The organism is Colwellia sp. MB02u-6, assembly GCF_014077095.1.
Classification (GTDB): Bacteria; Pseudomonadota; Gammaproteobacteria; order Enterobacterales; family Alteromonadaceae; genus Cognaticolwellia.
The window spans coordinates 1-57,671 of the sequence record NZ_JACGVG010000035.1 but is presented as its reverse complement, the minus strand read 5'-3'; the positions used below and the strand labels follow the sequence as shown (position 1 = coordinate 57,671).

The 57,671-nt window shown below is 38.3% G+C and carries 38 protein-coding genes and 2 pseudogenes; 17 read left to right on the top strand and 23 right to left on the bottom strand.

The annotated features are described in order from the left end of the window. The first annotated feature begins 388 nt into the window (after positions 1-388). The 3 genes and pseudogenes from H4J46_RS09915 to H4J46_RS09905 all read left to right on the top strand — a co-directional run bounded on the left by H4J46_RS09915 (position 389) and on the right by H4J46_RS09905 (position 5,097). The gene (locus H4J46_RS09915) at positions 389-1,681 is read left to right on the top strand and encodes a dipeptidase (protein ID WP_182233353.1); all 1,293 of its coding nucleotides are present in this window, start codon (positions 389-391) and stop codon (positions 1,679-1,681) included. Between the two features lie 1,217 nt (positions 1,682-2,898). Next, on the top strand, positions 2,899-3,471 hold the full coding sequence (locus H4J46_RS09910) for a hypothetical protein (RefSeq protein WP_182233352.1): 573 nt from the start codon (positions 2,899-2,901) through the stop codon (positions 3,469-3,471). A gap of 446 nt (positions 3,472-3,917) precedes the next feature. After that, positions 3,918-5,097 (top strand): annotated as a pseudogene (locus H4J46_RS09905) (transposase). 405 nt (positions 5,098-5,502) lie between these two features. On the opposite strand, the gene H4J46_RS09900 reads toward H4J46_RS09905, so the two are convergent. After that, on the bottom strand, positions 5,503-5,871 hold the full coding sequence (locus tag H4J46_RS09900) for a hypothetical protein (protein WP_182233351.1): 369 nt from the start codon (positions 5,869-5,871) through the stop codon (positions 5,503-5,505). Positions 5,872-5,883: 12 nt separating this feature from the next. Beyond that, entirely contained in the window at positions 5,884-12,171 is a 6,288-nt protein-coding gene (locus tag H4J46_RS09895) for an RHS repeat-associated core domain-containing protein (protein WP_182233350.1), read from the bottom strand. 165 nt (positions 12,172-12,336) lie between these two features. Between H4J46_RS09895 and H4J46_RS09890 the strand changes: the two are divergent. Further along, positions 12,337-13,327: pseudogene (locus H4J46_RS09890) on the top strand (IS630 family transposase). Positions 13,328-13,342: 15 nt separating this feature from the next. Here the strand turns inward: H4J46_RS09890 and H4J46_RS09885 are convergent. From H4J46_RS09885 to H4J46_RS09865, 5 genes are all read right to left on the bottom strand, one after another. Continuing rightward, a complete protein-coding gene (locus H4J46_RS09885; RefSeq protein ID WP_182233349.1) occupies positions 13,343-13,987 on the bottom strand; it encodes a PEP-CTERM sorting domain-containing protein in 645 nt (214 codons plus the stop codon). An 849-nt stretch (positions 13,988-14,836) separates the two neighbouring features. Further along, the gene (locus H4J46_RS09880; protein WP_182233348.1) at positions 14,837-15,679 is read right to left on the bottom strand and encodes a hypothetical protein; all 843 of its coding nucleotides are present in this window, start codon (positions 15,677-15,679) and stop codon (positions 14,837-14,839) included. Positions 15,680-16,127: 448 nt separating this feature from the next. Further along, on the bottom strand, positions 16,128-16,751 hold the full coding sequence (locus tag H4J46_RS09875; RefSeq protein ID WP_182233347.1) for a tyrosine-type recombinase/integrase: 624 nt from the start codon (positions 16,749-16,751) through the stop codon (positions 16,128-16,130). 400 nt (positions 16,752-17,151) lie between these two features. Continuing rightward, entirely contained in the window at positions 17,152-18,630 is a 1,479-nt protein-coding gene (locus H4J46_RS09870; RefSeq protein WP_182233346.1) for an NAD(P)/FAD-dependent oxidoreductase, read from the bottom strand. A gap of 476 nt (positions 18,631-19,106) precedes the next feature. Next, positions 19,107-21,041, bottom strand: a complete 1,935-nt coding sequence (locus H4J46_RS09865; protein WP_182233345.1) for an EAL domain-containing protein — start codon at positions 21,039-21,041, stop codon at positions 19,107-19,109. 675 nt (positions 21,042-21,716) lie between these two features. Here H4J46_RS09865 and H4J46_RS09860 point away from each other — a divergent pair. Continuing rightward, a complete protein-coding gene (locus tag H4J46_RS09860) occupies positions 21,717-22,166 on the top strand; it encodes a hypothetical protein (protein WP_101231395.1) in 450 nt (149 codons plus the stop codon). A 444-nt stretch (positions 22,167-22,610) separates the two neighbouring features. On the opposite strand, the gene groL is transcribed toward H4J46_RS09860, so the two are convergent. The 3 genes from groL to H4J46_RS09845 all read right to left on the bottom strand — a co-directional run bounded on the left by groL (position 22,611) and on the right by H4J46_RS09845 (position 25,265). Continuing rightward, a complete protein-coding gene (groL, locus tag H4J46_RS09855) occupies positions 22,611-24,257 on the bottom strand; it encodes a chaperonin GroEL (protein ID WP_182233344.1) in 1,647 nt (548 codons plus the stop codon). Between the two features lie 71 nt (positions 24,258-24,328). After that, positions 24,329-24,619 (bottom strand): co-chaperone GroES, encoded by a 291-nt coding sequence (locus H4J46_RS09850; RefSeq protein ID WP_182233343.1) that lies wholly within the window; start codon positions 24,617-24,619, stop codon positions 24,329-24,331. A 118-nt stretch (positions 24,620-24,737) separates the two neighbouring features. Further along, positions 24,738-25,265, bottom strand: a complete 528-nt coding sequence (locus tag H4J46_RS09845) for an FxsA family protein (protein WP_182233342.1) — start codon at positions 25,263-25,265, stop codon at positions 24,738-24,740. 445 nt (positions 25,266-25,710) lie between these two features. On the opposite strand from H4J46_RS09845, the gene cutA reads away from it, so the two are divergent. From cutA to H4J46_RS09810, 7 genes are all read left to right on the top strand, one after another. Then, positions 25,711-25,812, top strand: coding sequence for a divalent cation tolerance protein CutA (gene cutA, locus H4J46_RS17685; protein ID WP_182233341.1), 102 nt, complete (start codon positions 25,711-25,713; stop codon positions 25,810-25,812). Beyond that, positions 25,809-27,683, top strand: a complete 1,875-nt coding sequence (locus H4J46_RS09835; RefSeq protein ID WP_182233340.1) for a protein-disulfide reductase DsbD — start codon at positions 25,809-25,811, stop codon at positions 27,681-27,683. The genes cutA and H4J46_RS09835 overlap by 4 nt, the downstream gene beginning before the upstream one ends. A 49-nt stretch (positions 27,684-27,732) precedes the next feature. Beyond that, positions 27,733-27,930, top strand: a complete 198-nt coding sequence (locus H4J46_RS09830) for a hypothetical protein (protein WP_182233339.1) — start codon at positions 27,733-27,735, stop codon at positions 27,928-27,930. Positions 27,931-28,262: 332 nt separating this feature from the next. Continuing rightward, positions 28,263-28,718 carry a type II 3-dehydroquinate dehydratase gene (aroQ, locus tag H4J46_RS09825; RefSeq protein ID WP_182233338.1) on the top strand — a complete coding sequence of 152 codons (456 nt, stop codon included), beginning with the start codon at positions 28,263-28,265 and terminating at the stop codon, positions 28,716-28,718. A 103-nt stretch (positions 28,719-28,821) separates the two neighbouring features. Further along, positions 28,822-29,268, top strand: coding sequence for an acetyl-CoA carboxylase biotin carboxyl carrier protein (accB, locus tag H4J46_RS09820; RefSeq protein WP_182233337.1), 447 nt, complete (start codon positions 28,822-28,824; stop codon positions 29,266-29,268). Between the two features lie 23 nt (positions 29,269-29,291). Continuing rightward, positions 29,292-30,638: an acetyl-CoA carboxylase biotin carboxylase subunit gene (gene accC / locus H4J46_RS09815; protein ID WP_182233336.1), complete on the top strand. Its 1,347-nt coding sequence runs from the start codon at positions 29,292-29,294 to the stop codon at positions 30,636-30,638. A 123-nt stretch (positions 30,639-30,761) separates the two neighbouring features. Beyond that, positions 30,762-30,932, top strand: coding sequence for an oxidoreductase-like domain-containing protein (locus tag H4J46_RS09810; RefSeq protein WP_182233335.1), 171 nt, complete (start codon positions 30,762-30,764; stop codon positions 30,930-30,932). Between the two features lie 58 nt (positions 30,933-30,990). Here H4J46_RS09810 and elbB read toward each other — a convergent pair whose 3' ends face one another. The 3 genes from elbB to H4J46_RS09795 are packed head-to-tail and all read right to left on the bottom strand — an operon-like array spanning position 30,991 to position 34,304. After that, positions 30,991-31,647, bottom strand: a complete 657-nt coding sequence (gene elbB / locus H4J46_RS09805; protein WP_310650228.1) for an isoprenoid biosynthesis glyoxalase ElbB — start codon at positions 31,645-31,647, stop codon at positions 30,991-30,993. After that, positions 31,644-32,837 carry a multidrug effflux MFS transporter gene (locus tag H4J46_RS09800; RefSeq protein ID WP_182233334.1) on the bottom strand — a complete coding sequence of 398 codons (1,194 nt, stop codon included), beginning with the start codon at positions 32,835-32,837 and terminating at the stop codon, positions 31,644-31,646. Before H4J46_RS09800 ends, elbB begins: the two co-directional genes overlap by 4 nt. Positions 32,838-32,858: 21 nt before the next feature. Then, positions 32,859-34,304, bottom strand: coding sequence for a PLP-dependent aminotransferase family protein (locus H4J46_RS09795; RefSeq protein ID WP_182233333.1), 1,446 nt, complete (start codon positions 34,302-34,304; stop codon positions 32,859-32,861). Positions 34,305-34,602: 298 nt separating this feature from the next. Here H4J46_RS09795 and H4J46_RS09790 point away from each other — a divergent pair, with 298 nt between their 5' ends. Further along, positions 34,603-35,565 (top strand): DMT family transporter, encoded by a 963-nt coding sequence (locus tag H4J46_RS09790; RefSeq protein WP_182233332.1) that lies wholly within the window; start codon positions 34,603-34,605, stop codon positions 35,563-35,565. Positions 35,566-35,722: 157 nt separating this feature from the next. Here H4J46_RS09790 and speB read toward each other — a convergent pair whose 3' ends face one another. After that, complete coding sequence (gene speB, locus H4J46_RS09785) at positions 35,723-36,538, bottom strand: agmatinase (RefSeq protein ID WP_182233331.1); 816 nt, start codon at positions 36,536-36,538, stop codon at positions 35,723-35,725. A 139-nt stretch (positions 36,539-36,677) separates the two neighbouring features. Then, positions 36,678-39,113, bottom strand: a complete 2,436-nt coding sequence (locus tag H4J46_RS09780) for a zinc-dependent metalloprotease (RefSeq protein ID WP_182233330.1) — start codon at positions 39,111-39,113, stop codon at positions 36,678-36,680. A 403-nt stretch (positions 39,114-39,516) separates the two neighbouring features. Here H4J46_RS09780 and H4J46_RS09775 point away from each other — a divergent pair, with 403 nt between their 5' ends. Together H4J46_RS09775 and H4J46_RS09770 are read left to right on the top strand one after the other, a co-directional pair. Beyond that, positions 39,517-40,485 carry a class 1 fructose-bisphosphatase gene (locus tag H4J46_RS09775; RefSeq protein ID WP_182233329.1) on the top strand — a complete coding sequence of 323 codons (969 nt, stop codon included), beginning with the start codon at positions 39,517-39,519 and terminating at the stop codon, positions 40,483-40,485. Between the two features lie 375 nt (positions 40,486-40,860). Further along, positions 40,861-41,787, top strand: coding sequence for a manganese-dependent inorganic pyrophosphatase (locus H4J46_RS09770; RefSeq protein WP_182233328.1), 927 nt, complete (start codon positions 40,861-40,863; stop codon positions 41,785-41,787). Positions 41,788-41,924: 137 nt separating this feature from the next. On the opposite strand, the gene H4J46_RS09765 is transcribed toward H4J46_RS09770, so the two are convergent. After that, on the bottom strand, positions 41,925-43,970 hold the full coding sequence (locus tag H4J46_RS09765; RefSeq protein ID WP_182233327.1) for a prolyl oligopeptidase family protein: 2,046 nt from the start codon (positions 43,968-43,970) through the stop codon (positions 41,925-41,927). Between the two features lie 306 nt (positions 43,971-44,276). On the opposite strand from H4J46_RS09765, the gene H4J46_RS09760 reads away from it, so the two are divergent. Beyond that, positions 44,277-44,834, top strand: coding sequence for a GNAT family N-acetyltransferase (locus H4J46_RS09760; protein ID WP_182233326.1), 558 nt, complete (start codon positions 44,277-44,279; stop codon positions 44,832-44,834). A 174-nt stretch (positions 44,835-45,008) separates the two neighbouring features. Here the strand turns inward: H4J46_RS09760 and fadA are convergent, their stop codons facing one another. The 4 genes from fadA to H4J46_RS09740 all read right to left on the bottom strand — a co-directional run bounded on the left by fadA (position 45,009) and on the right by H4J46_RS09740 (position 51,458). Then, on the bottom strand, positions 45,009-46,172 hold the full coding sequence (gene fadA / locus H4J46_RS09755; protein ID WP_182233325.1) for an acetyl-CoA C-acyltransferase FadA: 1,164 nt from the start codon (positions 46,170-46,172) through the stop codon (positions 45,009-45,011). Between the two features lie 14 nt (positions 46,173-46,186). Further along, entirely contained in the window at positions 46,187-48,349 is a 2,163-nt protein-coding gene (fadB, locus tag H4J46_RS09750; protein WP_182233683.1) for a fatty acid oxidation complex subunit alpha FadB, read from the bottom strand. A 207-nt stretch (positions 48,350-48,556) separates the two neighbouring features. Next, positions 48,557-48,841: a MazG nucleotide pyrophosphohydrolase domain-containing protein gene (locus H4J46_RS09745; RefSeq protein WP_182233324.1), complete on the bottom strand. Its 285-nt coding sequence runs from the start codon at positions 48,839-48,841 to the stop codon at positions 48,557-48,559. A gap of 391 nt (positions 48,842-49,232) precedes the next feature. Next, positions 49,233-51,458, bottom strand: a complete 2,226-nt coding sequence (locus tag H4J46_RS09740) for an EAL domain-containing protein (protein WP_182233323.1) — start codon at positions 51,456-51,458, stop codon at positions 49,233-49,235. A gap of 373 nt (positions 51,459-51,831) precedes the next feature. Here H4J46_RS09740 and H4J46_RS09735 point away from each other — a divergent pair, with 373 nt between their 5' ends. Beyond that, positions 51,832-52,752: a TIGR03899 family protein gene (locus tag H4J46_RS09735; RefSeq protein ID WP_182233322.1), complete on the top strand. Its 921-nt coding sequence runs from the start codon at positions 51,832-51,834 to the stop codon at positions 52,750-52,752. A 50-nt stretch (positions 52,753-52,802) separates the two neighbouring features. Here the strand turns inward: H4J46_RS09735 and H4J46_RS09730 are convergent, their stop codons facing one another. The 3 genes from H4J46_RS09730 to H4J46_RS09720 are packed head-to-tail and all read right to left on the bottom strand — an operon-like array spanning position 52,803 to position 57,110. After that, entirely contained in the window at positions 52,803-53,564 is a 762-nt protein-coding gene (locus H4J46_RS09730; RefSeq protein WP_182233321.1) for a phosphoadenylyl-sulfate reductase, read from the bottom strand. Further along, the gene (gene cysI, locus H4J46_RS09725) at positions 53,557-55,299 is read right to left on the bottom strand and encodes an assimilatory sulfite reductase (NADPH) hemoprotein subunit (RefSeq protein ID WP_182233320.1); all 1,743 of its coding nucleotides are present in this window, start codon (positions 55,297-55,299) and stop codon (positions 53,557-53,559) included. Before cysI ends, H4J46_RS09730 begins: the two co-directional genes overlap by 8 nt. Next, positions 55,299-57,110, bottom strand: coding sequence for an assimilatory sulfite reductase (NADPH) flavoprotein subunit (locus H4J46_RS09720; RefSeq protein ID WP_182233319.1), 1,812 nt, complete (start codon positions 57,108-57,110; stop codon positions 55,299-55,301). Before H4J46_RS09720 ends, cysI begins: the two co-directional genes overlap by 1 nt. Positions 57,111-57,671: the final 561 nt, after the last annotated feature.

Genomic DNA, 57,671 nt, shown 5'->3' with positions numbered 1-57,671 from the left:
ATCACTTGAGCTGCTTCAATAATAGCGTATTTTTATCAAGGACTAATTGAGCACATTAAAGTCTGAATTTTGGTGTGAAATTGGGCCTGGTTCTTTTTGTCATAGTGTCACCTAAAGTTTGATGAGGTGAATAATAACACCTCTAGTTAGGTAGTCAGATTAACTATGCCACTAAAAAGTGAGTTAGGGTTCACTTTTATTGGATAAAAGCGCTCCCCAAAACTTGAGTTATTAACACGTTACTTTTACGAAAAGGTTGAAATTAATTAAAATTAAATTTATCCAACAATCGTTATAAACAATTACTTCGTCGCAAATTACTGAAAATATCTAATAAACATCATAAGCTCATTAAAATGACAACGAAAAATAATAATAAGGACAACACATGACGTTTAAATTCTCTCTTATCACCTTAACCACATTTGCTTTATCTGGCTGTATCAATGACACATCAAAATTATCTGTAGAAGAACAAGCAAAAATTATTCATGAAAAAGCCATCGTGCTCGATACCCACAATGATTTTAGTAACGCTAATTTTGTTGAAGATAAAAACTATACCATGCGTTTAAAAAGCCAAGTTAATCTCCCTAAAATGAAAGAAGGTGGGTTAGATGTTTCATGGTTGATTGTTTATACCGGTCAAGGTGAGCTTAACGAAGTAGGCTTTACCAATGCACATAAAAAGGCAATGGATAAATTTAACTCTATTCATCGTTTAACCAAAGAAATCGCCCCCGATCAAATTGAATTAGCTCTCTCTTCTGATGACGTTCGCCGTATTTTAAAAAGTGGTAAAAAAGTCGCGATGATAGGTGTGGAAAATGGTTACCCTATCGGTACTGATATCACTAATGTAAAAAAATTCTACGACCTTGGTGCTCGATATATGTCATTAGCACACAATGGTCATAGCCAATTGAGTGATTCAAATACTGGTGATAAAGATAAGAAGTGGCTTCATAACGGTTTGAGTGATTTAGGTAAAAAAGTGCTTGTTGAGATGAATAAGTGGGGCATTATGGTTGATATTTCTCATCCATCAAAAGCCGCTAATATGCAGATGATGGCATTATCACAAGCCCCAGTTATCGCCTCTCATTCTGCCAGTCGAGCAATGTATGATCACAGTAGAAACCTTGATGATGAAGAGTTACTTGCCCTGAAGAAAAATGGAGGAGTTGTACAAACTGTAGCATTCCGTTCTTATATTGATGGAGAGAAATCTAAAAACTTTGCCAAAGTTAAATTTGATATTTACCAAAAATTTGCTTTGGCGCAAGGGGCAAAGATTTTAACTAAAAAAGAGAGAAAAGCATTATCTGCGGATAAGTTAGATGAATATTGGGATTTATATGATTCAATTAGCGCACAAGCACAACCGGAGATTGATGCGATCAGTGATACGATTGAACAAGTTAACGTTAGCGATTTCGTTGACCACATTGATTACATAGTCAAACGTATCGGTATTAGTCATGTCGGGATCAGCTCTGATTTTGATGGTGGTGGTGGTATTGATGGCTGGAATGATGCTTCTGAAACATTTAATGTCACATTAGAGCTGGTAAAACGTGGTTATAATGCACAAGACATTGAAAAACTTTGGGGTGAAAATTTATTACGAGTACTTGATGATGTGCAAAAAGTTGCCAAGGAAATTCAAGCCAAAAGCTAAATAAAGATGATTGGTTAAAGCAATAACAAAAGTCTGTTTTGAGTAATCAAACAGGCTTTTTATATTAGAGTAGAAATGCAAAGTTTACGGTTAGTGAACAGATATAAAATCTTCAGTAAATACATTACAAAGTGCATAGGCTATAAGCTTCAATCATTCGTTGATAAGCAGAAGAAAGGTAAATACATTACAAAGTGCATAGGCTATAAGCTTCAATCATTCGTTGATAAGCAGAAGAAAGGTAACTAGATACAGTAATAAGGCCTCTGCTAATGTAGAAAAATTATCTGCAAGCAATTTTACTACTTGAACACCTAACAACACGACCAATAATATGTGTTATTCATTTGATGATAGATACAAAGATCAGTAAATGTTTGGACTTCCCATATTTCACTAGAGCTTTCTGTATTGTATTGCAAAGGCTTAAAGGTTTATTGCTAAGAAACGCTTAATATTCTCTTAAAGTACTTTAGATAGACTGCTATCAGGTTGGGTGTGGGTATGGGTATTATCTTGCCGTTTTACAACAAAAGGGCCTATATAGAGTTTATGCATGTATTTTATTGCATTAGCTACATCGAAAAATAAGTGATACTCCACTTTATACCCTTACCAACTCATGACTAAAGTTAACCGACTTAATTTTCATTAATTTACCATTTTATTTATTATTAACAACACTTTATCAGTTTTCAAAGTAGTCCTAGTTCAGAGGTATATTTTTCAAAATAAATAGTCCGCTTAGCCACCATTATAATCATTAACTTTTGAATTATTAACGATCACTTTGTGCGCAGAAAAGACATTAGCAATGAATTATTTGGTATAGACTTTATAATGATCAGTTTATTCCGTACTAGTGAGTCGTCTCAGTAATATCCTAAAAACGAAATCTATGTACTTTGTCAAATCTAGCCTGATATTAAATATAATAACTTTGAAATAATGGTGATTTAGTTGACATGTGAAAGCAAATAATAATTATTATAACTTTATTGGTGGTCATGTAAATCAAACGTTCACGTTTTTGGATTCCAACAGTTATTTTTTATAGCTTTCATTGAATTATTATTGCCTGACAAAAATCAGTTATATCACAGTAAATTTCATCTAATCTGTTCTTCTTGAGTTGGTTGAATAGTCTCAAAGATCGACCGTCGTAATACACAATGAGATTATTTTCATCCCTAACCTAATGATATAGTGAGCCGTAAATGAACATTAAACTTATGAATTTCTGTGTTATCCCGTTATTTATGCTTTTTATGCAAAGCGCCATGGCGGGCGTGATTTCAATAGGAGGAAATGGCAAGCCCCCTGGAGTTGATTGGAATGATTTCCATGTTGAATGGATCGTTTCTGGCACCGACCCAGTCGCAAATTTTAGAGAAAAAGATAAAGCGGTCAAGCAGTTTAAAGTTATAAATCAGGATACCTCTGTTAAACCATTGGGACAGGATTTTGGCATTATTGCTAATAAGTGGAATTACGTACAGTTTATATGGAAAGATATTCAACCTAGTAATAATAACGTTTTATATAAATTTAATGTGGATATTGAAGATGAAATGAGAGTGACTAATTTACGGCATTACTACACTAAAGACGGAAAACGGGTAACTGATTATTTCGGTGGTGGACTAGTGACTGCTGGTCCAGGGAATGCTTATCCAGTAGATGAAACACCTACATTAATTGTGATGTTCATTGGTTTGCTTTTACTTTTAATTACTAAATGTAACGCTCTTAGGGGTAGTGATAAACATATAATATCAAGTTGGGTATAAGTGAAATTTGTGCGTAATAAACAAATTACGTTGCCATCTTGTGACGTTATCGATACAAAACCTAATTCGAATCAACAATGACTTCTCAATTGGTCACTTCCGCTTTGTGGCAAAAGTTAGCGTTATAAGATGGTATGCAACAGGCAGATACGAACTTAATATAGTCATTCAACCTTAACTATCTATACTTAAATTGTTTAGGTTATATACTCGTTGCATACGAATATTGAGCTTTACTCACTTGATGATTTCCAATTTTCTTTCGATGCAGCGAATTACTTTACTCATAATCGAATACTCAGGGCTTGCCAATAATCGCTGTCTATATTTTTTCAAAGAGTGAAGAATACATAACAAACTTCAACGATAGGAGATTTGTGATGAGTGATTTAAAAGACGAGTTCTCAATATTTATCGGATTAGACTGAGCTAATAATAAACATGATGTGTGTGTTCAAATAGGTCATAGTGATGTTCGTATTTTTCATGTGATAAAGCACTCTCCTGAGGCTATAGAGACTTGTTTAAAGGAGCTGCGTAAAGAGAATAAAGGCAATATTGCTGTGGCCGTAGAATTAACCAAAGGCCCTATCGTTTATGCATTACAGAAGTACAGCTTTGTTACTGTTTTTCCTATTCACAGTTTAACTCTGGCTCGTTATCGTCAGGCGATGTTTTCAATAGGGGCTAAAGACAATCCATCAGATGCAGCGTTAGCATTAGATATGATGCTTAATTATCCCCATAAAGTGAAACCTTTACGTGCCAGTAGTGACAACTCGCGAACACTTGCGCTCTTGGTTGAACAGAGGGGTTTGTTAGTCGAAGATAAGTGTCGTAATACTAATAGACTCATTGATGCACTCAAGCAATATTACCCACAGCAGTTAGAATGGTTTGGTCACAGGGATACTGAATTATTCTGTGATTTCCTCATAAAATGGCCAACATTAGATATTATTAAACGCGCCAGAGAAATGACAATAGTCAACTTCTTCAATGGCCGTGGTGGTAAAGCCAGATTAAACACTGAAAAACGCGTTAAAGCAATAAAGGAGGCTATTGCGTTGGCGGTTGATAACAGCTTGATATTCCTCTATAAAATATTAGTCACAGCGTTGTGCAAACAGATGCTCACCTTGATTGAAAATATTCGTATATACGATAAAAAAATCAAGTTGTTATTCCATACAATGCCAGATTCCATATTATTTGAATCTCTACCTGGTACAGGCCCGTGTTTAGCCCCTAAGCTATTAGCTGCACTTAGTGAAGATAGGGAGTGATTTAATAATGCGCAAGAAATATAGAATTACACAGGGCTGTCTCCTGTAACTGAACGAAGTGGACAAAAGAGCTGGGTTCGTTGGCGCTGGCAATGCTCTAAATTTGTGCGCCAAAGCTTTATCGAATGGTCAGCGAAAAGCGTGAGGAAATCTTATTGGGCAGGTTTATATTATGAACAACAACGAGCTAAAAGAAAAAGTCATCAAACAGCGGTTAGAGCATTAGCATACAAATGGGTCCACATTGTTTATAGGTGTTGGAAAACACGAACACTTTATGATGAATCAAAATTTTTTGAAAGCGTTAAAAGAAAGAAATTCGCCTCTTTTAAAGACATAAACTCTTGTTGAATGACTCAGGGCATGAAGTAGTCATTAGGTTTAGCTGGAAGATAGCTTTCGCTTTGTTCACAATTAATATATAACAAAAGTGTTATTACATATTGATAAACAGTTAATAAAAAAGCCCAAATATTGCTATTCGGGCTTTTCTGTAAATGGTTAAAGCGATAATTATAGAGTTTTAACCCTATTAAATCATGCTGTTCATGTAGTGGTTATCTTATTGATTTTACATTGATTCATCTCATAGGTGAAACACTGCCCCCACCTTGTACGCTAAAGTTCAAACGTTAGCCCTAACTTATTAAAAAGTAATTAAACATCGTTTTTTCATGTAACAAAAGATTCCTAACACTTTATTTATTACAAAATACTCTATCTAAAAAAATCAACTACCAAATTGTCAAAGTTTTAACTTTTCATCATCAATTTTTCTTTTCAATTTTATTGTAAAATAAATGTTTATAGAAAATAAAATAAAAAATAATGTAGAACTAAGGATAAATAGAAAAATCGTGCTATCTGTTAAACCTTGCGATAGTTTAAAAACAGTATTTTTTTCTCCATTTGACACTTGTAAAGCTTTCTTAATTAGCTCTAAATCTTCTGTAAGTATTATTTGTTCTATATTTATACTTGACTGCATATAGCTTTGGAGAAATATTCTAGATTCTTTTAATTTAATTAAGTGACTAAGTGTTAAAGTGAATCCCACAATACAAATATTTAATATGATTAGGTATATAGATAATTTTTTTTTATTAACATTCATTGCTCAGCTCCTCTACAGTCCAGGAGTTACGGTTAATATCGCACATGCAGAACCTACAGCAACAATTCCTAAGCCTGAAGTCAAAGGCGAACTTGGCGCAGAGCTTAATGCTTCTAAAGCTAATTGCTTATCGATGCTAGCTTTAATATCTAAATAATCTCTAGCTCCTTGGAGATCTCCTTTTGCAACGCATTCATTAATTCGGTTTGTAGCTATATCTTTAAGATGATTTAAATTCATTTTAGCATCATTCGCAATATTATTTAAATCATTAGCTGTGGAAGCAAAACCAACACCTTCTACAAAAGCTAAACAAGCCAACGCATTTACTACTTCCTTACCTTCAGGATCAATACCGTTAACAGGGTCACCACCTACATAACCATAAACATTCAAACCACCATTTAAACCAATGGGATCTTTGGTTGTCCACCTTCCTATGTCAGCATCATAATCTCTTGCACCAAAACGCGTGAACCTAGTGTGTTGGTCGTAAAGTCCCCCTGCGAAACCAAACGGTTGAAAGCCCGAATTAGTATCAAGGGTGATCTTTCCCCACACATCGTAATCAAGACGCTGGGCTATGATGCTGTCACTGGTATTAATTACTAAACGGGGACTACCTAAATGATCTGAAATGATACGGTAGGTTTTCCCACCTTTAACCATATAATCAGGTACAAAAGCTCTACTGCCATAAATAAAGCGACTAACAATGTCGCCATTACCATCAAGTTCAGCTATAGGGTTGAGTTGGTCTTTGTATAAGAAACCTTGAATTAAGGTGTTATTCACTTTTTTGCCAATACGACGATTTTGAGCATCGATGATGTATTCAACTTGCGTTGTAGTAGTCGAGTTATCATCAGGAATAGCAGCGCTGATAAGGTTACCCAACACGTCGTAATGATAAAGACTTAATTTGTTTGTTGCTGTGTTTTTTTTGCTTACTAAATCACCATTGTCAGTATAGAGGTATTGATTATTCTCACTGTTAGTAAGGTGCTGTTTTAATCTATCTTGTGCATCAAAAGTGGCAGCTGCTACATCATTCATATGAGTGCGGTTGGCATTATCATCAAAACTAAAACGACTAGTTAACACATCATTGGTTTTAACGGTAGATAATTGCCCTAACAAGTCATAATTGTAGTCAAAAGTAGTAATAACACCTTGAATTATTTCAATTTTTTTGATGATTCTACCTAAGTTGTCACGGTTATAATCAACAGAATAAACATTACTGTCATTAGTACTGACAGATAACAGCTCACCAAAATCATTGTAATTGCTACTGGTACTGATAGTACCTAAACTAGTGCTACTAATTAAGCCACCTTTTTGAACTGTACGAGTAATACTTAAACTCCCTGCTTGGGTCAGTAATAAATCATTATCGTAACTAAAGCCTATACAGTTACTAGTATTGACACAACGCTGAGTTACTTGAAAATCATTATTATAAACTTGATTGACTTTACCACTGACCGTACCTGTTAATTTCGCACTTAAAACTAAACTGCCGTCATAAGTAAATTCAATTTTTCCACCGTCAGGAGCGATTACTTGTTTAATTTGCCCAGTGGTAGCGTTATAAGCAAAGTCAAAGTTACCTCGTGGAATAATAGTTTGAATTTTATGCCCTTTGGTTGCATGATAAATGTAATCAACCTCTTGCCCATTAGGTAAGGTAATAAGCTCTAACTGTTTATCAAGATTATAGCTGTACTGTGTGCTAACTTGCGAGATTTCAGCTACATCAGGAGGAGTATAATCACTGGTTCTATCTACCTTGGTATAATCAAAACTGTGCGTTTCATTATTTGCAGGAGTAATAGCGGTGATATTTCCATTGGCATCATAATTAAAATTAATATCACTACCATTTGGTAATGTTTGTGTTAATAAACGCCCTGCATTGTCATAGCTGAAACTCGTTTCACGATTAGCTGCATCCGTGATGCTTTCTAAAAATCCTTGCAGGGCGCCAGAATTATAATAAGCTAAGTTCGTTTTACGGCTATCTACACCACTGCCTTCTGTAATATTAGCAACTCGTCCTTGAGTATTGTATGTGAAATTGGTAGATGCCAAGTTATTAACAGCCGTATCAATTGAACGACCTTTATCATCTAACACACTGGTAGATACTCGTCCTTCGGGGCTGGTGCTAGTCCAAGTTTTAGTGGCTGTAACGTATTGGCTAATGTGAGTATTGCCGTTAATGGTAGTCATATTAGTTAAAGAGCTATGACTTAATAAATCATCATCACTTTCAAGCACAACACTTTTGCTTGCCATAACACTATTAATTAAGCCATTAGGTGTTGTTAAAGTAGAGAGCTTTAAGGAAGAAGCTAACATGCCAAAGCGAGGATCTGCTTCACGTTGAACTTTAAGTACATTACTATTAGGGTATGTCGTTATATTTATACCTTTACTAGAGAAAAACTCCTCAGTAACACTACCATCAGGGGAGGTATTAAGCTTTTTCATCTCTCCTGTACTCAAAGGGGTTACCTGAAATTGATGCGATCTACCTTCACCGCTAGTCATTTTCACCTGATAGCCTTTTTCTCCTATACTTTCGTCCGCACTAAAATGTTCAACAAGCCAGCCACCACCAGTTGGTTCAATATCTTGCTGAAGGCGCCCTACGCCATCATAGCGGTAGGTATTGCTTTCACCTTTGGGTTTAATGTAACTAGTCATTAGCCCCTCCGCAGAGTACGTAAATTCATCCACTTCTCCAACTGGATTTACAACACGCGTTAAATAACCATTACCATCAATAAAAACCTCAGTTCGTTGGCCATTAGTAGAGATAATAGCCGTTGAATTATTAGAGGAATCACGCTCAATAGATAATACTTTACCATCAACATCAGTTATGCTGTTTAAATAGCCTTCATCCGTATAATTAAAACTGTATAGCTCTGCATTGGTTATAGCATCTACAGTCTTTAAATGATGACCATTGTGAGAGAAAAAATAAAGTTCATTACCTGAACCAGCAGGAATAGCAGTATCAGTTCCGGTGGAATAACTAGGAAAAAAATTCCCTATGCGTCTAATACGATGATTGGCACTATCAGCGATGTATATGTCGTTATCAGCTCCAACTGCAATATCACTAATAGAGCCAAACTTAGTGCCAATTGCTAACCCATTACCATTAAAACCAGATGATTTATCTCCTGCAACAAGTCTGATAATGCCATCATTTGATAATTGATAAACCTGTCGATGGTTAATACTAAAATATACATTACCTGCTTTATCAAGCGCTAAATTTCTTGGTTTTGATAATTGTGCTGATAGCGCATTAATGCCATTGATATTTAATTCAGAACCACCGCCAGCTATCGTTGTCAAAACCCCATCAACACCAACACGCCTAATTAATCCCCTGTAATCATCTGAAAAATAAAAACTACCGTCTTCCAATATTAAAACTTCACGCATACTAGATAAATTTTCATTGGTTGCCATAGCCCCATCGGGGGTGAAACCATAAGAGCCATTTCCTGCAATGGTTGTGATAATCCCTTCAGGGTTTATAGTGCGAATGCGAGTAGATTCTACGATAAAAATAGTGCCATCTTTAGCTATTTTAACGTCTTTAGGGTATCTCAAGTCTGTTTCAGTTGCCAATGAACGAGTATTTAAGACCTGAGGTGAACCCTTTTTCATCGTTTTCATTGGTGCGACTTGTAGTCCACAGTCAAACTCGCATGGAGGTTCAATAACTCTATTACCTGCAACAGTATTAATAATACCATCTGCCGATATTTTTCTTATGCGATGGTTTCTTACATCCGCAATAAAAATTTCAGAATCATGAATTAATATGCGTCCACTTTCTATATTTAGTTGTGCATTAACAGCAAGCCCACCATCACCAGAAAAGCCTTCTTCACCTGTTCCAGCTATAGTGGTAACAACACCATCTTCAGTAACTTTCCTAATTCTAGTCCCTTGGTCATCGACAAAATAAATATCGCCATTATCTGCAATATTCACACTTGTAGGCTTATTCAATCCAGCATTAATGGCTTGGTGACCGTCTCCAGAGAACCCTCCATTGCCATAACCAGTATTACTATTTCCAGCAACTTTGTAGACTTCTCGATTATTGATTTTTTTAGCTGTTATTTTGTTGCCTGTACCTAAAAAAAGTTCATTGGATTTGCTATCATAAACATGCATATTACTTAAACTCCATGTCCCCATATTTGTAACCCTTGTAATTAAGCTACTTTTGTAACTTGGGGCTTTTAGGTTCTTAACCCAGTTCTTAAAAATAGTGCTTGTTCTAACACTACTTCTAGGCCTTACCCCCTCTTGTTCACAGTTTGTTGTACCAACCTTGTTAAAGCTTTTGTCATCATTAACTGCAGGAGGACAATAAACTATAGGGTAAATGTAACCAACATAAACTTTTGCAATACCACTATCTAATGCCCCCCCATATCCCCTATAACCATCCCAAGTAAACGTATATGACTGATTCGGAAGTGCTGAAAAATTATATTTAAAACGTCTACCTTCTATTTGTATGTAAACTACGATTCCCAATAAACTGGATGGTACGCTATCACCAGTTAGTGGAATGTTTAATATATTGCCTGCTTTATAACCAGATACTCTGTCGCTCTGATAATGCATCGATATCGAAGAGCCCGTTATAGGTAATATTTCCCCCAATACTTGACTCTGCGCATTAATAATACAACCATCACATTCTTCTTCTTCATCATCTTCAGGTACGTATTCATCAGTGCTTTCAGGCACTTTATCTATTGGCTCGATTGCATCAGCAGGTAATGCGTGTGGCCAGTTACCATCCCAAGGTGTAAAGTGAGTTATAGGCATACGCCATAGTGCTTTACCTGTGGTAAATGTTGAGGCAAGTTGTCGAAGTTCATTTTCACCAATGCCTAACTCATCTAAAGCGACTTGTTTCGCAATATCACCATTCCCTTCAACATCTAAATCAGCCAAACCATTAGTAATACTTAAAATTTCAACTATGCGACCATTTTTAGATGGTATCCATGCTGATAGGTTATAATCATACCAACCAAGAGGTACTACTTCGCCCGTTGGGAATTCTAAAAAATTATCCACATAAACTGGAATCTCTTGGTTAAAATTGACTCGCATAGCTCCTGCTGAAATAGCTTCATCAACACTTAAGTCCACTGCATAGGTATATCCTGAAAAAGGTGGTAGTTCTCCTGGCATTGCATTACGACCATTTTCACCCACAGTGTATTCAGTTGCTCTAACATTTAAAGTAGTTAATGATTGTATGCTGCCATTAGGCATAACCATTGTTGCACTCGTGCCTTTAGGGAAAAATAGTGTTGCTTGGCGATCTCCATCAGCATCAGTTTGCACGGAGCCTTGAGCTACTTGTATATCTTGGGTGCTAGTTAAATCGATAGAGGTAACTTGGGGATCTAATGAAATCATGACTACATCTTCAGATATCACAAAATCACGCCAAGGGGTATTAAGTTGTCTTTGAAGGGGTAAATAACCGTCTTTTGTATAGTTAATGGTAACGTAACCACCACCGTTAAACGCCATATCAAACCAGCCATTAGCGCGGCTGAATGTTTGCCCATATTCTGTATGGCCTTTTATGGATATTGTTACACCCGATAAAGGCGTATTATCTTTATTTAACACTTGCCCTCTAACAACAGCAACACGTTTAGCAGATATATCATCGGCATTAACGCCTGTTTGAATCGGGTTACCACCTGTATATAAAAACTCTACTGCATCTTTTAAATTGACAACTTTAGTAGGGTTTAATACAGGGGCAATATCTGCTGGGCTAGTTGGTAAAGCAACACTTGTATCAAGTTGTTGTACCTGTAATTGATAACCAAAACTATGACCATAGCCATCAAGAAATTTTAAAGTTATTTTTGTTGTGCTGCCATTCACGATTTCGTCATTAACAGGAAGAAAAAGTGTGCCGTCTTGATCTAACTCCGCACCTTCAATAATGATATTTTCAGGCCATAATGAGGTGATTACTAATCGATGGATCCCAGTTAAGGTTTCCCCTAAATTAGCTAATTCAACAGGGGATAGTGCATATGTAAAACGACGACTTCGAATTGGGTTTAATAGTTTAATATCAAACTGAGATGATTTATCTATCCAGCGTTCTTCTGCTTGTGCCGTGTGGATAAAACCAGATAAGACATAGAGCAATAGACTGAAAACAATAAGCAAGCCCATTGACATATTTTTTTTAGCTGAAAAAATTACATTTTGCATTTAAATATCCCTATTAATAAATTTTCCATTTTAAAATCAAGTTAACCAATTTATTGAAGAACTTGTGTTTACAAAGTTTTTTTGTATGTAATACCAATTCCAATAATTTTTTGATCTAATATTATTAACAAAGGATTACTTAATATGACTCAAGATTTATCGTAAATTATTGCCACTACGACTAATGGTAGACTACGGATCCGATTACTTACCGTATCTCATTTTAAAAAGGGTAAAAACAGAACACAAATAGCGAGTTTTTTAAAAGTCAGTCGCACTAGTGTTAATAAGTGGATCAAGTCCTATTTGGATAATGGTTTAACAGGGCTTCAGGAAAAAGCATATACTGGACGCCCAAAAGGTCTGACGAAGCTTCAATTAATTCAGCTTAAAACTTTGCAACCACGACATCTATCAAGCCCAATGGGGGTATACTTCAAGGGAAAGATGTTCAAGCTTATATTGAGACAGAGTTCAACGTTAACTATCAAAAAAATAACGTATATCACCTCTTGCATGGACTCAATTTGAGCTGGATAACTACTCGGTCGAAACACCCAAAGCAATCAGTTGAAGCACAGGAGCGTTTAAAGAAATTCTTAATAAAACGATCCTTAAGATTCCCTGTCGTTGATCACTTGCTCGCGTTGATGTGTGGTTTCAAGACGAAGTCAGATTTGGCCAACAAAATACAACGACACGTATTTGGGCAGAAAAAGGAACGATACCTAGAGTTGTACAGCAACAACAATTTACCTATACTTATTTATTTGGGGCTGTTTGCGTAACTAATACAAATACTGAAGCGATTGTTGCACCTTTGAGTAATATGAACGTAATGAAGTCACATTTAGCGCTTATATCTGAAGCCAGTAGGCATGCCGTAGTCATCATGGATGGTGCTAACTGGCATCAGAGTACCTTGATCAAGATTTTCCTAACTTGAGCATCATACATATCCCCCCTTATTTCACCAAAATTAAATCCTATTGAACAAGTATGGTCATGGCTAAGACAAAATGAAATAGCGAATCGCTCGTTCGCTGATTATGAGGATATAGTGGATAAATGCTTTATTGCATGGAATAATTTCATAGCGGCTACAAAACAGGTCTTATCTCTATGCCAGAGGGACTGGGCAAAGTTGACCCATTAATTATCAGAATTGGTATTAATAGTTACGTTTGCAATTTCTAAGAAAAATGGTTGCTATAGTAAATAATATAAATGTAGAAGGCTCAGGGACAGGTGTACTGATAGCATTAGCTGAAAAAGCAATATTATCTAATTGAAAGATTGAATCTTTCTTGTTATTTTCATCCAATAACTCAAATGACAAAGCAATACTACGGCCGACTAATGCACTGATATCAAGTTGATAGGTTTGCCAATTATTTGTGACTAAAAAATCACTACCAGAGGAAAATAATAAATCACTTGCGCCAGTAAAATCTAATTCATCGTATAAATTAATTCTTAAAATCTCAGAAAATGAGCTTAAATCACTTTCAAGTAAATCATCAAAAATATCAATTTTAGCGTCAAAAATAAGCCATTTAATATCAGTCGTTAATAGTATTGAATTGGTAAACGAAAAAGTACCATCATCACCTTGGGCAAGAATAGAAATATTAGATTGAAAATAACCAATATCTGTTGTTAATAGCGCACGATTATCAGTGGCACTGACATTACCTGAGGAATACCATTGTTGTAAATTATCTTGAAAATCACCATTAGTTATTAAGCTAGCTATTGAGTTATTTGATAAAAATAATGTAATCAATATTAATAAAGATTTGATAGGTTTAGACATAGTTCCCTCTATTGACTCAACGTGCTTCCATATAATTATTAACATAAACAAAAATAAATTGAATGTCGAGATGTTTTTTGATGTGTTTTTTGAGATGATTTCTATATAGAAACAAGTTGATTTACTATATATGGATATAAAAAAGCCCGAATATTGCTATTCGGACTTTCTTTTTTATAAGTGGAGCTAGAGTTTATAGGGTATAAACCCTATTACATCATGCTGCTCACGAATAGAATAAACAATTGATAATTAAATAAAAAATAAAATCAATAAAGAGGGATACCCCGTTTTATACCCCTACCAATTAAGGGACTTAATTAAACAGTTAAAATTTGATGAAATAAGGTGCTTATTAAAAATTTCACCTTGTATCATCATTATTTCAACAGTGTATAAAATTGTTACGACTCATTATCTGCATAGCCACCTAAGAACTACGTCAGATACTAAAAGCCTTCTCAATGGACCGCTTTTAGCCAAAAACGGTCATTAATATTTTGTGAATACACGATCAAATCCAAGACAATTCCAACCAAAATTTACTGGTTGTTTATGGGGCTGGTTTAAGCTCATTGATGCCGTTGGCGACTCGTATCTGAATATTCACTTTTGCCACATTCGAGACATTAAGAAACTTTATTGAAAAGATAGTTCGGATTAGATTTTGTATCGATAATAGTTTCCGTTCAAAAGAATGAGAACGGTCTTACTAAAAATTTAGATGTCAGACCTAAAAATCATATAAAATCGATACAATTGACTCAGTTTTCGCTTTCAACTTAGTCAATTATTACGAAGCCAGAATCTTCAATTTCTCTTTCTGAGTATTTTAACAATGCGATAGTGCTAAAAACGCCAAGTACCATTTATATCAAACAGGCCAAAATTATCACCATCAGCTTTTATCCAAGATACACCGTATTTAATCGCTGTTGTTTGCGAAAACCAATAGTGATGTGCCAACGAAACAGTAAATAAAGCTTCATCATCCCAGTCGTCAGTAAAATCTGAGTAAACTAAGCCAACTTTATAAGCGTTATGCTTAGCAGTGTAAAAGGTAGCAAATACTTTTGCCGTATTTCGTTCTTCATGATGCGAAATTGAGGAAGTAATGTCCAAACCTTTGCCTTCATTAACATTGGTATATCTAGCTTTGATAGCAACAAAAGTCTCACTGTCATATTGAGAATTTTTGGATTTGACATAATCATCAATAATATCAGTATATTCACTGTTTTCAGAGTAGTTATGGATTCCAAACCCTAGCGTGAATTGTTGGTTAACCGCATAGTTAAGAGCAAGGTCTGTGAGTAACTCATCTTCATCATACTTCCTCGTCCTAAATTCCCCATTATGGTCAGTATAACTGTATTTATTGGTATGGCGTTGGTAACTAAAATCAGCTTCGAAGCTCCAACGTTGGCTAAAATATAACTTGCCACCCAAATTAGGATTAAAATTCAGAGCATTTAAATTCACTTTTAACCAGCTGAACCGGCCTAAGTGGGATTGCAAATCATAAGGCTGTTCATTATCAGCAACAGGAGAAAAATAGTATTTATAACTGGCACCGGCAACTGGAAATTCAGACCAATCCCCATCTATAAATGCAAGGCTAGCCAAATTGATAATACCGTATTGTAATTCATGTTGAATGGCCTTGTTTTCTGATTCTGCAAAAACTGGCACTGACAATAAAACCGAGAAAGGGAAAATTAGATGAGATATTTTAATGGAAAATCCTTTTTTATTAAATAGTTAAGAATTAATACTACTGTAAGAGCACTACTGTAGTCAAATTGCTTTCCTCCTAATTCGAAGCTTACATAAATCTCAATTGGGAGTGTCATACATGTGAGTTCAATATATTACTATGTATACGTAACAGTAATTCCTTTTCTTAATTTATATTTAAGTCATATTAATAACCGATAAAGTCAATAAATTAGAAACTATTAAAACCAAAATTTCCATAAAAAATGTGTTGCTAAGTTGTAATTATTCATTAGAAAATCTATAGCAAATATTTTAAAGCTAATGTCTTCAATGCGCACAAAGTTAGCATTAATAATTTGATGATGAACGACCGCAATGGTGGCGTTGTTGCCAGAGACCAGTTATGGATCTGGCACAAAACCTAAGAGTCGATACTCTCTGAAATATCAAGAGCATCATCAACTTCAATCCCTAAATACCTAACAGTGCTTTCAAGCTTTCGATGACCTAGCAACAATTGGCACGCTCGTAGATTTTTAGTTTTTTTGTATATCAATGATGGTTTTGTTCTTCTCATCGTATGAGTTCCATATTGGGTTTGATCTAAACCAATCATGGAAACCCAAGCATCAACAATTCTTCCATACTGACGTGTTGATAGGTGTTCTGATGAATGAATACGAGACTTGAATAAATAATCATTTGAGTTTAGTTGAAAATTTGTAATTAAAGTTTGAACTGAATTACGTGTATTTTCGGTAAGTTCAAATTGAACGGGTAATCCCGTCTTTTGTTGAACAATAATGGCTCTCGACTGAATGATTTTTCCGTGAGCAATATCTCGAATCTTTAGAGTAACTAAATCGCATCCTCTCAATTTACTATCGATAGCAAGGTTAAAAAGCGCAAGGTCTCTTATGTTATTCACTAATTCTAATCTGATTCGGATTGCCCAAATTTGTTGTAGCTTAAGTGGTAATTTTTGCCCAACAATTTTGTTTTTATTCCATGGCTCAGTTGGTTTATAAACGGTTAAATAAAACATGATAGTTCTCCGTTATTAATGGAGAACCAAGTATGGTCTATTGTGAGCTTCAAGCTCAAAGCTGCTGTTCAAATTCGATAAATGAACATTTACAGTTAGCCTTAATAGTCATTAAAGCAGCGCTTTGGTCTATCACGCTTCGGGGGCACTTAGCGAGATAGCCAATCTGTCAATTCATGGCCAAGCAAGTCATATTTACCTATTTTGTTTGGTTTGGTTTGGCGAGATCACCTGTGGATATGAAAATCTGTAAGTATTTGCACGCGTGAGCGTATTGAGCAGTTTACTGGGTCAGATCATTATGCGATGCAACGCAGCTTGATGTTAAAAACAGATAGCTTTAAAAAGTAACACGCTCATAACCATAAAGAACAAGTAATAATATGCCGCTTATTTGATATTATGCCTCTTCTCTGAGTAAACATCGTCCTCTTGGTTCATCACCTTCATGAAGTACAACGTCAGAATGTAGGAACTGTGCAGCTTCTGCTGAGCCTTTCACTTTAGAAGCACTGCGGGTCAGCATTTCTGCTTCAAACTCAGTTAATACACTTGCTCTTACGCCCGCTTCTCGCCATTGAGACATAGGTCTACATCCTATGGATATGCCCCGAGCCAATGATAGCGCGTCTAACAGAGCTTGATTCGCCCCTTGCCCTTTAAATGGACTCATCGGGTGGGCTGCATCGCCAATTAAGGTTACTTTACCTGCTTTTCCCAACAATTCTGCATTGAGTAATTCACGGTCATAAACAGGATAACCAGACACTAGCGCTGACTTAGTAACCGATAAAATTTGAGGTATGGGATTATGCCACTGACATCTTTTAGAGGCTTCTTCTTTAAGTGCTTGGGGACCTCTAGCGCTCAACGCTTTAGCATTCTCCTCTGATATAGGAAAGCTAAGTTGCCACATTACTGACTCTGAATCGTAAGGCATGATGTAGATTCGTTCATGGCCATTGGCGGTTTGAAATACCGTAGCCGAGTCGAGCAAAGGGCTTTCAAGCCCATTGAGGTCAACCAAAGGACAGATACCTAAAATCACAATACAACCTAGGTATTGTAGCGGTCTTATATCATCTCCAATCAATAATTTTCGTACTGAACTGCGGATACCATCAGCACCCACAAGAAGATCTGTCTTAACATGCTTTATTTCTGAGCTGCTCTCGTTTTTGGTCTTTCCTTTAGTGTTAACTTTAAAGATAAGATTAACGGCTGCACCTTCAGTTTCTTTAAAATCAACTAATTGGTGATCCCACTTAACAGCCTCATGACCACCAAGTTGCTCAAGCAAAGCAAAGCGTAAAGATTGGCGGGCGATATGTATATTTCTGCGTTTCACTGAGGTCTTTATCTCAGATGGCAACCACTTTCTTATGCCCCATTCTCCAATCTCTTTGCCATCAGTGGTGTGTACCACATGTCTTGTAGAAATCACGCCATTTTTTAGTGAGAAAATGCCTAATGCTTCGATTGCTTTACTTGCCTGTTGCAACGTGAGGCCATAACCTTGAGAGCGAGCACCAAAGCCGCTATCACGTTCATAAAGCGTAAAAGGAATACCGCGGTGTTTGCATGCTACAGCCAAAGCTACTCCACCTATGCCACCACCAATAATAGCAACGTGTGGGTATTTTTCTGTATCGGCTGTAGGATGATTAGCTGATCGAACTAAGCCTGAGCCGCTACAGTTCAAACAATCATAAAGGTGACCTTTCGGTCGAACAGGGGGCGTGCCTTGGCCATTCATTTCTTCAAATTGCGCTAACGCTCTTTGAAAGCTGAGTTTCACTTTTTTGCGCAGCTTTCTCGTTTTTTTGCTGCGTCCCTGACATTCCTGACAAGTAGTCCAATTATGCTGTGTGTTTTCCAATTCTTTTACCTTTTTTTCGCCATAGATGACTCAGTCACTATCTATAAGGGGCATTTTAACCGATACAGTGGATGTTAGCCTAATAGTAATATTGTGGACGAAAGCGCCTTAGAGTATATATGCTGATGTCATCTATTCCTGCATATAGCAGACATTCGATTGAGAGTAGCTCTTGCAAGAAAAAGGAGTAATTAAAATGTAGCTGTAAAAGACCAACTGGCTGATGGCCGCAGGCAGGTTAAACACCGCATGGTAATGCTACACCAGCAATAATTAGGTTTGCCTAGCGTAACGTTAGTGATTAGCGACATTATAATTTGGGAGAAACTTTTTAAGCGAAATATAATATCTTAGACTTTATATATCATTTGAAAGCTATAGTTCTTGACCTCATCTGACTGACGGAAAAGTGCCAAAATCGGACATACCCGACTGCCTACAAGGTCACCTCTAGTGAGGCTCAGTGGTCAAGTCAGTTAGCCTTTATAAGCCTGCCAAGAATCATCCGCTTTCCAATTAGATACCCACTCAGGAATATTACCACTAGGCATGGGTCGAGCAATGCCATAACCCTGCGCCAATTCACAGTCCAGTTTCAGCAATGCTACTCCGTGTTCGATGGTTTCAACTCCCTCGGCAATTACTTCGCGTTTGAATGTTTTAGCTAAACCTATGACGCTTTCAACAATCGCTAAATCGTCGACATCTTCGAGCATGTCACGGACAAAGCTCTGGTCGATTTTAATCAAGTAGGCTGGTAGACGTTTAATATGGGTAAGCGATGAATACCCCGTACCAAAGTCATCTAAGGCGAAGCGGACACCTAAGTCATGGCAAGCACTCATGTTGTCAAACACTTGGTTGATGTCACTTAATACACCGGTTTCTAGTATTTCCAATTCTAAATAATGCGGGTTAACGTCAGGATGAGCTGATAACGATGCGGCTAACCGAGTAGAGAAGTTACGTTGTTGTAATTGATAGGCGCTAATATTGACACTAATAGGTAGCGCTAAGCCCATGCTTCGCCATTGATTTATTTGGCTCAATGCTGTGTATATGACCCATTCGCCCAGTTCCAGACTCAGGGCGTGACCTTCTATCGCCGGCAAAAAGTCTAAAGGAGGGACTAAACCACGGACAGGATGCTGCCAGCGGATTAACGCTTCTACACCGATAACTTCGCTAGTGCGCATATTTACCTTGGGTTGATAGTGCAGTAAAAACTCACGTCTATCCAACGCTGAACGAATATCGTCTATATTTTTCCATTGAATCGTGATCGCACTATCTTGTGTGGCATCAAAAAAATGATAACGGTTTTTACCTGCTTGCTTAGCAATATACATGGCTTGATCTGCGTGCCGCATGAGTAGGCCTACATCTACATGGTCTTGTGGATAAAGGCTGACACCAATACTCGCTGAAACTTGCATTGCAGCATCACCTAAATTAACAGGATCAGCAGCGGCCTTTAGTAGTCGTTTTAATGGAGGCTCACTATCTTCAATGTTTTCCAAATCAACCATAACAGCAATAAATTCATCGCCGCCAATACGTGCCAGCGTATCACCTTCACGTAACGCCTCTTTCATGCGCTTTGCCACTTCAATGAGTAGTTCATCTCCTACATCATGGCCGTGGAGGTCATTGACGTCTTTAAAGCCATCTAAGTCCATAAACGCAACGGCTAATGACTGATTGCGACGTTGACAGTGTTTCATTGCTTGGCTTAAGCGCTCTGTGAGTAGCACTTGATTAGGTAGACTAGTCAATAAGTCGTAATGAGCAACGAGCTTTAAATCGCTAATTTTTCGCGTAATGAGTCTTTTCATTGGCTCAAATATAAACAACACTATTAGGATAAGCAAAGTCATAGTGAGCACCCATATCCACGTTTTAGTTTGATACAAAGAACTAACCCGGTTTTGAGCATCGCTTTCAAGGACACTAACAACCAAATTCAAATCATATAGGAGCCTGTCGGTGTCGATCTCGGCAATCTGTTGGACGAGAAGTTCTCGCGACGTCAAGCCTTTGATAAAACTGTTCACAAAATTGATCAAGGTCTTAGAGCGCGCGTCTAATTGAATTTCACCGAGGTAGAGTGATTTAGCCTCATCTGAAATGTTCTTTAAGTTAGTCAATCTATTATGGTTACTGGCAAACGTGGTGACGGCGTTCTTGAGCAGTTTGTTAACAACATCGATTTCACCCGCTTTATCAGTTCGATTAAATAACAGCGCGATCCGTTGGCTTAACATTCGCTGTTGACCGGCTAAATTGATAACTTGCGCATCTTGGTTTTGTTGGCTAATTATTTTCGAAAACCAAACCCAAGAAGTGGTGACCAACGTTGCCAACAGAAATACGGCTAGTAAATATCTAAAGCGGATTGACGGGGTCATCATATTACAGCGTTAACCTTAATTCAAAAGATACAGGGATAAGCCTGCACTTTAGCAAGGAATGTGAAAAATAAAAAACGTTAATTATGCTCATACAAAGTAAGTCAACGTGATATAGGTAAAATTAAACATAATTCAGAATTCAAAACAATCACCTGCCATCGTCCACTTATCGCTCATAGCTACCGTTGGCGACTCGTATCTGAATATTCACTTTTGCCACAAAGTGATCGTTAATAATTCAAAAGTGTAGGACTGCTTTGGTGGCTTTATTGCCAGTCGATAGGGCACTGGTTAAGAAATGAAATCAGTGTCTCCTGCAAGCTCATTGCTGCCAGTAGGATTTCGTTTCTGAACGATAACTTTTGCCCATAAATATTCTTAGCAAAGTGCAAAGTTTGCACTTTGCTAAGGCTCACTAAGATACGTTAGCTGATATTGTTATTCAAACTCAAGTGTAGATAATTATATGTAATGTATAAGTAAAAACTGACATGAAGAATATTTAATTAAAAACCATTCATAAAACCATTATATTTGAGGTGCCTACTTGTTTTCATATCTATTATGTATTTTTCTCAAACGAGCAAAATACATGTGTTGTTCTATACTTGCTGAGCTTAATGCGATTTATATTTATGTTGTGTATTAGGGAAACTAATCCAAGGAGAAATAACAATGAAAAAAATTAGTATTTATATATTAACGCTATTAATCAGTTTAAATGTTTTTGCTAAAGACCGATTGGAAATATTTCAAGACTATGACCTAAGTAAAGAAGTACTTTCTGTAACTACAGTCAAAGTTGATCCCAATATGGAAGATGTTTATTTAGCCGGTTTAACAAAAAGTTGGATAAAGGCAGTAAAAATTCAAAAGGAGTTAGGCCACATAAAAGACTGGAATATATGGGCTAGTGAATTACCGCAAAGTGGTGATTTTAATTTGGTATTGACAGTCACATTTGCAAGCTCCCAAGATTTAGATCCCAATAAAGCGAAATATGATAAATTCATGAAAAAATGGGGGGAAGAAAATCAAAAAATATCCCAAGAAACCTCCGCAAAATATCCTGAAGTGAGAGAGTTAACCGGTGAGTATCGATTAAGAAAAATAATTTTTAAATAACAACTTTTAATTTTGCTATAACTAATTTCTTATATAGAAACTGTATCTGGTTATAGCAATTTCAAGTCACTTCAATATCTCGTTTTATCAAATGAATTTGTCGTAATCAATCAATTTTATAACGTCTTATATTGGCTAACAGTTGACCTAAAGAACAAACAATAGCTAACGTCACCAAAGCCACTTTGAAGAAATACCCATCCTACTATGCGACTGTCGGCAATGGTGGCTTTGTTGACTATCAAGGTGAAGGTAGCCCAACGTTTAATGAACACTAAAAACAGCTCGAAAATCCATTGATGTTAACGTCCGGTTTTGTATTAATTAAGACATAACAAAAGTATTATTAGATATTGATAAGCAGCTAATAAAAAAGCCCGAATATTACTATTCAGGCTTTCGTTTAAGTGGTTAGAACTTTATCAGAATAGAATTTAAATTCTATTACATCATACCGCCCATTCCACCCATACCACCCATGCCGCCCATATCAGGTGCGCCAGCATCTTTAGTTGGTGCGTCGGTGATCATCGCTTCTGTTGTTAGCATTAGGCCAGCAACTGAGGCAGCGAATTGTAAGGCACTGCGCGTTACTTTAGTTGGGTCAAGAATACCCATTTCTAACATATCGCCGTAAGTACTATTGCTCGCATTGTAACCGTAGTTACCTGTGCCGCCAATACGTACTTGGTTTAATACTACTGAGGCTTCGTCACCTGAGTTAGTGGCGATTTGACGTAAAGGAGCTGACATTGCACGAATAGCAACGTTGATCCCGTGGGTTTGGTCTTCATTGCTACCTTCTAAGTCTTTAATAGCATCGGCTGCACGAACTAAGGCAACACCACCACCAGCAACTACGCCTTCTTCTACCGCGGCACGTGTTGCATGTAATGCATCTTCAACACGGGCTTTTTTCTCTTTCATTTCCATTTCTGTTGCTGCACCAATTTTGATAACCGCAACACCGCCAGCTAGTTTAGCTAAACGTTCTTGTAATTTTTCTTTATCGTAGTCAGAAGAAGAATCTTCAATTTGACCGCGAATTTGCGCTACACGTGCTTTAATTTCATCGTCTTCGCCAATACCATCAATAATAGTCGTATTGTCTTTAGAGATAACCACGCGTTTAGCTTGACCTAAGTCTTCTAATGTTGCTTTTTCAAGCTCCATACCGATTTCTTCAGAAATCACTGTAGCTTTGGTCAATGTCGCGATGTCTTGTAACATAGCTTTGCGACGGTCGCCAAAACCTGGTGCTTTAACAGCAGCAACTTTTACGATACCACGCATGTTGTTAACTACTAATGTAGCCAGTGCTTCGCCTTCAACATCTTCAGCAATAATAAGTAATGGCTTACCCGATTTAGCAACACCTTCAAGTGTGCCTAATAATTCACGGATATTAGATATTTTTTTATCAACTAATAAAATGAAAGGATTTTCTAATTCAACACTGCCACTTTCTTGGTTGTTGATAAAGTAAGGAGAAAGGTAACCACGGTCAAACTGCATACCTTCAACAACGTCTAGTTCGTCAGTTAATGCCTGACCTTCTTCAACAGTAATAACACCTTCAGTGCCAACTTTGTCCATTGCTGTTGCAATGATTTTACCAACAGTTTCGTCAGAGTTAGCAGAGATAGTACCTACTTGCTCAATCGCTTTGTTGTCGCTACATTCTTGCGACAAACCTTTCAGTGCTTCAACTGCAGCAATAACTGCTTTGTCGATACCACGTTTAAGATCCATTGGGTTCATGCCCGCTGCAATTGATTTTAAACCTTCGTTTACAATCGCTTGCGCTAAAACAGTCGCTGTAGTTGTACCGTCGCCTGCTTCGTCATTGGCTTTAGAAGCAACTTCTTTCACCATTTGTGCGCCCATGTTTTCGAATTTATCTTCTAATTCGATTTCTTTTGCTACCGATACACCGTCTTTAGTGATCGTTGGGCCGCCAAATGATTTGTCTAACACTACGTTACGACCTTTAGGGCCTAAAGTAACTTTTACTGCATCTGCAAGTACGTTAACGCCTTTAAGCATTTTTGCGCGTGCGTCGTTACCAAATAATATGTCTTTTGCTGCCATTTTCATGATTCCTTGTAAACTGTATTTGTACCAAACTTAATCAGTACAATATAATAGGTAAAAATTAATAATTATTCGACGATGGCTAAAATGTCAGTCTCTGACAATATAAGCACTTCTTCACCATCAATTTTTTCAGTTTTTGTACCGTAGCCTTCACTGAAGATAACTTGGTCGCCAATTTTTACATCTAAGGCACGCACGTCACCATTTTCTAGCATTCTGCCTTTGCCTACCGCAACGACTTCACCACGTGTTGACTTTTCAGCAGCACTACCCGTTAATACAATACCGCCAGCAGACTTTGATTCTACTTCTTTACGTTTGATAATCACACGATCGTGTAATGGACGAATACTCATTTTGTTCTCCAGAAAAGTTTTATTTTATAAAAATAATGGACTAAAATTTTCGTGCTATTTGCTTGTAGAAGTAAGATGGGGATTAAATAAAACTTCACAAGTCCCTCTTGATCTTTTTTTAATCTTTGCGCTCAAATTCACCATCCAAAGTTTGACCTTTATGTGGTGGCTGAATATTTTCTTGAAACGGGCTTTCAGGTTGTTTGGAAAAGTCATCTTGGTTTTGGTTCTGGTTTTGGTTCTGGCCATGGCTGTGACTGTGAAACTGAAAACCTTGCTGGCTGGTGTTATTACTGGAAATATGCGACATAACGCTACCGGCAATAGTATGACGAACCGCAGGGATCAACAAACTCAAACCCAGAAAGTCAGTAACAAAACCAGGAGTTACCAACAATACGCCCGCTACTAGTAGCATTAAAGCAGTAACAATTTCATCTGACGGCATTTGCCCTTGAGCCATTTTTGTTTGCACTGAATTTAAGGTTGAAATCCCTTGCTGTCGGACATATTTTGCCCCCAACCACGCGGTGAATATTACCATGGCAATGGTTGGCCAAACACCTAAAACAGCACCGACCTGCATCAAAACAAAAATTTCAATAATCGGAATAATAATAAAAAGTACAAATAAAAGCCGAAACATAGCAGTGCCTAATAATCTTTAATGAAACTAATATGGGGGTTAACAGGTCTTTTTCAAGCGAGCTGACTTTTTAGCTATGCTCAATATCATTAAGTCTGATACAAACGTAGGCTTGATACTTACTGATTGAAAAAGATTAGCGTAAACTGCCCTTAAGGTTGTTATTGACTAATTTGATAAACATGAGTTTTCTTTCAGCTTTATTCCAAAAATTTAGCTTTACTTTTAGCTTTAATGTAACAAATACCATGATCTTAAAGCATGGCTATAGCGGGAGGTATTACTGAAGACTTGATGGGTAAAAATCTCGCCGCTTGGCCAAGTGTTTAGCAAATATTATATCGGTTTTTCGCCAGCAAGAAAGTGTACATAGTAGAGCAGAAGTGACACTATTTACAAAAATAAGTGAGCACGCTTTGATTGACTTAATGAGATAATCAAGCCATTGCACCCATACGATACGCTTAAAGTTATCGCCTTGAACATCCAGCAAGGTGATCATCAATATTTAAACTGGATCAACGAGTTTTTAAAATATCGGTTATGAAAAAAATTGTTACTGTTTTTTGGTTAATACTTACCAGCTTATGTTTTGCTACAACACCCTTAGCAAATGCCCAAGAGTCAATTTTTAACACGCCTACATCACTCTTTAGTAATGACAATGAGTTTTTAAAAGTTGATGACGCTTTCATTTTTGACTTCCACCAACAAAAAAACCAATTAAAAGTAAGTTTTAATATTGCTGATGGTTATTATTTGTATCGTCACCAGTTTAAATTTACCAGTGAAAACGCCACTATTGTGCCCGTCAACTTACCTGAAGGTGAGCGCTATGAAGATGAGTTTTTTGGTGTCCAACAAATTTTTACTGGCCAACTCGCTTTTACCATCGATATTACACAAGCTCAAAGTGATGCCAATATCACTATTCGCTATCAAGGCTGCGCCAAAAAAGGCTTATGTTATCCACCAACCAAGCAAACGGTTAAGCTAAGTGAGGTTAAACAAATAGCAGCGTCTACCAATAACGCTAAAAACATTTTGTCAGCACTGGGGACTAGTAGCGAAGATGAAATTAATACCCAATCAGGTAGTTCTATAAGCAATACCAATAGTCAAAGTAATAATGCCAATAGCAGCGAGCAGCACCAATTAGCTGACATGCTAAAAAGTGACAGCTTGTGGTTAACACTAGCAGCATTTTTTGTTGGTGGATTACTCTTGTCTTTTACACCTTGTGTTTTCCCTATGTACCCAATTCTAACTGGTATTATTGTCGGTCAAGGTGAGAAATTATCAACTAAAAGAGCCTTTGCCTTGTCTTTTGCTTATGTACAAGGGATGGCGGTTACTTATACTTTACTCGGGATTGTAGTGGCGATTGCCGGTGCACAATTTCAAGCAATGTTTCAACACCCTATCGTACTTATTGCCTTAAGTTTATTATTTATTTTCTTGGCACTTTCTATGTTTGGGACCTTTAATTTAGCCCTACCCAGTAGTTGGCAAAACAAGCTAAATCAGCTAAGTAGCAATCAAAAAGGTGGCTCTTATTTTGGTGTGCTAATAATGGGCGCCATTTCTGGTTTAGTTGCTTCTCCTTGTACCACTGCACCCTTAACTGGTGCACTGTTATATATTTCACAATCAGGTGACATATTACTCGGTGCGTCAGCACTTTATGCGCTTAGTTTAGGTATGGGTTTACCCTTACTAGTATTAGGCAGCTCGGGTGGTAAGTTACTACCTAAAGCGGGTAACTGGATGAACGTAATTAAGAATGTTTTTGGTTTACTGCTGCTAGCCGTGCCAATATTTTTACTTGAGCGCTTCTTACCACTAATAGTTATAGATATACTTTGGGTGCTGCTTATTTTAGCTACTGCTGGTTACTTTTATACGGTCAATCAAGCCTCTGCTAAAACCTTTGGTTTTGGTTTACGTAGTATCTTAATCTTTTTAGTTTTCTTTATCGGCGCCAATAAAGCCTACCAACTGGTTTATCCCATCACCAACAATGTTTTGGTCTCACCACAAACCGAACTCCGTAGCTTTGAGCATGTAAAGAATTTAACAGAAATGAATCAAGCGATTAAAAACGCTAATGCACAAGAAAAAACCGTCATGGTTGATCTTTATGCTGACTGGTGTGTCGCATGTAAAGAATTTGAAGAGTACACTTTCTTTGAAGCCAAGGTGCAAAAAGCGCTTGCAGACACAGTATTACTGCAAATAGATTTGACCGATACTGGCTCAAAAGACAGTATCGAGTTAATGTCCAAGTTTGAAATCTTTGGTTTACCGTCAATTTTATTCTTTGATTTAACAGGTAAGGAATTATCACAACGCAGAGTTACCGGCTTTATGGGAGCTGATGAATTTTCAGCACATGTCGATAAAACATTTAGGCCTTAACTAATAAAAATAATGATAAAAAAGCGCTTCAAGGCGCTTTTTTATTGTCGTGATAAAAATTTTTGCTCCGCAAAACGTAAGTCACTATAGCCATACCATTTTGCCAATCAACCTGCCGTATAAAAGAATAGCTCGCGGCGGATTAATAAATAACGACCTTGTATCTGGCGTTATATTTAAAATAATATTAATGGCTGCTACTTATGAACTAAAAAAACAAAATTGTGGCAGCCATTTTAAAAAATAAGGCGTTAATAATTTCATTCTGGTATTGAACCGCAGACCACAAAACAACAGTTAATTACTAGATTATTATTTAAAAAATACTGATAAATCAACGGATTAATTAAAAAAAACAGCACATTTAGTTTGCTAAACTTATGATAACTGACCTAAAATCAATCATTTAATAGCCCCTCCAAGTGATAAGACCAGTATTTTGCTGCTATATTCTGCGAAAACACTATAATAATCGGCTAATAAGATTAATTTGCCATTTAAGCCAAATTTAATTTAATCACATAGTTAAATATGACATGATGTTACTATTATATAATAATCAGGGTGTTTTTACCGAAGATGACTACGAAGTTTAACATTTTAGTCCTAAATGGTCCTAACTTAAATATGTTGGGCAAACGTGAGCCTACTATTTATGGCTCGTTGTCGTTAACTGATATTATGGCAAATTTAGCTCACATCGCCATTAAGGCTAATGTGCAGCTAGGTCATAAACAGTCAAATGCTGAACATATTTTGCTTGACGAAATTCATGCCAGTTTTGAAAAAATAGACTTTATTATAATAAACCCCGCGGCCTTCACGCATACCAGCGTTGCGCTTAGAGATGCCTTATTATCGGTTAGTATACCCTTTATTGAAGTCCATTTATCAAACGTACATGCGCGAGAGCCATTCAGACAACATTCCTATTTATCAGATATTGCTATAGGCGTTATTAGCGGTTTAGGCGCTAATGGCTATGAATATGCTTTGGCTGCGGCAATAGATTGGTTAGAAAAAAACAAAAAATAAGCACTTAAATGATGATATTCATTTAAGTTTTACACACTTAAATGATGATATTCATTTAAGTTTTACACACTTAAATTTAATAATAAGATAAAAAGGTATTCAAATGGATATTCGTAAAATTAAAAAATTAATTGAATTGGTTGAAGAGTCAGGTATCAACGAATTAGAAATTTCTGAAGGTGAAGAATCAGTGCGCATTAGCCGTGGTGCCACCATTATGCAAGCAGCTCCTATGATGCATGCAGCGCCAGCCCAAGCACCACTTGCAGCACCTGCTCCAGCTGTTGCCGCAGAAGCGGTAGCTCCAGTAATAACTGGACATATTGTCCGCTCTCCAATGGTTGGTACTTTCTATTCAGCAGCTTCGCCTGATGCACCTGCATTTGCTGCTGTTGGCCAGCATGTTAATTCTGGCGATACACTCTGTATCCTTGAAGCAATGAAGATGATGAACCAAATTGAAGCTGATAAATCAGGTATCATCAAACAAATTTTAGCGGTAAACGAAGACGCTATTGAATTTGATCAACCGCTATTCATCATTGAATAAGCCCAACCTTTAAGGGGTTTTTCATGTTAGATAAAGTTGTTATTGCCAATCGAGGCGAAATTGCCTTAAGAATATTACGCGCTTGTAAAGAGCTTGGCATTAAAACAGTTGCTGTGCACTCAACGGCTGATAAAAGCCTTAAGCACGTATTGTTAGCCGACGAAACCATTTGTATTGGTAAGCCTGCGGCAATGGATAGTTATTTAAATATTCCAGCCATTATTACTGCCGCAGAGGTTACTAACGCTGTAGCGATTCACCCTGGCTATGGTTTCCTTGCTGAAAATGCTGATTTTGCTGAACAAGTAGAAAAATCAGGTTTTGCCTTTATTGGACCTAAGGCGGAAAGTATCCGCTTAATGGGCGATAAGGTCTCAGCCATTAAAGCCATGAAAGCGGCTGGTGTCCCTTGTGTACCTGGCTCTGATGGTCCACTGACTGCAGATGTTGAAGCAAATTTAGCGCACGGTAGACGTATTGGCTATCCAGTGATCATCAAAGCCTCTGGTGGTGGTGGTGGTCGCGGTATGCGTGTTGTTCGCCGTGAAGAAGATTTAATTGAATTTATTCAACTGACTAAATCAGAAGCGCGAGCGACCTTCAATAATGACGTAGTTTATATGGAGAAATTCCTAGAAAACCCACGTCATGTTGAAATTCAAATCATGGCTGATGGCCAAGGTGCTGCCATTCATTTAGCTGAGCGTGACTGTTCAATGCAACGTCGTCACCAAAAAGTGGTTGAAGAAGCGCCTGCGCCAGGTATTTCACCTGAACTGCGGGCAAAAATTGGCGAACGCTGCTGTAATGCCTGTATCAAAATAAACTATCGTGGTGCTGGTACCTTTGAGTTCTTATACGAAAATGGCGAATTCTATTTCATTGAAATGAATACCCGTATTCAAGTTGAGCATCCGGTAACTGAAATGATTACGGGTGTTGATTTGATCAAAGAGCAACTTCGTGTTGCCGCAGGTCAACCACTATCTTATACACAAGACGATATTAAAGTATCAGGCCATTCAATTGAATGTCGAATTAACGCGGAAGATCCTCGTACCTTCATCCCATCACCAGGAAAAATCACTCGTTTTCATCCTCCAGGGGGCTTAGGTGTACGTTGGGACTCTCATATTTATGCGGATTACTCAGTGCCGCCAAACTATGACTCAATGATCGGTAAATTGATCACTTGGGGTGATAGCCGTGAGGTTGCTATGGCGCGTATGCGTAACGCATTAGGTGAATTAATTATTGATGGCATTAAAACCAATATTGCCTTGCACCAAGACATTCTAAGTGACCAAGGTTTTATTGATGGTGGGGCTAATATTCACTATCTTGAAAAGAAACTGGCTGCATTAGAATAATAGCAAATGGCATAATGGATAATACTTATTGCTAAGTTTATCGCCTGGTCTAAAAAAGCTCTGCATACAGAGCTTTTTTTATTTATAATGATTTATTATTGATAGCAAAAAACTGTAACCGTTATGACTGAATTACTCGCAAAGCCTTGCCCCCCTGCTGATGATGACTGCTGTGGCGGTGGTGCATGTAACCCTTGCGTATGGGATTATTACTACGCTGAACGAAAAAAATGGCGTTTACAACAAGTCGCATTAAAAGCTGCTGAAGAGCATAAAATAAAGATTAGCTACTAAAGGTAAAACCCTCATTCTGCTAAGAGTTTCAATGCAAACACCCTATTTTCAATAGGATTTAATCCATCATCTTGATCACTTTTGCCACCAGCTTATTAATACCACTAGCCGCTTCAGTTAACGTTGTTGCCAACATATAGGCCGGTGTAGAAACCAGCTTACGACTAGTATCGACAACGATATCATCAACCGCACAATCTCGGTGCGCTAAGCCCACATCGATTAAGGCTTTTGCAATGCCAATATCATGACCTATGGTTGCTTGAACATTTTCACCATAAATGAGTGGGATCATCACCGGCGCTATACACATATAACCTGCTGGCTTATTGGCTTTTACAAATGCTTGGCATACGGCCATCACTTGTTCATTCACTTTAAAGGCTTCAGCGTTAATAGCAAAGTCAGATAAATTTTTTGCTGCGCCAAAACCACCGGGTACGATCAAGGCATCAAACTCATCGATATAAAATTCGCTTAAGTCTTCAACATCACCGCGAGCAATGCGCGCAGACTCTACCAGTACATTGCGTTGCTCTTCTGGCATCACTTCACCCGTTAAATGATTAATCACATGATGTTGATTAATATTTGGCGCAAAGCAGCGATATTTAGCACCCGCTTGTTCAATGGCCAGCAGAGTTAACACTGCCTCATGAATTTCAGAACCGTCGTAGACCCCACAACCTGATAACATTACCGCTATATTTTTCACATTTCCTCCGTATCTACATTGAGCTTACTTTGTATTAATTGACAGATCACCACGAGATAAACTGCACCCGCCATTAAAAGGGCAAAGGGTAAGGTGCTACCATTATAAAATATGGCTAAAATAGGACCCGCCAGGGCGCCGATACCAAAACGCAAAGTTCCATTTACCGCGGTTGCTGTACCAGCGTGTTCAGCAAATTCTTGTAGAATTAAGGCGTCAGCATTAACCGAAATCATCGATAAACTCCCCATTAACGGCAAAATAGCCACAACATAATAATATACCGATAAAGAGAATATACTGGCCAGCAATAAACTTGTTACCGCCACAAAGGCGAGTACCACACCAAAACGTAACATTTTTCTAGATCCAAACTTACCCACAAGTCGTGTGTTCATAAAGTGCGCGGTCATTAAAGCCAAAATATTCAACGCAAATAACAAACTAAACTCAAATTCAGAAACCTTAAATACAGTCAAATAAACAAATGAAATGGCGGTGATATAACTGAAGAAAGCCAATGAGGCCATCATAACGGTCAATAAATCAAAACGAGCGGCACGGTTACTAAAAACAATTTTATAACGCTCAACTGCACTATAGGTGATTGTCGATTTAACCGTTTTAACATCAGGTAAATAATAAAAACTGCAAACAAAAACAATAAAAGCATAACCCGCCAAGACATAAAAAATCATTTGCCAACTGTGCAGCAGTAATACGCTGCCGATACTGGGTGCTATCATGGGTGCCAACATCATGATCATACTGACATAAGACAGTCCTTTCGCGGTGTCTTTGCCATAAAGCTGTCGTATAATACCGGGCACAACTACTGTGGCTGCTGTACTCATAAACGCTTGAAAGAAACGTAAGGCTATAAATTGTTCAATATTTTGTGCAAATGTTAAGGCCACTGTGGTTAATAAAAAACCCAATAAACCTATCATGACTAATGTACGACGAGCATACTTATCCGCCATGGGACCAAACACTAACAGGCCAACCGCATAACCCAATAAATAAATACTTAAGCTATTTTGCACTAAGGGCATTTTTGTTGAAAAATATTGAGTAAGCTCAGGCATGCCTGGAAGATACATATCAATGGCCAGAGGAGATACCGCGATAATAGCGGCTAATAACGGTAATATTAATCTTAATGATATTTTTGTGCGGTACTCGGTCACTGCGCTTATGTCCTTGTGTTTTTAAGATTCAGGGTAGTCGTACACTAATTGACCCAGCACTTGAATAGCTTGGTCAATTTTTTCGCTCCATTGCACACCATAGCTAATACGCATATAGTTTTTATACTTTCCAGAGGGCGAAAAAACCTCTCCGGGTGCAAAATTTACGCCTTGAGCAATCGCTTGTTTAAAAAACTGGCTGGTATCAACATGTGAACGACAACGTACCCATAAAACGCTGCCCCCTTTGGGTTTTGAAATACACACTTGATCAGGAAAATGCTCGGCGATTAACGCCCGCATGCGCTCACAGTTATAACGCAGGGTTTTTCTCAGTACCTGCAGGTGCCGGTCATACTCACCACTCATTAAGTAATCGCTTAATGTCCATTGTTGCAACATTGACGTAGAGCATGATTGGGCCCTTTTGATACGCTTAGCTTTTTCTTCAAACTTACCAGCTAACAACCAACCGACTCGATAACCCGGAGCCGCTGTTTTTGAAAAAGATGAACAGGTTAATACTAAGCCTTTTTCTGAGTATAACTGTGCAGACACCGGCCGGTGCTCAGTAAAATACAAATCGCTGTAGACTTCGTCCTCAATTAAGACAATGTTATTTTTTTCCAGTAACTTGACCATAGCTTGTCGTTGCTTATCGGTCATCATTGACCCTAGCGGGTTACTAATAGCGCTTGAAAACAAGCAGGCCTTCACTGAATGTTGTTTAATAACCTTGGCTAATTCTACAACACAAACACCGTCTTCAGTGCAGGTGTAAACCTCTAAAGCCTTCATACCCAAACTTTCAATAAGCTCGATAAGCCCAAAGTAGCAAGGTGATTCAACCGCGATAATATCACCGCGTTCAGCTACACACTGTAGAGCAATAGACAAGGCTTCTTGTGCACCATTAGTAATAATTAGATCTTCGTGATTAACCGAAACACCCTGTTCTTGATAACGAAAAGCTAAATTCAAACGTAGTTTAGGGTCACCATTAATCGGCCCATAACTCACCGCTTTTTCAGATACTCGACTCAGTACTGAGCGCATCAACCTCGCAAGAGTTTTGTCTGGCGGATGCGCATTAACAGGATTAGAAATGCCTAATGCCACTGAGTCAGGCATATGCACAGCGTCATAAACTTGCTCAATTAAACTCCGGCATGATATTTCTGCCGGTTCACAACTGGCCCATATTGCCCGCATGGGTAATAAAGTACGTGCTTGTTTAGCTTTTAAATAGTAGCCCGACTGTGGCCGAGCAGAAATACTACCTTGGCGTTCAAGTTCAAGGTATGCCTGCTTGACAGTCGGTACGCTGATCTCAAACTGTCGACTTAGTTTACGTAAACTTGGTAATTTATCACCTGGGCGTATTGCGCCACTTTGTTGCTGAAATTCAACAAAGTCGATCACTTGTTGATATAAAAAGTAGGGGGATGATTTGTCAACTAATCGCATAACTGTATAGGTTACATTTTCATTTTTTTGTATATGTTATTAAAACAAAAAATCGGTAAAATGTCTATCCGTCACTAACGAGCCGTTTGTTCAACATGGCATATCTGGTAAAACAGTATTGAATAATGCTTTAGCACTTTGTTGTATTGCGCTTTTAATGCTGACCTAAAAAAATAATCACAAAGAAAAAATAATGTCGATCACTACACAGTGCCTCAGTCATCACTAACCGTATGGCGCTGAGTAATTTAAATTTTTATCGCGAGTGCTTTACTTGCAAACATATTAAGGGATGTTAATGAACAACACATTTTTATACTTAATTACCGTGTTGATATGGGGCTCTACCTGGATAGCGATTAATTACCAATTAGGTCATGTTGCCCCAGAAGCGTCTATCGTCTATCGCTTTGGTTTGGCTGCTATTATTTTATTTACCTACTGTAAACTTAAAAATTTGCGGTTAAGGTTTTCCTTGCGCCACCATCTTCAATTCTTTCTTTTTGGCGTCACTTTATTTAGCTTTAACTATTATTTGCTCTATAGCGCACAGCAACACATCAATTCAGCATTAACCTGCATTGCCTTTTCAATGATCATGTTTTTTAATGTCTTCAATGCTCGCATTTGGTACGGCACTCATATCACTAAACAAGTTTACTTAGGGGGGAGTTTAGGATTACTCGGTATAGTGACACTGTTTTGGCCACAAGTAAGTGACACACAATTAGGCGCTGAAACGCTACTAGGCTTAGGGTTTTGCATTCTGGGTACTTTAGTCGCGTCTACTGGCAATATGCTGTCAATGAGAAATCAAAAACTAAAGCTGCCACTAATACCAGCGATGACATGGGGTATGTCCTACGGGGCCATTTTTATGGCGATAATTGCTATGGCTCAGGGGAAAGATTTCAGTTTTGACTATACATTTTCTTATATTAGTTCATTACTTTATTTAAGTATTTTTGGCTCTGTTATTGCCTTTGCTAGCTACCTAACATTACTCGACCGCATTGGTGCACATAAGGCTTCATATGCTTCAGTGATGTTTCCAGCGGTTGCGGTGATCATTTCAACCCTGGTTGAAGGATTTGCGTGGACCACCTATACCTTCGTGGGCTTATTATTTATTTTGGCTGGTAACCTTGTGGTACTTATTCGATCTAAAAAGCAGCTAACAGGTGATAATTGTAAAGAAAAAAAGACCAATAGCGCAGAAAAAGCAGATATCAATCAAACAAAACTGAAGACACAGAGCTGATAAACTGGTCTAATACTTTCCAAATGGTCAACTTTTTTTGTGCACAGTTCACTTTACCCTAAGTACGACTGCACCGCGGCGCTAAACACCTTCCGGTTTAGCGCCGTTTTTTCTTACCCTTGTTCTTCCTTCTGCTAATGTAAATTCCTAGGGCAAATTAAAGACCCAAAAGCATTTTACCCGCAACCTCTTTCACTAGCTTTGCCGCCAACTGAGCGGTCATATTATCGATATCTTTATTGGGATTAAATTCGACAATATCAGCGCCCACCAATGGTGTATTAATTTGATGGATAAGGTTGATCACTTCACGACTTGTTAGGCCACCCGGCTCTCGGTGTGAAACGCCAGGTGCAAAGGCGGGGTCAATGCCATCAATATCAAGTGATAGGTAAACTGGGTGCTGAAATACTAATGGCTGGGCCAAAGGCCAATGGCGCATTTCTAATGACTCAACCTTAAACTTTTCTATTTGTTCATTTTGATGCAAATTTAATGTCCGTATACCTACCTGCACTAAGCGATCACATAAACTGTCTTCCATCACGCGGGCAAAAGGACAAGCGTTTGAGTAGCGATTGCCTTTAAAAGAATCATACAAGTCGGAATGGGCATCAATGTGTAATATGGTGATTTTATCAAAAAATTTTCGGTAACTTTTTAGAATCGGATAACTAATACTGTGATCGCCCCCTAAGGTTAATAAACGGGTGTTTTGTGCGAGTAACTGGTCACAACGTCGTTCAATTTTATTGATAAAGTTATCTGACGAGCTTATGTCCACATCACCGGCATCAAGCCATTGCTTTGACTCGCGCAAGTTCACGCCTAATTCTGTAGCCCCATTTAATGAACCATGATTTAACACTTCACGAATCTTATTTGGCGCTAAGGCAGCGCCGCGCTCAAAGGAAGAGTTGTCATCAAATGGCACCCCTAACAATGCCACTTTACCTACTAGATTTTCTACCATTTTATTGCCTTTTATGAAATTTTTATAAACTTTTTGTCAACAGCCTTTTATGATGAACCATGTTCAGTTATCTACTGAACATGGTTCATCTATACTCTGTCTAATTACAAATACAGTTTGGCAGTTAAGCTAATGGTATTTAATAGCTACCAATCGGTGAACCGGGTGGTAATGTTATTTTAGATGCCGGTATCCATGACTTATCATGCGCTAAGCTGTAATTAATTTGCTGAGCTAACAATTGAAAGTGTGCTCGAAAACCTGGATATTTTCGTGTGCTACGCTTATCGGTTAACCATAGAGCTAAATCCGTTAATGTTACATAAACTTCAGCTCTGACTTCTGGCACAATATTTTGGCTATGCCAAAGCACAATTAAATGCTCGATTAACTGCTGATTTACCCTTTGTTGCACTAACATGGCTGTTGAGGTTTTTGGCGCTGATTTTACTGTGCCTTCGACCAGTTTATTGAGTAAAAATGCCACTGACGGAATATCGTTATCAAGCATAGCTTGTTGCTGTAGCCTTGCTAGTCGCTCGGCATTGAGTAATAGCGACAGTGTGTGTTTTGCACTTGCCTCTGCTGCACTGATGGGATCAAAAGTCACCCCAGTTTGGCTATTAAAACTTTCTCTATCGCGACTATAACCATAGGCCTTAGGCGGTATTAAGGCGGTGATTTTAGCGGGTAGTGTTAAGGTTTCTACTGTTAGCGTTGCTAGTAAGGCATTAAGCGCTGCTTGTTGAGATTTACCTGCAACCCTTGTTTGCTGATTACTAAATTGTTCACTGCGAAGTTGATAGCCATAGTCAACACCGGCAATTAATTTTGCTGCGGCTTGTACCTGAAAGCGATGAAAATTGTAAATGGGCACTAATGTTTTTTCGAGTTCAGACATTGGCGTACCAACCGGTATACTGTTTAAACCAAAGTTTTCTAATGCTGATGCTCTTACCGCTAAAACACGGTTTAACTCTGTAGCCGCATCTTTACCATTGTCCCACAAATGCCCTGTAGCATGAGCACTTGATTGCGATCTTGCATCAGGGTCAGAAACATACTTTAGCCCCTTTTGCTGGGTTACTGCGACTAATTCAGTCAAAAACTGGGATTCTTGCGCTTTTTCTACCTCAGCATAACCATAAGCAACCACATATTTATCCCATTCGCCAATATCTTCAGCATAAGCATTAGCTAAGCTTATCTGGCCATTTTCAATAGAAATTAGCGGGTGGGGATAGTCCATCACTGACGCTCGATTATTGACACTGGCAGCAAAGTTATGCGCTATGCCTAAGGTGTGGCCAACCTCATGTGCCGCTAATTGACGAATGCGCGCTAAAGCCATGGCTTTCATAGCGCTAGTGTCAGTATTGGCATTTTCAAACGGTGACGTTAAGCCTAAGGCAATTAAATAGTCTTGGCGAACACGTAAAGAGCCTAAGGTGACATGACCTTTAATAATTTCGCCGGTACGCGGGTCAATCACTGATGAGCCATAAGACCAACCGCGTGTCGCGCGATGTACCCATTGAATAACGTTGTAACGAACATCCATGGGGTCAGCATCACCTGGCAGCAGCTTAACTTGAAAAGCATTTTTATAGCCAATAGCAGAAAAGGCTTGATCCCACCAACGCGCGCCATCTAGCAAGGCACTTTTAATCGGCTCAGGGACTCCAGCATCTAAGTAATAAATAATCGGCTCTACCGCTGCACTTATTTTGGCTGCTGGGTTTTTTTTAACTAAACGATGGCGAGGAATATTGCGCTTAATCAATGACTCATCAATGGCGCTGGCATAATCTGCATAGGCGTGTTGCCAAAAGCCACTAAAGGGATGAAACTTTCGTGTTTGATAACTATTATCAGGCAGCTTAATTAGCGAGTGGTGCAAATTAACCGTAACCGCTGAGGCATCAGGCGTCACTGAGCGCAAGTGTGCTCCAGCATCTGTGCCTTTATAAGTCACAGTGGCCTCTAATTCGGTATTGTTTGGAAAAGCTTTTGTACGCTTTTTATAAACACCACTGCGCGTGGCATCAATCTTAAAGCTGCCTTGTTGAGTACGCTTTAATTGTGCCGACAAGTTATGAATATCGGAGAGTAAAAAGGGGGTGTAATCAATTAAGATTTTACTGTTATCTGCTGAGCTATGACTCACCTTAAAGCCCCAGATAATCGAGCTAGCAAAGGCTTCATCTATCGCTTGCTGTTCAAGGATATTATCACTATTAGCACGATAATAAGTGTTAAGTTGGCGAAGAAACACTTTATCACCCACTCTTTCAAAACGCACTAACCTAGTATCACCCAGTTGGCCACGGTCTAAACCAATATCATTTGAACCCACCCCCTGTGGCAAGCCACTTTGAAATAAAAATTCTTGCTCAAAGTTCTCTACTTCTAAAAACACTTTACCTGTTTTATCATCAAGATAAAAAGAAAAGTAACCTTGATGGTTTTGCTTGTCTTTAATAAATTCAGTATAGCTTTTTTCTGTTTTTGCCTGCACTTGTGCTGACAAGCCACAGTAAAAAAATAACACCATTAGCCTAATAAAAAACCTCATTGCATATCCTTGTAGTCTGTAAAGCTAAATAAATTACCTGTTTAGCTAAAATTAAAATGATTAGAAGTGCTGAAAATACGCTTATTTTTGTTATAATCAGTGCAGAATTAACTTTTGATGTCTTGATAATACCCATTGAATTAAGTCAGAAAGCAGTAATAAGTAATATTCAAGCACACATATTTATTGATGCAGACTAAACTACAGTACCTACATCCATGTAGCTAAGGCTGATTGAACCATAGCTAGCGTATGTGGTTAAAAGTAAAGTAGATATTGGATATTTAGGGCACTTTACATGTTCGATTATTTATTGTAATTGGTATACTACATCATAACATCGAAAATAAAATACGATATGCTCTATCATAAGAGTATGACTCTAAAGTAATTAGGTAACCCTATGCAACGACTAGCTCCCGCTTTACGTGAAGACAATGTACCGTTAGATTTAATTTCATTAATAGAAACTATTTTAGCTGCCACCAAAGAAATTTCCTTTCGAGTTAGCCAAGGGCACTTAAGTGACTCAATGGGCTCGACCTTGGATGAAAATATTCAAGGTGAAGTGCAAAAGAAACTTGATGTTGTTGCCAACGAGTTATTTAAAGATATTCTGTTAGAATCAGGCTTTGTCAAAGCCGTGTCTTCTGAAGAAGAAGACACTTCAGTGGCGGGTGACGAGGATGGCAAATATATCGTTTCATTTGATCCCTTAGATGGCAGTTCAAATATCGATATTAACTCGTTAATTGGTACTATTTTCTCCATTCACCAAGCGCCAACAGACATGGCCGCTAGCAATCCTGATATGTTTAAACAATCAGGTAATCACCAAGTTTGCGCGGGATATGTACTTTATGGTCCATCAACGACCTTAGTGATGACCACAGGTAGCGGAACGCACTTTTATGTTTTAGACCGCACGCATGGCGGTTATTTATTAGTTGAGCGTAATTTACAAGTGCCAGAAGATACGCAAGAGTTTGCTATTAATATGTCAAACCAACGTTTCTGGCAACAACCTATGCAAAGCTACATTAGTGATTTACTTGCCGGTGATACTGGCCCACGTGGTAAAAACTTCAATATGCGTTGGATTGCCGCTATGGTAGGCGATATTCATCGCGTTCTTACCCGGGGCGGTATATTTACCTATCCGGCTGATAATAGAAATCCAGAAAAACCCTACAAGTTACGTTTAATGTATGAAGCCAACCCGATGAGCTTTTTAATTGAACAAGCCGGTGGTTTAGCCATGACTAGCCAAGGGCGTATCATGGATATTGCGCCAACAGATATTCATCAACGTGTTGAAGTGATCATGGGTTCTAAAAATGAAGTTGAAGCCTGTTTAGCTTATTACAAGTAAGCTTAAAAGTTACTCGATATAACAATGTATATATAAGCATAAAAACACCTGGATATTTCAGGTGTTTTTATTTGTGCTAACCGAAGTGATATATGGTTATTAAACACTGTTATAGACCTTGCCAGAACAGGTAAACAAGGCAGAAACATTGTGTTGTTGGTAAAGTAATAACCTGGGTAACAGCATTTAGAGCGCGGCCATAAAATTCAACTGTTGGCGACGAATGACCAAGTTCAATGACTAAAGTTGTATGAAAGAGTATGAATAGTGATTAGGCTAATGCTTAGAATTTTTGCTAGAATATACGACATATTCTAGACAATACTTATACAGTAGCGCCATTATTAGCTTAACGGCGCTTGGAGAGCACAATTTATGCCAGCTTATGCCGTAGGACACAAAGTTCCTGATTCAGATTCAATTTGTTCAGCCATTGCCCTTTCATATTTAAAAACCCATATTGGTGAAGATGTACAGCCTGCACGCTTAGGTGAACTTTCGCCAGAAACGCTATTCATTTTAGATAAATTTGGCTTAGAACAACCTGAGCTTAAATTGAGTTTCGCTGATACTGACGGCATTTTTGTTGTTGATCACTCAGATCGAATTCAAGGCCCTGATGATATTGATGACTGCACAGTTTTAGGTATTATCGACCATCACAAGCTGGGTGATATTACCACGTCTACCCCTTTAGAGATTTGGGTTCGCCCTGTAGGTTGTACCAATACCATTATTAAAATGATGTACGATTTTCACGGTATTGAAATTCCTAAAAACATTGCTGGCGCCATGATGTGTGCAATTTTGTCAGACACAGTGATATTTAAATCGCCAACCTGTACAACCGCTGATATAAAATGCGTTGAAGCCTTGGCTGAAATTGCTGGTATTGAAGATTACAAAGGCCTGGGCATGGAAATGTTCACAGTAAAATCATCAGTCGCCGGCACGCCGGTTCGTGAACTTGTTTTACGTGATTTTAAAGACTTCAACATGAAGAATAATATTGTTGGTATTGGCCAATTAGAAGTTATTGACTTAGCTTTATTTGACGAGATGAAAGCTGATTTATATGCTGATTTACAAGCCGTTAAAGAAGAAGGTAATCGTCATACGGTGATGTTGTTATTAACCGACATCATGCAAGAAGGTTCTGAGTTATTAGTGGTAAGTGATGATATCAGCCTTATTGAAAAAGCTTATGATATTACCTTGGTTGACGGTAAAACATGGTTACCGGGTGTAATGAGCCGTAAAAAGCAAGTTGTGCCACCCTTGCAAGATACTTTTGCTAAGTAGTTAGCCCTACTCTAAATGTAAAGTTATACGTGTAAAACTATAACTTAAAACTATATTAAAAAGCCCAGCAATTGCTGGGCTTTTTGTTAGCGATTGATTTTACAATCGCTCATTACCAACGAATTATAGCCAACCGCTTAAATATCTGTCACACCCATATTAAATAATGTGAAACCATAGATATCGGCATATTGCTCAATGGTTTTGCTAATTGGCGTACCCGCACCATGACCCGCATCCGTTTCAATACGAATTAATGTTGGGTTAGCGCCCGCTTGTTTTGCTTGTAACTCGGCAGCAAACTTAAATGAATGCGCTGGCACCACGCGATCATCGTGATCACCGGTTGTTATTAATGTCGCAGGGTAGTGTGTGCCTACTTTAACATTGTGTAATGGCGAGTAAGCTAATAGGTAATTAAACATTTGTGCATTGTCGTTTGATTTACCATAGTCGTAAGCCCAACCAGCGCCTGAAGTAAAGGTATGGTAGCGCAACATATCAAGTACCCCTACTGCCGGTAATGCGACTTTAAATAACTCAGGACGTTGTGTCATCACAGCACCCACTAACAAACCACCGTTTGAGCCCCCCATAACCGCAAGTTTATCTGAAGAAGTCACTTGTGCTTTAATCAGGTATTCAGCCGCAGCAATAAAGTCATTAAATACATTCTGTTTTTTCAACTGCGTACCCGCATCATGCCATTTTTTACCGTATTCGCCACCACCACGTAAATTAGCCACGGCATATACACCGCCGAGCTCTAACCAAGCAGCGCGAGTTGAGCTAAACTCTGGTTGTAGACTGATATTGAAACCACCATAACCATATAAAATCGTTGGGTTACTGCCATCAAGCACTAGGCCTTTTTTATGGGTAATGATCATCGGCACTTTGGTACCGTCTTTAGAGCTATAAAAAACCTGTTTAGATTCAAAGTTATCACTATTGAATTTTACTTTCGACTTCATATGTACAACAGATTCACCCGTTGCAAGGTCTAAGCTAAAAATGGTTGACGGGGTTTTCTGGTTACTAAATGAATAGTAAAGCTGACTTTGCGACGCTTTACCACTAAAGCCACCAGCTGTGCCAACTTCAGGCAAGGCAATATCGCGAATTTTATTACCGGTTAAATCATACTGCTCAATAAAAGACGCCGCATGTTTCATATAGTTAGCAAACAAGTAATGTCCGCCAGTAGATACTGATAAAACATGGTCCGTTTCAGGAATAATATCAACCCAATTTTCAGCACTTGGTTGCAGTGCATTAACTTTAACCACACGATTATTAGGTGCTGCCATATTGGTGACAAATAGCAAGTTGTCACCCTTACTACTGACCATATATGTGTCTGATTCAGTATTATCAACAACGCTAATCAATGGCGAATTTGTGCTGGTTAAATCTTTAATAAAGAGCTTATTGCCCGAGGTAGATACTGCTGCTGATACTAATAAATAGTGTCCATCTTTAGTGACTTCACCACTAACATAACGGTGTTTTTGTGCTTCGCTGCCACCAAAAACTAAGCTATCTTGCGACTGCGCGGTACCTAACTTATGGTAATACAATTGATGTTGATCAGTTTTGGCTGAAAGCTCACTCCCTTTAGGTTTGTCGTAGCTTGAGTAATAAAAGCCTTCATTAGCCACCCAAGATAAACCACTAAACTTTATATCAACCAGTTCGGCTTCAAGTACAGCATTAGTTTCAGTTGCTATAATACGCGCTTTACGCCAATCACTACCGCCCTCAGAAATTAAGTAAACCGCTAATGAACCGTCTTCACTAAATTCAATATTGGCTAATGAAACGGTACCATCTTCACTAAAAGTATTAGGGTCAAGAAATACTTCTGCCGATGCATCGCCTTTTTGACGATATAAAACAGCTTGGTTTTGTAAACCATCGTTTTTATAAAAATAACTATAGTCACCTTCAAGGAACGGCATGCCAACTTTTTCATAATCTAACAGAGCTCCAAGACGAGATTTAATTTTCTCGCGATAAGGGATTGTTGCTAAATAATCATAAGTCGTTTTATTTTGTGCCTTTACCCAATCCGCTGTTTCAGCGCTCATGTCATCTTCTAACCATCGATAAGCATCGGTAACTTTAGTACCAAAATAATCATCAACAACGGCTACTTTTTTTGTTGTTGGATAAGTTAACATTTTACTTCCATCGCTAATACTCGCTACTTTTTCAATTTCAGGGGCGGTGCGGTGTTAGCCGCTATCGGTGCATCTTTACTACAGGCTGTTAGACCGCAAAAGGCGATTAGCATAGCAGAATGTAAGATTACTTTTTTTGCATTCATCATTTACCAAATAAACCGTATTGTTATTATGTTGCTAGCAATCATAAGGCAGTCAATAATTGATGTCTAGCGTATGACCTTAGTTAAAAGAAAGAATAATAAAAATGTAATCACTTATTATTCTTATTAACCTATTGAAAATTATATAAATGGTATAAATATGAATATTGATAATTCAGCTCGACTTAGCTATCAGCTGATCGATAAAACAGACAGCGAGTTCTTATTCCAACTCGATCAAAATCCAGAAGTTATGCGTTATATCAATGGTGGTAATATGCCCACTCGCAAAAATATTAGTGAGGTATTTATCCCACGCCATAATGCCTATAAAAATGTAGAAAAGGGCTGGGGCTTATGGAAAGTTACCGTCATAGCAACTCAAGCTGAAATTGGCTGGATTTTAGTGCGCCCGATGGACTTCTTCTCCGACCAGCCCACTTGGCATGATATTGAATTAGGCTGGCGTTTTTTACAGTCAACTTGGGGTAAAGGTTATGCCAGTGAAGCAGCGATTCATCTTCAACAGTTACTGGCTAAACAACCAGAAAATAAAAGCTTTAGTGCTATTGCCGTAAAAGATAATCTTGGCTCAATTGTGGTAATGAAAAAGCTGGGGATGAAATATATCAAAACTTATAGTCATACCAACTCAGCGCTAGGTGACGAAGATGTCGTACTCTATCGTATTGAAAATAATCAAGCGCGCCAAAAGTAACTCGGTAAGTTAGTGTTATTTAGTCATACTAGAGTCATCATAAATAGGCACTAAAACATTGAAAAACAAGATACCTGAGAGAAGTCTGAACACAAAAAAGCCCAACAAATATTGGGCTTTTTTTCATCAGGTTAGCTCAGAGCATTAACTAAAAGCTAACGATAAAAATGAAAATTACACTCTTTCAAATACTGTAGCGATACCTTGGCCTAAACCAATACACATAGTCGCTAAACCAATGTTAGCGTCTTTCGCTTCCATTAAGTTAATTAAGGTACCTGAGATACGTGTACCTGAACAACCTAAAGGGTGGCCTAAAGCAATGGCACCACCGTTAAGGTTAATCATGTCATCCACTTTGTCTTCTAGACCTAATGAACGTACACATGACAACGCTTGCGCAGCAAAGGCTTCGTTAAATTCAGCTAATTCGATATCGGCTAACGTTAAACCTGCACGTTGTAGCGCTTTCTTCGTTGCTGGCACTGGACCAAAGCCCATGGTTGATGGATCACAACCTGCGATAGCCATACCACGAATTTTAACTCGTGGTGTTAAGCCCATAGCTTTCGCTCTTTCTGCTGACATCACTAACATCGCAGAAGCGCCGTCAGAAAGTGCAGAAGAAGTACCCGCAGTTACCGTACCATTGACGGGATCAAATACCGGACGCAATGCTGATAAGCTTTCAATGGTCGTTTCAGGACGAATAACTTCGTCATGTTCGATAAGTGTTAAAGCGCCCATAGCATCATGACCTAAGGTTGGTACGATTTCATTGGCCCAACGACCTTCAAGCATGGCTTTATGAGCAAGCTGATGAGAGCGGGCGCCAAAGGCATCTTGCTCAGCACGCGTAATGCCGTGTTGCATACCTAGTAACTCAGCCGTTAAGCCCATGTTACCAGCAGCACGTGAGATATGTTTACTCAATGCTGGATCAAAATCCACATCGTACATCATAGGTACGTGACCCATGTGTTCAACACCGCCAACTAAAAACACATCACCTTGACCCGCCATGATATTAGTAGTGGCATCATGCAGTGCTTGCATTGATGAACCACATAAGCGGTTCACGGTGACAGCACCGGTAGACTTTGGAATATCTGTTAATAGTTGAGCATTACGAGCAATGTTGAAACCTTGCTCTTTGGTTTGCTTAACGTTGCCCCAGATAATATCTTCAATTAATGCGGGATCAAGGTTAGGATTTCTAACCAATAATTGCTGCATTAAATGTGCTGATAAAGTTTCAGCACGAACATTACGAAAAACACCCGCTTTTGAGCGCCCCATTGGGGTACGGATGCAATCGACAATAACGACTTCTTTCATGATTTTCTCCTCGCCTAAGCTGTTTTAACGTCGGTTGTAAAATATGACTGATTAGATTTTGCCATTGCGCGCATTCCATCAGTAACTTGATAAATTTCGCCTAAGTGTGCATATTTATCTGCCATTGCAATAAAGTTATCTAAACCTAATGTTTCTAGATAGCGAATTGGACCACCTCTAAATGGAGGGAAACCTAAACCGTAAATTAAGCCCATATCAGCTTCAGCTGCAGTATCAACCACACCTTCTTCTAAACAACGCACCACTTCATTAACCATAGGGATCATCAAGCGAGCAATAGTTTCGTCTTGAGTGAAATCTTTTTTCGCTACGCTAGTAAATAAGTCATAAGCCGCTTGTGCTGCAACTTTTGTTGGTCGACCGCGCTTATCTTTACCGTAATCGTAAAAGCCTTTACCGTTTTTCTGACCTAAACGTTTTTCGTTATATAAAGCACTCACTGGGTCATTATCAATTTTAGTCATACGTGTTGGAAAACCAGCAGACATAACACCCGTACAGTGATCAGCAGTATCAATACCAACCACGTCAAGTAAGTATGCTGGGCCCATTGGCCAACCAAATTGTTTTTCCATGACTTTATCAACAGCCACAAAATCAGCACCTTCAAGCACTAATTGGCTAAAGCCAGCAAAGTATGGGAATAAAACACGGTTAATGTAAAAGCCAGGACAGTCGTTTACCACGATAGGTGATTTACCCATTTTTGCTGCGTAAGCAACAACAGTGGCTACAGTTTCTTCAGAGGTGGCTTTACCACGAATCACTTCAACTAATGGCATTTTATTTACCGGGTTAAAGAAATGCATGCCACAAAACTTATCTTTGCGTTTAAGGCTTTCGGCTAATAAATCAATTGAAATTGTTGAGGTATTTGAAGTCACAATAGTGTCTTCATCAACATGGTTTTCAACTTCAGCTAACACCATAGCTTTTACTTTTGGGTTTTCAACTACAGCTTCAACAACAATATCAACACCTTTAAGACTGTCATAACTTAATGACGGTGTGATGCTATTGAGTACGCCAGCCATTTTCTTAACGTTCATGCGGCCACGTTCAACTTGCTTAGTTAAAATACCTGCTGCAGTAGTAAGACCTAAATCAAGTGCTTGGTCATTAATATCTTTCATGATAATTGGCGTGCCTTTATAAGCAGACTGGTATGCAATACCACCGCCCATAATACCTGCACCCAAAACAGCCGCTTTATCAACCGCTTTAGTAGCTTGTTTACCGGCTTTTTTCGCCTTACCTTTCACTACTTGATCAGCCATAAATAGGCCGATTTGTGCAGTAGCAGCATCAGTTTTCGCTAACTTTGCAAATCCTGCATTTTCTAATGCCATTGCGCCTGCACGGCCTAAACCTGCTGCCGCTTCGATCGTTTTAACCATTACCATGGGTGCAGGATAATGTTTACCAGCTTTAGCTGCAATCATGCCTTTACAAGTATTAAAGGTCATCATAGTTTCTGTTGGAGAAAGCTTTAATGCTTCTAGTTTAGGTTGACGTTTAGCGCGCCAATCTAATTTACCCACAATCGCTTGGTTTAACATTTTCAATGCCGCTTCACGTAAGTGCTCGGGAGCAACTACAGCGTCAAGTAAACCTACCGCCATCGCTTGCTCGGCTTTAAAAGCTCGGCCTGTCGACATCCACTCAATAGCATTATCAGCACCAATAACACGTGGTAAACGCACGGTACCACCAAAGCCAGGTATTAAACCTAAGCTCACTTCTGGTAAACCGATTGAACATGAAGTATCAGCTATACGATAGTCACAAGCTAAGCTCATTTCACAACCGCCACCTAAAGCGAAACCATTAATGGCAACAACTGTTGGTAGGTTAAGATCCTCAAATGAATCAAAAATATCTGAGCCTTTTTTTATCCAAGGTAGTAACTCATCTTCCGGCTTTTTAAATACTTCTAAAAACTCGGTGATATCAGCACCAACAATAAAAGAAGACTTACCTGAGGTGATCAATACCCCTTTTGCTTCACTGCAATTATTAATCGCATCAACAACTGCGATATATTCTTTAAACGTTGCCTGATCAAACTTGTTAACTGAGCCTTGTGCATCGAATTTAAATTCAACAATGCCGTTGTCTAACAACTGGGCAGAAAGGCTTTTGCCTTGGAATAACATGCCTACTCTCCTGACTTTTTGTGGGTCGATTGACTGGTAATATGTAATCATAGACTACTACCAAGCGTGTGAATATTTAGCTTACTCTTAAGGTATAACAAATAAGTAAAAGAAATAAAGTGCCAATGAGTTTGCCTTGAAAGGAAAGGGAAAGCAAATATTTTTAAACAAGCGTTTTAATTAACTGTATTAATTTTATTTAGGCCTTTATTTAATCCGACCTCGGGTGCCTCGTTGCTCATTCTTTTTCATTTTATCTAGCAACTCTTGTTCCATATTTATACCTTGCCAATGCGCAATATCTAAGACTCTCAGCACAATATCGGCTAACTCTTCCTTAAAATTATCAGTCGGCTTTTCACCACGACATTCATTTATCGCTTCACCAACCTCTGAGGCGACTAAAGCTAATGCTTCCAACGTGGTCTTATTGTGCCAACCCATGCGTTCAACCCAGTCATAATTTTGCTCCGCTATTTTATTAATATCCATACACACCTCAGCTGTAGTTTTGCTCTATCGTTATTGTTCTTAATGACTAGCTTAGAGTGAAAAAGCTTAAGCTAGCACTCATAACTTTACTGCATTTATCCTATATTTTACAAGCAATTAACTTGCAAAACCTAAACAGAACACATTCCAGAAAGTGCTAAAACCTACTTTTCCCTTAATCATATTACCGCCATGGTTATTGCAGTGCTACTTGGAATAATTTGAATAGTGAATACTTTTAGGCGTTTTATATCGGTGTAGGCTTAGCTTGCTAGGCTTTATGGTTAACGTTGTTTGCACTTTAAATATCAAGGCTAACTGTAGAGATTTACACAAAAAAAAAGCACTTGTAAAACAAGTGCTTTAAACCAAGTATTGCCAATAATATACTCTATCGATTTATTCTCTCTAAACAAGTGAAGAACTCTTCAGCTGGCATTGGCTTAGCATAATAAAAACCTTGTACTTCATCACAACCCAAAGCTCTTAGTTCTGATTCTTGCTCGCTGTTTTCGATACCCTCAGCAATGACTTTTAAGTTCATTTGCTTGCCTAAGTTGATAATGGTGTCGGCTATAATTGCACCACCCGGTTCTGCAATGGCACTGACAAAAGAGCGATCAACTTTTAATCGGTCCAAAGGTAGTTTTTGTAAATAGCTTAATGATGAAAAGCCGGTGCCAAAATCATCAAGTGCAATACTAATGCCCTGCGCTTTTAATCTCACTAGCGCATCGATAATCACCTGTGGTTCATCCATTAACACATTTTCGGTGATTTCTAATTCCAATTTACTGGGATCAACTTTATGCGACTTCGTTATCTCAATAATCGTGTCGACAAAGTTATCACGTTTAAACTGAGGAATTGACACATTAACTGAAATACTAACCTCGGGAAATTTGCTCGCTGCCAGTCTATTTAACAGCTGACATGCTTGATCGACAACCCAGTTGCCAATCTCAATGATCAAACCAGAATACTCTGCCAATGGGATAAAGACCGTGGGTGAAATAAACTTGCCTTCGGCTGTTTTCCAACGCAGCAAGGCTTCAGCACCCATAATTTTGCCCGTCATTAAACTTAGCTGGGGTTGATACCAAAGCTCTAAACGATGTTCAGCAAAATCAGTACGTAATTGCCTAATCATACTCAAGCGCCAAAGTGTTTTATCTTCCATTTTTTTATGATAATAAACATAGGGTTCATGCAAAGATTTTTTGGCCAAATTAAGGGCAATATTAATTTGATTCAGTACTTTAACACCACGCGAGCCTGCTGAGCCTTTAGAACAAAAACCAAAACAGGCGCTAATAAGGAGATTTTGGTCACCAACAATAAAGGGCTCATTAAACAGCGCGGTTAATATTTCAGGATTAACCCATTTCTTTGCACCAATAATACCAAATACATCAGCACCAATTCTTGCCACATGATTATTTGTGCTTAATGCTTGAATACGTGTAGATACTGCCATTAAAAGCTGGTTACCAATATCTTGACCTAAGCCATCATTGATATCACTAAAATGATTAAGATCAACCAGTGCAGTGACTAACTTGTCATCAACACTTTGACAAAAGTCATCCAATAAATTGACAAAGTCTAATCTATTGGGCAGCTGCGTTAACCAATCTTTGTAAGCCGCATTACGCAGTTTTTGAAATAGATGAACATTTTCATAACCCGTGGCAATATTGGTGAGAAAAACTTCTATATGCTGTATTTCAATACTCGTTAAGGCTTGAGTAAGCTCTAAATGAATTACGGCTCTAAAACCACCACTGGCGAAATAGAATGAGGTAGCGTCGGCAGCAAAAAAGTGCTGTTTTTGTTGAAAACAACTATTAATTTGACTAACAGTATCTTGATTTTCCAAGGCAGTTAATTTTTGATTTACTTTCGCTTCAACTAAGCCAGTTTGGCCAATAACATACAAACTTAAATCATCAGCACCTTCTACAACTCCTTGTCCTCGAGCACAGAAAACAGTATTACTAGTATCCACTAGCGTTATAAGTTCAGCTAACACGCTACTAGCATAATCATGAATAGTACACAGCTCTAACAAGTTGGCAGCAGCGCCAATGATTTTTTCTAAACCCTTTCTGTACTGAGTTACAGAGTCAATTTGCTGATATGAGCGAACAGCAGCATAAACTGTTGTCACTAATTTACGACGAGTTAATTCAGTTTTTGTTTTGTAGTCATTTATATCGTAATCTTTAATAACACTTTCTTCTGGTGCATAGCCCGGTTGGCCGGTGCGTAACACAATACGAATGTCATCACGTTTTAATACTTCGCGTATATGCTTGACGACAACAAGACCAGCGTCGTCACTTTCCATTACCACATCGAGCAAAACTAAAACGATATCTTCATGCTCTTCAATAAGTTTGCAAGCATCGTGACCTGAATAAGCATGCAGGTACTCGAGATTTCGATCTAAAACCACCAAGTCAGATAAGGCCAGCTTGGTTACTGAATGAATTTCAGGGTCATCATCAACAATTAAGACTTTCCAAGTATCCCTTATAGCTGAATCAAATATTTCATCTTCATCACTATCGTCGATAAACAAAAAATCATCATTAGTATTGTCAAAAACTTGCATATTAACCTCAAAGCACTAGAAAGAAAATACTAGTAGAGTTTTTTGAATATTAATTTCGTTAAAAATTGTCTTCATATAATAAATACATAATAAAAGTCAGAATGAAATTATTCAACATTTCGTTTTATTAATAATATCATTTTCAAGTATTGTTAGTCATAAATAATTTGCATGTACAAAAAAAAATACTGACGTAAACTTAAACACTAATAAATTCAAGTTAACATTTTACTCTTTGCTAAAAAAAAGTTAATAATATAAGGGCATGAGTAAAATTTATATTTACGCTATAGCTATAATAATTTTCTAGCGATATCATGTTGGTATTTTCAGCATTTCTTTCAATATTTGATAGTTTTAAGGGATACAACTGATGTCGAATTCGATTGATCAAAATAAAATAATTAAGCATCCTGTAGAACTAAGTCAACCTGCTATCCTCGAACATGATGAACAAACCGTCACACCTAAAGATAATGCTCATGCAAACGTCAACGCTTCCTCACAAAAACAATTATTAGTATTGGCAAAAAAGTTTTCACTTAGCGCTGCATTTTTGCCAGAAACTAAACAAGCCCCTTTGGAAGAAAGAGCCAACCGACGAAAGAAACTCGACCAGCTAAGAAAACAACAAAATATGGAAGCTATAATTGTACGAGCTGTTCAGTATTGCTCTGATGAGACAATCACCGACAGAGCAGATCAAGACTGGTTTAGCTCTTTTTTAACACTTGCTGAAAGTATTAGTAATAAAAGTATGCAGGATTTATGGGCTAAAATTTTAGCCGGTGAAGTATCTCAACCTGGCTCTTTTTCACTAAAAACCTTACAAGCATTTAGAACCATGAGTATTACTGAAGCAAAACTCTTGGCAAAAGCTTGCAGTGTCGCGATGACTGATGCACGTAAAAAAAATATTCGTGTCATCAGCGGCGCTTATCAAATTCCCAAATTATTCAACTTTTTTAATAAGCAGCGACAACAACGACTCGATCTTAACCAAGTGGGATTAAGCTACGCTGACATCTTAACCTTAGCTGATAACCACTTAATGTTTGAACAGGAAACAGAAAGCCACTCCTTTACCAAGGGAGAAAAAATTCAATTTAATTATCATGGTAAACAACTGAGCTTTGTCGCAAAAAAGTCTGATTGCATACTCACTTTTTATAAGTTCACTCCCATTGGCACTGAACTCGCCCACTTAGTTACTGATGATGAAAACGAACACTATTTAACTCTAATTAAAACACAATTGGCAGAAAATTTTGGTATAGATTGGTTAGGTGAATAAGTTAGACAATAAAAAGAATGCGGCTCGCGCATTCTTTTTAAGTAATGATCTTAAATGCCATCACCGTCAGTGTGTAAACCACATTCTCTTTGCATACCAGAGAAACGTGTATCGCTCTCATCCATACCAGCAGTTAATGGTCGCGTACTATGTACGTCACCCACTGAAACATAACCTTCTTCCCACAGCGGGTGATAAGGTAAATTATTTGCCGTTAGGTATTCATGCACATCTTTATTGGTCCAATCGATAATCGGGTGTACTTTAAAGCGCCCTCGTAAAATACTGACTACCGACAAACCTTCACGGTGGCTAGATTGCTGGCGACGAACACCAGAAAACCAAGTACCCGCTTGCAGTTCATTTAAGCCACGCTCTAATGGCTCAACTTTGTTACGGCGATTATAAGCTTTTAACGAGTCTTCATCTGCATCCCACTCTTGCCCAAACTTAGCTTGTTGCCATGCAGCACTTTCTTTCGCACTAAACACTTGTAAGTTTAACTTTAAGCGCTTTGTTAGTTGCTCAATAAACTGATAGGTTTCAGGAAACAAATGCCCCGTATCTGTTATTAATACCGGTATATTAGGTTCAATTTTGGTCAGCATATGTAGCATGACCGCAGATTGAATACCGAAACTAGACGATAAAACAAATTGCGCAGGTAAATTTTCCATTGCCCACTCTACGCGTTGGCTTGCCGACTGTTTTTCTAATAATTCGTTCCACTGCTTTAACCAAGATTCTGCTGACGACGCTGGAAATTTATTACTGATCACCTGAGCTGTACTCGCTGTAATAGCCTTAGTCATGAAAATCCCACTTGCTAATTTTAACTTCATCAACAATACTGGCTCGAATCACAAAATCACCAAATGCCTCGGCTGAGTTGCGCTCGGCCACCCAACGTGCCACTAGACTGTCAATCTCTTGTAAAATATCTTCTTCACTAAGGTTTTCTTTATACATTTTAGGTATGCGCGTACCGGCAACATTACCACCTAAATGCATATTGTATTTACCAGGACCTTTACCGACTAACCCTATTTCGGCCAACATGGCACGTCCACAACCGTTGGGGCAACCGGTTACTCGTAAAATAATACTTTCGTCAGCGACATTGTGCTTCGCTAATATAGCTTCGACATCAGTGACTAAACCAGGTAAATATCTTTCCGCTTCAGCCATTGCTAATGGGCAAGTAGGAAAAGACACGCAGGCCATTGAACTTTTACGCTGTACAGAAACACTATCAGCCATTAAGCCATGTGCACGTGCTAAGCGTTCAATCTCAGCTTTATCTTCACTTGCCACACCAGCAACAATTAAATTTTGGTTGGCAGTCATACGAAAATCACCTTTGTGGATTTTCGCAATTTCAGCTACACCCGTTTTCAATGGCAAATTGGGCTTATCAAGTAGACGTCCATTCTCTATAAATAATGCTAAATGATGCTTACCATCAAAGCCCTCAGTCCAACCAATACGATCGCCTCGACTGGTGAATTCATAAGGACGACTTTCTGCAAAAGTAATACCGGCACGTTGCTCGACTTCAGCTTTAAAGACCTCGACACCCACACGATCTAAGGTGTATTTTGTTTTCGCATTCTTACGATTAACACGGTTACCCCAATCTCGTTGAGTAGTAACTACTGCGCTAGCAACATCTAAGGTTTTAGCTAACGCCACATAACCAAAATCATCAGCCTTGCGTGGGTAAGTAGATTTATCGCCATGGGTCATTGCTAAACCACCACCGACCAACACATTAAAGCCAATCAATTTGCCGTTTTTAGCGATAGCAATAAAGTTTAGATCATTAGCATGAACGTCAACATCGTTATGTGGTGGAATAACTACCGTAGTTTTAAATTTACGTGGTAAATAGTTTGGGCCTAAAATCGGTTCTACTTCACCGGTTTCTGTACCACCTTCAATTTTCTCACCATCTAACCAAATTTCCGCATAGGCGCGTGTTTTAGGTAATAAATGTTCACTAATTTTTTTAGCCCATTCATACGCTTCTTGATGTAGCTCTGACTCAACTGGATTCGTCGTACAAAGCACATTACGGTTTACATCACCTGCCGTAGCAATAGAGTCGATACCATAATGGTTCAGTGTTTGGTGCATTAACTTAATATTTGGCTTTAACACGCCATGAAACTGAAAGGTTTGACGGGTAGTGATACGAATACTGCCGTAACTAGTTTTTTCACGAGCAAATTGATCAATGCCTAACCATTGTGTTGGCGTAATAATTCCACCAGGCATACGAGCACGCAGCATTACATTGTGTAGTGGTTCAAGTTTTTGCTTAGTACGCTCATTACGAATATCACGATCATCTTGCTGATACATACCGTGTGTTCTGATCAACTGAAAGTTATCAGCGGTAAAACCACCCGTAACATGATCTTTTAAATCATCGACAATGGTGCCACGTAAGTAATTACTTTCCGCTTTTAACCTTTCATTATCGGCATGTTTACCTTCAACAATTAAAGGGCCATTTGCTTGATCTTTTTTTGTCAAATCAGTCATTAGTATACATCCTTCTGGTAACGCTTAGCGTTACGTAAATCTTTTAAATAATCATTTGCCTGTTCTGCTGATAGTTGGCCTTTAGTAGCGATAATAGTTAATAAAGCCGCCTCAACATCTTTTGCCATTCGGCTCATATCACCACAAACGTAAATATGTGCACCTCGCTCTAACCATGAAAAAACTTCATCAGCACTTTCTAATAATCTATCTTGAACATAAATTTTTTCCGCTTGATCACGAGAAAAGGCTAAATCTATTTTGGTTAACAAGCCTGACTTAAGATAGCCTTGCCATTCAACTTGATAAAGAAAGTCTTGAGTAAACGTTTGGTCACCAAAAAACAACCAATTATCACCTGTGGCTTCAGTAGCTTCACGCTCTTGCATAAAGGCCCTAAATGGCGCAACACCTGTACCTGGGCCAATCATAATCACGGGTGTGTCATTATTCACTGGCAAACGAAAGTTGTCATTGTGCTCAACAAACACCTTAACTTGACCACCTTCTTCAATACCATTGGCTAAAAATCCAGATGCACCACCCTGACGATTTGCATCATTAGTCTGATACTGAACAAGCCCAACGGTTAAGTGGACTTCTTCTTCCGCTTCGCTTTGAGAGGATGCGATGGAATAAAGTCTTGGCGTTATTTTTCGCAACGCATCTATAAACTCTTGAGCATTCAACTTAACTTCATTCGGTAATGGCGCAGATTTAACCACATCAACGACTTGATGATTAGCGGCATACTCTCGCATAGCACTCTTATCATCTAAAATATCAAGTAAATTAATCGCTTGTGATTTTTCAGCCCAAAAATTAACAAACTGAATTGAAGTTTGAGTTATTTCAAACTTAGTCTTTAATGCTTCACTAAGTGCTATGCTTTCATCACCGGCAAAGACTTTCTCTTGATCATCAAACCCTAGCTCCGTAATAAGCTCATCGACTAATGCAACAGAGTTATCAAACCAAACACCTAAAGCATCACCGGCTTGATAAGTTAGTCCTGAATCGCCTAAATCTATTTCAACGTGTCGTACATCTTTAGCTGAATCACGACCCGTAATTTTCTGGCTAAGCAATAGTTCAGCAGTATATGGTTTTTGCTTGGTATAAAGTTCTTCTGTGCTGTTTACGCTGGCTAATGCAACTACATTGCTATCGCTAGTCTCGTTAATAAGTAGCGCTTTAACCTGAGTAATAACAGTCGTTGACCAAGTATTAGCTGCCTCATCATAATCAACATCACAATCAAGGCGAGGTGCAATTCTTTTTGCACCTAATTTTTCTAAATTCAGATCGAAATCTTTACCTGTTTGGCAGAAAAGCTCATAACTGGTATCACCCAGTGCCAAAACACTATAATGCAAATGATCAAGTCTAGGCGCTTTCTTCGAAGACAAAAATTCATGTAATGCAATAGCATCGTCTGGTGCTTCACCTTCACCATTGGTACTCGCAACTATCAGTAGGTGAGTGATATTTTTAATCGCCTTAGGCTTAATCTCTCCCATACTTTTCAATTCAACATTCAAACCTTCAGCACTGGCTTGGGCTGCTAAACTTTTAGCAACACCTTTGGCATTGCCCGTTTGCGAGCCATACAAAATAGTTAAAGTTGTTGGAGCAGCACTTGCGATGACCGCAGGAGCTGTAACATTAGTAACATTTTCTGCTTTAGCAGCCAAATAGCCACTAGCCCAGGCTAATTGTAGTGGAGAAAGATTGTTGATACTTTGCTGAAAAGATGCCAACTGGTTGGTATCTAGCATTGTTTGGTTTAATTTTTGTGGTTCTGGCGACATCTGGCAATACACCTATGACTAATTAATGACGTCATAATAAACTGATTTATGATGAAATAAAAAGAATATAAATGGCTTTTTTATGCAAAAATAGAATATGGAGAGATGAACTTATAACATAAGACATAATAGTCGCTACTCACGCTAACTATATGTTAAGAAATTAGTGACTATGAGCTTGTTTTTTAATTCAAACAACAGAACAAGATCAATCTAGAGAAAGACCGCTAACTTGCAATGGCATTAACTATTGACTAAAACTGGGGTAATAACAATTTAATTAAATTGCTATTACCCTGAAAATTTACGACTCAAAAAAGTAGCCTTAACTACAGATCTCAAAAATGTAAATATGTATTAGTGCCGTGATATATAATGAAGTTTAAACGAGTAAACTCTTTGTAACTATTGATATTGCAGCAAGCTAATGCTCAAATCTCAAGCTTTACTTATCAAATGCCAGAAAGCAAAAAACCCGTAGCGTTAGCTACGGGTCTCTCTAAATAGAAGCCTAGCAATGTCCTACTCTCACATGGGAACTCCCACACTACCATCGGCGCT

Bases quoted from the DNA above. Each gene is read 5' to 3' on its own strand.
- H4J46_RS09875 (WP_182233347.1), bottom strand. From the start codon at position 16,751: ATGTTTTATTTAACCGTTTATAAACCAACTGAGCCATGGAATAAAAAC.
- fadB (WP_182233683.1), bottom strand. From the start codon at position 48,349: ATGTTATTCCAAGGCAAAAGCCTTTCTGCCCAGTTGTTAGACAACGGC.
- groL (WP_182233344.1), bottom strand. From the start codon at position 24,257: ATGGCAGCAAAAGACATATTATTTGGTAACGACGCACGCGCAAAAATG.
- H4J46_RS09740 (WP_182233323.1), bottom strand. From the start codon at position 51,458: ATGCAAGTTTTTGACAATACTAATGATGATTTTTTGTTTATCGACGAT.
- H4J46_RS09730 (WP_182233321.1), bottom strand. From the start codon at position 53,564: ATGACTAAGGCTATTACAGCGAGTACAGCTCAGGTGATCAGTAATAAA.
- H4J46_RS09775 (WP_182233329.1), top strand. From the start codon at position 39,517: ATGCAACGACTAGCTCCCGCTTTACGTGAAGACAATGTACCGTTAGAT.
- H4J46_RS09860 (WP_101231395.1), top strand. From the start codon at position 21,717: ATGAAAAAAATTAGTATTTATATATTAACGCTATTAATCAGTTTAAAT.
- H4J46_RS09885 (WP_182233349.1), bottom strand. From the start codon at position 13,987: ATGTCTAAACCTATCAAATCTTTATTAATATTGATTACATTATTTTTA.
- H4J46_RS09845 (WP_182233342.1), bottom strand. From the start codon at position 25,265: ATGTTTCGGCTTTTATTTGTACTTTTTATTATTATTCCGATTATTGAA.
- H4J46_RS09760 (WP_182233326.1), top strand. From the start codon at position 44,277: ATGAATATTGATAATTCAGCTCGACTTAGCTATCAGCTGATCGATAAA.
- accB (WP_182233337.1), top strand. From the start codon at position 28,822: ATGGATATTCGTAAAATTAAAAAATTAATTGAATTGGTTGAAGAGTCA.
- H4J46_RS09735 (WP_182233322.1), top strand. From the start codon at position 51,832: ATGTCGAATTCGATTGATCAAAATAAAATAATTAAGCATCCTGTAGAA.
- speB (WP_182233331.1), bottom strand. From the start codon at position 36,538: ATGGTAGAAAATCTAGTAGGTAAAGTGGCATTGTTAGGGGTGCCATTT.
- accC (WP_182233336.1), top strand. From the start codon at position 29,292: ATGTTAGATAAAGTTGTTATTGCCAATCGAGGCGAAATTGCCTTAAGA.
- H4J46_RS09790 (WP_182233332.1), top strand. From the start codon at position 34,603: ATGAACAACACATTTTTATACTTAATTACCGTGTTGATATGGGGCTCT.
- H4J46_RS09720 (WP_182233319.1), bottom strand. From the start codon at position 57,110: ATGTCGCCAGAACCACAAAAATTAAACCAAACAATGCTAGATACCAAC.
- H4J46_RS09765 (WP_182233327.1), bottom strand. From the start codon at position 43,970: ATGTTAACTTATCCAACAACAAAAAAAGTAGCCGTTGTTGATGATTAT.
- H4J46_RS09900 (WP_182233351.1), bottom strand. From the start codon at position 5,871: ATGAATGTTAATAAAAAAAAATTATCTATATACCTAATCATATTAAAT.
- H4J46_RS09810 (WP_182233335.1), top strand. From the start codon at position 30,762: ATGACTGAATTACTCGCAAAGCCTTGCCCCCCTGCTGATGATGACTGC.
- cysI (WP_182233320.1), bottom strand. From the start codon at position 55,299: ATGACTGATTTGACAAAAAAAGATCAAGCAAATGGCCCTTTAATTGTT.
- H4J46_RS09795 (WP_182233333.1), bottom strand. From the start codon at position 34,304: ATGCGATTAGTTGACAAATCATCCCCCTACTTTTTATATCAACAAGTG.
- fadA (WP_182233325.1), bottom strand. From the start codon at position 46,172: ATGAAAGAAGTCGTTATTGTCGATTGCATCCGTACCCCAATGGGGCGC.
- H4J46_RS09835 (WP_182233340.1), top strand. From the start codon at position 25,809: ATGAAAAAAATTGTTACTGTTTTTTGGTTAATACTTACCAGCTTATGT.
- aroQ (WP_182233338.1), top strand. From the start codon at position 28,263: ATGACTACGAAGTTTAACATTTTAGTCCTAAATGGTCCTAACTTAAAT.
- H4J46_RS09770 (WP_182233328.1), top strand. From the start codon at position 40,861: ATGCCAGCTTATGCCGTAGGACACAAAGTTCCTGATTCAGATTCAATT.
- H4J46_RS09850 (WP_182233343.1), bottom strand. From the start codon at position 24,619: ATGAGTATTCGTCCATTACACGATCGTGTGATTATCAAACGTAAAGAA.
- H4J46_RS09910 (WP_182233352.1), top strand. From the start codon at position 2,899: ATGAACATTAAACTTATGAATTTCTGTGTTATCCCGTTATTTATGCTT.
- H4J46_RS09780 (WP_182233330.1), bottom strand. From the start codon at position 39,113: ATGAGGTTTTTTATTAGGCTAATGGTGTTATTTTTTTACTGTGGCTTG.
- H4J46_RS09895 (WP_182233350.1), bottom strand. From the start codon at position 12,171: ATGCAAAATGTAATTTTTTCAGCTAAAAAAAATATGTCAATGGGCTTG.
- H4J46_RS09865 (WP_182233345.1), bottom strand. From the start codon at position 21,041: ATGATGACCCCGTCAATCCGCTTTAGATATTTACTAGCCGTATTTCTG.
- H4J46_RS09745 (WP_182233324.1), bottom strand. From the start codon at position 48,841: ATGGATATTAATAAAATAGCGGAGCAAAATTATGACTGGGTTGAACGC.
- H4J46_RS09915 (WP_182233353.1), top strand. From the start codon at position 389: ATGACGTTTAAATTCTCTCTTATCACCTTAACCACATTTGCTTTATCT.